At 66.7% G+C, this 57671-nt stretch carries 49 protein-coding genes (2 of these 49 cut by a window edge); 21 read left to right on the top strand and 28 right to left on the bottom strand.

Annotated features, from left to right (window positions below; all coding sequences use genetic code 11):
* A protein-coding gene (locus P73_RS10335; RefSeq protein WP_043869502.1) for an ABC transporter substrate-binding protein crosses the window boundary here: on the top strand, positions 1 to 765 show its 3' portion. 276 nt of this gene lie to the left of the window's left edge; only the last 765 of its 1041 coding nucleotides appear in the window; its start codon lies beyond the left edge, outside the window; the stop codon is at positions 763 to 765.
* Between the two features lie 130 nt (positions 766 to 895).
* Here P73_RS10335 and P73_RS10330 read toward each other — a convergent pair whose 3' ends face one another.
* Positions 896 to 1816: a LysR family transcriptional regulator gene (locus P73_RS10330; RefSeq protein WP_043869501.1), complete on the bottom strand. Its 921-nt coding sequence runs from the start codon at positions 1814 to 1816 to the stop codon at positions 896 to 898.
* Positions 1817 to 1918: 102 nt separating this feature from the next.
* Between P73_RS10330 and P73_RS10325 the strand changes: the two genes are divergently transcribed.
* Positions 1919 to 2665, top strand: a complete 747-nt coding sequence (locus P73_RS10325) for a class II aldolase/adducin family protein (protein ID WP_052453156.1) — start codon at positions 1919 to 1921, stop codon at positions 2663 to 2665.
* A 96-nt stretch (positions 2666 to 2761) separates the two neighbouring features.
* On the opposite strand, the gene P73_RS10320 is transcribed toward P73_RS10325, so the two are convergent.
* Together P73_RS10320 and P73_RS10315 are read right to left on the bottom strand one after the other, a co-directional pair.
* On the bottom strand, positions 2762 to 3829 hold the full coding sequence (locus P73_RS10320; RefSeq protein ID WP_043869500.1) for an ABC transporter substrate-binding protein: 1068 nt from the start codon (positions 3827 to 3829) through the stop codon (positions 2762 to 2764).
* Between the two features lie 92 nt (positions 3830 to 3921).
* On the bottom strand, positions 3922 to 4980 hold the full coding sequence (locus tag P73_RS10315; RefSeq protein WP_158401932.1) for an ABC transporter substrate-binding protein: 1059 nt from the start codon (positions 4978 to 4980) through the stop codon (positions 3922 to 3924).
* A 594-nt stretch (positions 4981 to 5574) separates the two neighbouring features.
* Between P73_RS10315 and P73_RS10310 the strand changes: the two genes are divergently transcribed.
* Positions 5575 to 6630: a hypothetical protein gene (locus P73_RS10310; protein ID WP_139267157.1), complete on the top strand. Its 1056-nt coding sequence runs from the start codon at positions 5575 to 5577 to the stop codon at positions 6628 to 6630.
* Positions 6631 to 6697: 67 nt separating this feature from the next.
* Positions 6698 to 7537, top strand: a complete 840-nt coding sequence (locus P73_RS10305) for an HNH endonuclease (protein ID WP_043869497.1) — start codon at positions 6698 to 6700, stop codon at positions 7535 to 7537.
* 132 nt (positions 7538 to 7669) lie between these two features.
* Here P73_RS10305 and P73_RS10300 read toward each other — a convergent pair whose 3' ends face one another.
* The 3 genes from P73_RS10300 to P73_RS10290 all read right to left on the bottom strand — a co-directional run bounded on the left by P73_RS10300 (position 7670) and on the right by P73_RS10290 (position 13589).
* A complete protein-coding gene (locus P73_RS10300; protein ID WP_043869496.1) occupies positions 7670 to 8374 on the bottom strand; it encodes a DNA helicase in 705 nt (234 codons plus the stop codon).
* 357 nt (positions 8375 to 8731) lie between these two features.
* Positions 8732 to 11827 carry an HAD-IC family P-type ATPase gene (locus P73_RS25960; RefSeq protein ID WP_158401931.1) on the bottom strand — a complete coding sequence of 1032 codons (3096 nt, stop codon included), beginning with the start codon at positions 11825 to 11827 and terminating at the stop codon, positions 8732 to 8734.
* 40 nt (positions 11828 to 11867) lie between these two features.
* On the bottom strand, positions 11868 to 13589 hold the full coding sequence (locus P73_RS10290; RefSeq protein ID WP_043869495.1) for a cation:proton antiporter: 1722 nt from the start codon (positions 13587 to 13589) through the stop codon (positions 11868 to 11870).
* A 248-nt stretch (positions 13590 to 13837) separates the two neighbouring features.
* Here P73_RS10290 and P73_RS10285 point away from each other — a divergent pair, with 248 nt between their 5' ends.
* Positions 13838 to 14704, top strand: a complete 867-nt coding sequence (locus P73_RS10285) for a universal stress protein (protein WP_043869494.1) — start codon at positions 13838 to 13840, stop codon at positions 14702 to 14704.
* 92 nt (positions 14705 to 14796) lie between these two features.
* On the opposite strand, the gene P73_RS10280 is transcribed toward P73_RS10285, so the two are convergent.
* From P73_RS10280 to P73_RS10260, 5 genes are read right to left on the bottom strand one after another with little or no spacing between them, the layout of a single operon-like run.
* Complete coding sequence (locus tag P73_RS10280; RefSeq protein ID WP_082033180.1) at positions 14797 to 15648, bottom strand: ABC transporter permease; 852 nt, start codon at positions 15646 to 15648, stop codon at positions 14797 to 14799.
* The gene (locus P73_RS10275) at positions 15560 to 16357 is read right to left on the bottom strand and encodes an ABC transporter ATP-binding protein (RefSeq protein ID WP_043869493.1); all 798 of its coding nucleotides are present in this window, start codon (positions 16355 to 16357) and stop codon (positions 15560 to 15562) included. The genes P73_RS10280 and P73_RS10275 overlap by 89 nt, the downstream gene beginning before the upstream one ends.
* Positions 16354 to 17334, bottom strand: coding sequence for an ABC transporter substrate-binding protein (locus P73_RS10270; protein WP_043869492.1), 981 nt, complete (start codon positions 17332 to 17334; stop codon positions 16354 to 16356). The genes P73_RS10275 and P73_RS10270 overlap by 4 nt, the downstream gene beginning before the upstream one ends.
* 43 nt (positions 17335 to 17377) lie before the next feature.
* Positions 17378 to 18241 (bottom strand): TauD/TfdA dioxygenase family protein, encoded by an 864-nt coding sequence (locus P73_RS10265; protein ID WP_043869491.1) that lies wholly within the window; start codon positions 18239 to 18241, stop codon positions 17378 to 17380.
* Positions 18238 to 19614, bottom strand: a complete 1377-nt coding sequence (locus P73_RS10260) for a cytosine deaminase (RefSeq protein ID WP_074743270.1) — start codon at positions 19612 to 19614, stop codon at positions 18238 to 18240. The genes P73_RS10265 and P73_RS10260 overlap by 4 nt, the downstream gene beginning before the upstream one ends.
* A 255-nt stretch (positions 19615 to 19869) precedes the next feature.
* Here P73_RS10260 and P73_RS10255 point away from each other — a divergent pair, with 255 nt between their 5' ends.
* Positions 19870 to 20844, top strand: coding sequence for an isopenicillin N synthase family dioxygenase (locus P73_RS10255; RefSeq protein WP_043869490.1), 975 nt, complete (start codon positions 19870 to 19872; stop codon positions 20842 to 20844).
* The gene (locus P73_RS10250; protein WP_052453155.1) at positions 20841 to 21638 is read left to right on the top strand and encodes an SDR family NAD(P)-dependent oxidoreductase; all 798 of its coding nucleotides are present in this window, start codon (positions 20841 to 20843) and stop codon (positions 21636 to 21638) included. Before P73_RS10255 ends, P73_RS10250 begins: the two co-directional genes overlap by 4 nt.
* 6 nt (positions 21639 to 21644) lie before the next feature.
* On the opposite strand, the gene P73_RS10245 is transcribed toward P73_RS10250, so the two are convergent.
* A complete protein-coding gene (locus P73_RS10245) occupies positions 21645 to 22547 on the bottom strand; it encodes a LysR family transcriptional regulator (protein ID WP_043869489.1) in 903 nt (300 codons plus the stop codon).
* A 109-nt stretch (positions 22548 to 22656) separates the two neighbouring features.
* Here P73_RS10245 and P73_RS25615 point away from each other — a divergent pair, with 109 nt between their 5' ends.
* The 7 genes from P73_RS25615 to P73_RS24355 all read left to right on the top strand — a co-directional run bounded on the left by P73_RS25615 (position 22657) and on the right by P73_RS24355 (position 30361).
* On the top strand, positions 22657 to 22872 hold the full coding sequence (locus P73_RS25615) for a hypothetical protein (protein WP_139267156.1): 216 nt from the start codon (positions 22657 to 22659) through the stop codon (positions 22870 to 22872).
* A 63-nt stretch (positions 22873 to 22935) separates the two neighbouring features.
* Positions 22936 to 23922, top strand: coding sequence for a LysR family transcriptional regulator (locus P73_RS10240; RefSeq protein ID WP_052453154.1), 987 nt, complete (start codon positions 22936 to 22938; stop codon positions 23920 to 23922).
* A 174-nt stretch (positions 23923 to 24096) separates the two neighbouring features.
* Entirely contained in the window at positions 24097 to 25278 is a 1182-nt protein-coding gene (locus tag P73_RS10235; protein WP_082033179.1) for an extracellular solute-binding protein, read from the top strand.
* 19 nt (positions 25279 to 25297) lie between these two features.
* On the top strand, positions 25298 to 27076 hold the full coding sequence (locus tag P73_RS10230; RefSeq protein ID WP_158401930.1) for an ABC transporter permease: 1779 nt from the start codon (positions 25298 to 25300) through the stop codon (positions 27074 to 27076).
* 23 nt (positions 27077 to 27099) lie between these two features.
* Positions 27100 to 28281: an ABC transporter ATP-binding protein gene (locus P73_RS10225; protein WP_052453153.1), complete on the top strand. Its 1182-nt coding sequence runs from the start codon at positions 27100 to 27102 to the stop codon at positions 28279 to 28281.
* Entirely contained in the window at positions 28274 to 29242 is a 969-nt protein-coding gene (locus P73_RS10220) for an alpha/beta fold hydrolase (RefSeq protein ID WP_043869486.1), read from the top strand. The genes P73_RS10225 and P73_RS10220 overlap by 8 nt, the downstream gene beginning before the upstream one ends.
* 18 nt (positions 29243 to 29260) lie before the next feature.
* Complete coding sequence (locus P73_RS24355) at positions 29261 to 30361, top strand: alpha/beta hydrolase family protein (protein ID WP_052453152.1); 1101 nt, start codon at positions 29261 to 29263, stop codon at positions 30359 to 30361.
* 256 nt (positions 30362 to 30617) lie between these two features.
* Here the strand turns inward: P73_RS24355 and P73_RS10210 are convergent, their stop codons facing one another.
* From P73_RS10210 to P73_RS10200, 3 genes are read right to left on the bottom strand one after another with little or no spacing between them, the layout of a single operon-like run.
* Positions 30618 to 31502, bottom strand: coding sequence for a VOC family protein (locus P73_RS10210; protein WP_043869485.1), 885 nt, complete (start codon positions 31500 to 31502; stop codon positions 30618 to 30620).
* Between the two features lie 13 nt (positions 31503 to 31515).
* Positions 31516 to 32391 (bottom strand): fumarylacetoacetate hydrolase family protein, encoded by an 876-nt coding sequence (locus tag P73_RS10205; protein ID WP_043869484.1) that lies wholly within the window; start codon positions 32389 to 32391, stop codon positions 31516 to 31518.
* Positions 32388 to 33293 (bottom strand): NAD(P)-dependent oxidoreductase, encoded by a 906-nt coding sequence (locus tag P73_RS10200; RefSeq protein ID WP_052453151.1) that lies wholly within the window; start codon positions 33291 to 33293, stop codon positions 32388 to 32390. The genes P73_RS10205 and P73_RS10200 overlap by 4 nt, the downstream gene beginning before the upstream one ends.
* Before the next feature lie 457 nt (positions 33294 to 33750).
* Here P73_RS10200 and P73_RS10195 point away from each other — a divergent pair, with 457 nt between their 5' ends.
* Positions 33751 to 34470, top strand: a complete 720-nt coding sequence (locus tag P73_RS10195; RefSeq protein WP_043869483.1) for a GntR family transcriptional regulator — start codon at positions 33751 to 33753, stop codon at positions 34468 to 34470.
* Between the two features lie 4 nt (positions 34471 to 34474).
* Here the strand turns inward: P73_RS10195 and P73_RS10190 are convergent, their stop codons facing one another.
* Entirely contained in the window at positions 34475 to 34870 is a 396-nt protein-coding gene (locus P73_RS10190) for a YciI family protein (protein WP_043869482.1), read from the bottom strand.
* A 584-nt stretch (positions 34871 to 35454) separates the two neighbouring features.
* Between P73_RS10190 and P73_RS10185 the strand changes: the two genes are divergently transcribed.
* Together P73_RS10185 and P73_RS10180 are read left to right on the top strand one after the other, a co-directional pair.
* A complete protein-coding gene (locus tag P73_RS10185; protein WP_043869481.1) occupies positions 35455 to 35673 on the top strand; it encodes a hypothetical protein in 219 nt (72 codons plus the stop codon).
* A gap of 116 nt (positions 35674 to 35789) precedes the next feature.
* The gene (locus P73_RS10180; RefSeq protein ID WP_074743268.1) at positions 35790 to 36263 is read left to right on the top strand and encodes a hypothetical protein; all 474 of its coding nucleotides are present in this window, start codon (positions 35790 to 35792) and stop codon (positions 36261 to 36263) included.
* Positions 36264 to 36328: 65 nt separating this feature from the next.
* Here P73_RS10180 and P73_RS10175 read toward each other — a convergent pair whose 3' ends face one another.
* Positions 36329 to 38302 (bottom strand): MDR family MFS transporter, encoded by a 1974-nt coding sequence (locus P73_RS10175; protein WP_043869479.1) that lies wholly within the window; start codon positions 38300 to 38302, stop codon positions 36329 to 36331.
* A 317-nt stretch (positions 38303 to 38619) separates the two neighbouring features.
* On the opposite strand from P73_RS10175, the gene P73_RS10170 reads away from it, so the two are divergent.
* Positions 38620 to 39642, top strand: coding sequence for a PAS domain S-box protein (locus tag P73_RS10170; protein WP_052453150.1), 1023 nt, complete (start codon positions 38620 to 38622; stop codon positions 39640 to 39642).
* Between the two features lie 446 nt (positions 39643 to 40088).
* On the opposite strand, the gene P73_RS10165 is transcribed toward P73_RS10170, so the two are convergent.
* The 7 genes from P73_RS10165 to P73_RS10135 all read right to left on the bottom strand — a co-directional run bounded on the left by P73_RS10165 (position 40089) and on the right by P73_RS10135 (position 50274).
* Positions 40089 to 41066, bottom strand: a complete 978-nt coding sequence (locus P73_RS10165) for a Bug family tripartite tricarboxylate transporter substrate binding protein (protein WP_043871571.1) — start codon at positions 41064 to 41066, stop codon at positions 40089 to 40091.
* A 199-nt stretch (positions 41067 to 41265) separates the two neighbouring features.
* Positions 41266 to 42120 carry a MaoC/PaaZ C-terminal domain-containing protein gene (locus P73_RS10160; protein ID WP_043869478.1) on the bottom strand — a complete coding sequence of 285 codons (855 nt, stop codon included), beginning with the start codon at positions 42118 to 42120 and terminating at the stop codon, positions 41266 to 41268.
* A 24-nt stretch (positions 42121 to 42144) separates the two neighbouring features.
* Positions 42145 to 44235 carry an acetate--CoA ligase family protein gene (locus P73_RS10155; protein WP_043869477.1) on the bottom strand — a complete coding sequence of 697 codons (2091 nt, stop codon included), beginning with the start codon at positions 44233 to 44235 and terminating at the stop codon, positions 42145 to 42147.
* 175 nt (positions 44236 to 44410) lie between these two features.
* Positions 44411 to 45922, bottom strand: coding sequence for a tripartite tricarboxylate transporter permease (locus tag P73_RS10150; protein WP_043869476.1), 1512 nt, complete (start codon positions 45920 to 45922; stop codon positions 44411 to 44413).
* A gap of 5 nt (positions 45923 to 45927) precedes the next feature.
* A complete protein-coding gene (locus tag P73_RS10145; protein WP_043869475.1) occupies positions 45928 to 46377 on the bottom strand; it encodes a tripartite tricarboxylate transporter TctB family protein in 450 nt (149 codons plus the stop codon).
* A gap of 534 nt (positions 46378 to 46911) precedes the next feature.
* On the bottom strand, positions 46912 to 47859 hold the full coding sequence (locus tag P73_RS10140) for a LysR substrate-binding domain-containing protein (protein WP_052453148.1): 948 nt from the start codon (positions 47857 to 47859) through the stop codon (positions 46912 to 46914).
* Between the two features lie 105 nt (positions 47860 to 47964).
* Positions 47965 to 50274: a molybdopterin-dependent oxidoreductase gene (locus P73_RS10135; RefSeq protein WP_074743266.1), complete on the bottom strand. Its 2310-nt coding sequence runs from the start codon at positions 50272 to 50274 to the stop codon at positions 47965 to 47967.
* A gap of 500 nt (positions 50275 to 50774) precedes the next feature.
* Here P73_RS10135 and ribB point away from each other — a divergent pair, with 500 nt between their 5' ends.
* The 3 genes from ribB to P73_RS10120 are packed head-to-tail and all read left to right on the top strand — an operon-like array spanning position 50775 to position 52513.
* Complete coding sequence (ribB, locus tag P73_RS10130) at positions 50775 to 51419, top strand: 3,4-dihydroxy-2-butanone-4-phosphate synthase (protein WP_052453147.1); 645 nt, start codon at positions 50775 to 50777, stop codon at positions 51417 to 51419.
* Between the two features lie 46 nt (positions 51420 to 51465).
* Complete coding sequence (locus P73_RS10125) at positions 51466 to 51954, top strand: flavin reductase family protein (protein ID WP_043869473.1); 489 nt, start codon at positions 51466 to 51468, stop codon at positions 51952 to 51954.
* A 49-nt stretch (positions 51955 to 52003) separates the two neighbouring features.
* A complete protein-coding gene (locus P73_RS10120; protein ID WP_043869472.1) occupies positions 52004 to 52513 on the top strand; it encodes an NAD(P)H-dependent oxidoreductase in 510 nt (169 codons plus the stop codon).
* Positions 52514 to 52558: 45 nt separating this feature from the next.
* On the opposite strand, the gene P73_RS10115 is transcribed toward P73_RS10120, so the two are convergent.
* The 4 genes from P73_RS10115 to P73_RS10100 all read right to left on the bottom strand — a co-directional run.
* Positions 52559 to 53767, bottom strand: coding sequence for a MalY/PatB family protein (locus P73_RS10115; protein WP_082033176.1), 1209 nt, complete (start codon positions 53765 to 53767; stop codon positions 52559 to 52561).
* Between the two features lie 43 nt (positions 53768 to 53810).
* Complete coding sequence (locus tag P73_RS10110; RefSeq protein ID WP_043869471.1) at positions 53811 to 55211, bottom strand: MmgE/PrpD family protein; 1401 nt, start codon at positions 55209 to 55211, stop codon at positions 53811 to 53813.
* Between the two features lie 303 nt (positions 55212 to 55514).
* Positions 55515 to 57374, bottom strand: a complete 1860-nt coding sequence (locus tag P73_RS10105) for an ABC transporter ATP-binding protein (RefSeq protein ID WP_043869470.1) — start codon at positions 57372 to 57374, stop codon at positions 55515 to 55517.
* Between the two features lie 58 nt (positions 57375 to 57432).
* On the bottom strand, positions 57433 to 57671 hold the 3' portion of the coding sequence (locus P73_RS10100; RefSeq protein WP_158401929.1) for an MFS transporter. Its footprint extends 1303 nt past the window's final position; 239 of the gene's 1542 nt are visible here — the last part of the coding sequence; the start codon falls outside the window, past its right edge; its stop codon occupies positions 57433 to 57435.

Genomic DNA, 57671 nt, shown 5'->3' with positions numbered 1-57671 from the left:
GGCGGCGGACCCACCGCCGATGTCCTGACTGATGTCGCGGGCAGCGTCATGATGATGGCCGACCGCGGCTTCGTGCGGGCGGTGGACTGGGAAAAGCTCGGCGTCGAGCCGGGCTCAGAGAATGCCCCGAACGAATACATGCTGCGCACCAATGCGGCCGTCTACGTCACCCTCTACAACACCAACCTCGTCGACGAGGCGGATGTGCCGAAGACCTACGACGACCTGCTCGACGAGAAATATACCGGCCAATGGGGCACATGGGCCCGGCCCAACGGGATCGTAAACCTCCTGCCCGCCTGGGGCGAGGAGCAGACACGGGAGTACGTGGAGGCGCTCGCGGAAACCCGGCCCACGCTCTACCGTAATCCGCAGGCCGCCGCCGAGGCCGTCGGCGCGGGTGAGATCGCCATGGCGCATTTCGAGCCCTATCACACCGCCCTCCCGACCATCGAGAAGGGGGCCCCGGTCGCCGTCGCCTTCCTCGAACCGGTCCCCGTCGCCTCGCTCTACGGCTACCTGCCCGAATTCGCCGAACATCCGAACGCGGGCAAGCTCTTCCTGAGCTGGCTGGCCTCCCCTGAGGGAGCCGCCTCGGTCGAACGGGCCACGGGCCGCGGCAGCCCCTTCTCGCCGGGCACGGAGATGAGCGCGACGATGGAGGGGATGGAGGTCTCCACCCTGACCGCGGAAGAGGAAAGCGGGCGGGCCGACGAGATCGGCGCCCTGGAGAACGAAATCGCGGAAATGCTGCGCGGCCATTGAGGCCGGCTGCCGCGGGCCGGCCACGCCGGCCGAAGACCCCGGACCCCGCATCCTGACGCGGGGCGGGACAAGGGGGTCCGAGGCATCGGGCCCCCGCGTTCGTTCGCCGCGAGGCCCGGTGCGCGCACCCTCAGCCCGCCGCACCGGCCATGGCGCCTGACAGGTGCTCCATCAGTTCGGACTGGAACGGCGAGAGCCGCTTGCCCCGGCGCAGCACGCGGTAAACCGGCGCGCGGAGGGTCATGCCGGGGGTCGCGACCTCGCGCAAGGCCCCGCTCGCCAGTTCGTCGCGCACCGAATTGCGGAACAGGAAGGCCGCTCCCGCCCCCGCGCGCACCGCCTGTTTCAGCGCCTCGGCATGGCCGAATTCCATCACGATCCGCCGCCTCTGCACCCCCTGCGCGGCGAGCAGCGCGTCCTCGAGCTCCCGCCGGGGCGTGCCCGCCTGCGCCCCCACGAAGGGGATCACGCCCAGCGCGTGCGGGTCCACGCTTGCCCCCGGATCCGACATCCGGTCCGAGGCGACGAGGATCAATTCCTCCTCGCGCACGAAGGCGATGTCGAGCCCCCAGCGCTCCTGCTGGGGCGGCAGGATGGTGAAGCCGAAATCGCACTCCCCGCCGTGGATCGCGTCGAGGATGGATTGCGGCATGGCCACGCGCAGCGAGGTCTCGCAGCCCGGATGCGTGTCGTGGAAGGCGGCGATCAGCCCCGGAAGCACGTAGGAGCCGAGCGTCATCGAGGCGCCGAGCCGCGCCTGCCCGACACCCTGCCGGCGCTCGGTCATCTCGCGTTCGATCTCACGGGTGCGCCCGACGATCTCCGCCGCCCAGAGATGGACGCGCCGCCCCGTCTCCGTCAGCACCACCCGCCGCCCCTGCCGCTCGGTCAGCGGCTCGCCGAATTTCGCGGCGAGGGTCTTCAGATGGCCCGAGACCACCGGCTGCGCGATGCCGAGCCGCTCCGCCGCACGCGAGACGCTCCCGAGCGCGGCCACGGTGCAGAAGACCTCGAGCTTGTGCAGGGAGATCTGGGAGAGGAGCGAACGCATGTATAGCCTCGGTGCTATAAAGGAGGGACAACTATATATTGGCGGCATGGTTGCCGTCTGGCTAGCCTTCCTTCCGAACTTCCCGGAGAAAGGACCATCACCATGCCCGAAGACAGGACCGGACCACAGGATGCACGGATCGTCGAGGCGGCGGTGAGTCAGCTCGTCATCGCCAACCGCATCCTCGCGCGCGAAGACATCATCGACGATTTCGGCCATGTCAGCCTGCGCCATCCGCTGCGGCCGGACCGCTATTTCCTGTCGCGCTCGCGCAGCCCCGAGGTGGTGACCCGCGGCGACATCATGGAATTCACCCTCGAGGGCGAGCTCATCGGCGACGACCCGCGCAGGCCCTATTCCGAACGGCATATCCATGGCGCGATCTACAAGGACCGCCCGGAGGTGAATGCCGTCACCCATCACCACGCCCGCTCGGTCATCCCCTTCACCATGCTCGACATCCCGATGCGTCCGATCTTCCATATGGCCGCGGTCATCGGCAACGGGGTGAAGATCTGGGAAAGCCAGGACGAGTTCGGCGACACCAACATGCTGGTCGACAGCATGGAGATGGGACATTCGCTCGCCCGCACGCTCGGGCAGGATCGCGCGGTGCTGATGCGCGGCCACGGGGCGGTCTGCGTCGGAGAAAGCCTGCCGGCGGTGATCATGATCTCCGCCGGCCTGCGCGACAATGCCGAACTGATGCAGCAGACGCTGGCGCTGGGGAAGGTCACCTGCCTCACCCCCGGCGAGATCGAGAAGACCTCCGCCATGCTGCTCGGAGAGATGCCGCTCGCGCGCGCATGGGACTACTGGGTCGCCCGCGCAGGCTATGCCGGCCTGTGACGGGCCACCCGCGCTGACGCAGACGACGGCGAACACGAAAGAAGCGGGCCCCGCAATCGCTGCGGGGCCCGGTCCGACAGGCGACGTCCGGGACGCCTATTTCGCCTGAAGGATGCGTCCGAGCTCGGTTTCGATATCGGCAATCTCGGCCGCCTTGGACACTTCCTCCTCGGCGCTCATCGACGCCAGTTCCTTGCCCTCGATCAGCGTCGCCGCCTGCGTCCCCTCCACGAAGGGATTGCCGCGGCCCGTCGCCTCCTCGAGCACCGCAGCGCCCTCCGGCGAGGTCAGCCAGAGCGCGAACAGCAGGCTCGCGTTTGGATTGTCGCCTTCCTTCGGAAAGAAGCCGTAGAGCGAGACGACGGCGACGGGCTCGATCAGCGAGATCCCGAGCGGCGCCCCCCGCTCGATCGTCGGCAGGACCGTGTTATGGGGCAGGAAATAGCCGAGATCGCGCTCCCCCGCGCCGATCGCGTCGGCGGCCGCCCATCCCGAGCGGTAGAGGATGGGATCGTTGGCGGCAAGCTCTCCGGCGAACGCCCTGAGCCTGTCCGCGTCCCAGATCGACAACATGCTCGACAGCCCGTTCGGCCGCGCCCAGGTGCCGGTGCGTCCCTTCCATGCCTCGTCGGTCAGATCCTCATAGCTGGTGGGCAGATCCTCCTCGCTCACCGCGTTGGTGTTGTAGATCTGCACATAGATCGCGGCATGGGTGGTCAGCATGTTGGCATTCAGGATGCGCCGGCCCTCCGCCATGTCGCCAAGGCCGTTCCAGTCGATCTCCCGCAACATGCCCTGATCGGCCAGCGCCGCCGCGGCGCCGACGGCATCCGTCAGGAAATCGGCGGTAGGGCCGCCCGCCATGCTTTCCTGCGACACCCGGCCCAGCCGCTGCGCGCCGGGCACCTCCACGAATTCCGGCTCGATCTCGGGATAGGTCTCGCGGAAGGCGGCGATCACCTGTTCCGCCTGCTCGGTGCCGATACTGTCGTACCAGACGAACGTGCCTTCCTCCTTCGCCGCCTCCGCGAGGGCGTCATAGCGGATCTCCGCCTCCTGGGCATGGGCCGCGACCGGCGCGACCGCCGGGGCGACGGCCAGAGCGGCGGCCAGGGCCGCCACGCCCCGCAAGGCGGCACGACGGTGAAACAGAAGTTGGTGCATTGTGGATCCTCCCTTGTCCGGAACCTTCCGGTCCCTTGTCTCGCTTGTCTCGGGTGCGGATGTCCCGCGACTGTCTGCCCTTCCCGGTCCTGTCACTGCGTCTCGAGGGTCCGGGCAAATTCCTGTTCCAGCGCAGTGATCTCCCCTGTCTGCGCCAGCTCGTCCTCCACGTTCCAGGCAGAGGTCTCCATCCCCTCCATGAGCTGTCCGAGCATGGTCGCCGGCTTGAACGGGCTGCCGCGGCCCGTCGCCTGTTCGAAGACGGCCGCCCCCTCCGGCGACGCCAGCCAGACGAGGAAGAGCTTTCCGGCATTCGGATGTTCGGCGAATTTCGGCACGTAGCCATAGATCGACACGATGGGGGACGGCGTCAGAAAGGCGACCTCGACCGGCGCGCCCCTCTCCACCAGCGGGCGCACGGACTGATAGGGGATGAAATGCCCCATGGCGACCTCTCCGGCGGCCACGGCCGAGGAGACGGCCTGGTGATCGCGATAGAGCCGCGGCCGGGTCGCGGCCAGTTCCGTGACGAAATCGCGGGTCTTCTCCGGCCCCCAGGCGGGCAGCAGGTTGATCAGGCCGTTGGGCCGCGCCCAGGTCGCCCAGTTGCCCGCATAGTCGTCCTTCAGAAGATCGTCGTAGCTTTGCGGCACATCCTCTTCCGGCACCAGATCCCTGTTGTAGATCGTCACATAGGGGATGGAATCGAGGCGGATCATGAAATCGTTCGGCACCTCGCCCGAGGCCGCGTCGAAGCCGAAGCCTTCCCAGCCTCCCGGCTCGACGAAGCCCTGGTCGGCCAGCGTCATGACGGCGGCGGCGGCATCGAAGGAGACATCGGCGGTCGGCCCGCCGCTCATGCTTTCCTGCGAGATGCGCGCCATCCGCTGCGACCCGCCGATGGAGACGTAATCGACCGCAATGTCGGGATATTTCTCCCGGAATGCGTCGATGACGACATCCGCCTCGGCGGGCACCGTGCTTTCATACCACACGAGCCTGCCTTCCTCGGTCGCCGCCTCGACAAGCTCTTCCGGGATCCGTACCCCGCCGCCGTCCTGCGCGCGGGCGCCGGACGTCATCGCGGCCGGCAGGGCCAGTGTCAGACACGCGGCCGCACAGACCTTCTGCACCACAAGAAACCTGGACATCATCTTCTCCTCCCTGACTGAATGCACCGGAAGACCGGGATCCTGCGCCGGGGCCGTCACCGGCAGCGACAGGCCAGCGCGCCGGGCAGACATCGCCCAAGGATGCGCGCGCGTTCCGGCCGCCGTCCCTGCGGGATCCCGCCTGCCGTCCTGTCCTGTTCTGAAACCATCGCCGTGACGTCGCCCCGGTACCGGAGCAAAGACATCTCCGGTCCGCCGGCAACCCTGGCCCTCGCAGCCTCCTCCCAGACCGCGTGCCGTCCGTTCCTCCATGCCACAGAGCCTCGAATCGACATCTGTGTATTTTTAATTATAGTACGTTAACGTATTATATTCAACGCAATATTTTCTCAATTATGCCTTAAAATAGGAATTCATCAAGGATTAAAACTACGTATACATTTCATTTTCCCCAAACGGACCAGATCCAGATCGGCGCGCGCGCCCCCTCCCGCGGCGAAGCTGCCGCGCAAGCCCGACCGAGGCTTGACCGCCCGGCGCGAACCGGGCCATTCTGTCCCCTGACGGCAACGCCGGCCTGACATTTTTCGGCGGAAAGTTCTTATGCGTTCGGATCAGGGAAATCTGCGCCCCATGCAATTGGCACTCGGATTGTTTCTGGTCACGGTCACGCTCTGGGCCGCATATTCCCTTCTCAGCGTCCTGATCCCGCTCAGACCCTTCTCCTCGCGCGGCAAGGCGGCCCGGTCCTTCGGCCTGTCCGTCCTCGCCATCCTCGCCACCGGCATCGCACTGGGCCTCGCCGTCTCCTCGCCGCAGGCCGCGGGCGGGGCCGGACCGGAGCCACGCCCCGCCCGCACCGCGGCGGCGGAGACGGCCGATGACCCTCCTCCGCCCTGCGGCGGCGGCGCGCCCGGAGATGTCGTGGCGGTCACCGGATCGCACGAGTTGCGCGCCGCGCCCGGCGCCGACGCGCCCCGGATCCGGAACGAGAAGGCGTCGCGCGCGCTCGGCACGGATCATTTTCACCGGATCGACAGCTCGACCACGGTCCGCCGCCTCTGCCGGCAGGACGAGTGGACCGAGGTGCGGATCGTCACGCCCGACTGGCTGAGCGACGTCGGCGGCTGGGTGCCGACCGCGGCGCTCCGGCAGATCGGGCGCACGGAGGATGACGACCGCCTCTATGTCGAGGAGGATTTCCACTGGGACACCGACACCGCGCCCTTCAAGCCGCAGGTCGTGACCGTGGTGAACCGGATCGCCCGCGAAAACCGGAACTGCCGCGAGATCGACACCGCCTCCGTCGCGAAATCCCCCTCGCGGAGCGGACCGGGGGATCCCGTCTTCTTCGTCACATGCGGCTCCGGTATGGAGGCGTTCAACATCTGGTTCCGTCCCTCCGATGCCGACGGCGCGGAAGGTTTCGCGGCGAAAGCCCCGCTTGCGAAAGGCGCGGCGGTCGCGGCCTGCGAGGCGGCGGCGCGGCGGGCGGCGGTCCATCCCTCCACGGTCGATTTCTCCCGCATCCTGGACCTGGCCTATATCCCGCATGCCTCCGGCCGCGCGCGCGTCGTCTCGACCTTCACGGCCAGGACGGCGCTGAACCTGGAACTCACCTACCGGATCGACTGCCTGTTCGACGGGCCGGAGCTGATCGAGACGCATATCGCGGAGAGGCTCGAGTGAGGAAAAGGCCCTGCGACGCTCATGGCCCGCGCGGTCATCCCGCCCGGCGACCGGCAAGGAAGATCCCATGAAGATCGGCCAACTCGTCCGGCGCAGCATTCCCGCCATCTTCCACTATTGCGAGACGCAGGATCCGGCGGAATTCGTCCGGCTCCAGGACCCGCAGTTCTCGAAGGAGACCTTCGACATCAACTATCCCTTCTGCCGGCGCATCGGGGCCATCGGACAGGCGGACCATGTCCGGTACTGGACGCAGGTCCATGTCGTGCACGGCGTTGCGGTCCGGGTCACGAGCCAGTGGTTCAACCCGCCGACGAGCCGCAGCCTGCCGCTCGTGCGCAGCTATCTCGACCGGCGCGGGATCACCATTGAGCTGCCGGAGGCGGCGGCCATCCCGTCCTCCCCCGGCAGCGCGGCCGACGCGCGGGGGCGCTACAGGGGCAATGCCATCAGCAACGCCCAGAACCAGTTGGTCCGCAACATCCTGAGCCGGCTCGGAGAGGAGCGCTTCGGCGCCGCGCAGTGGCAGGAGGTGCTCGAGACCTTCGGCCGGTCCTGCGCCTATTGCGGCGCCGGGGGTGAGCTGGTCATGGACCATATCGTGCCGATCAACAGGCAGGCGCTCGGCGAACACCGGCTCGGCAACCTCGCCCCGGCCTGCCGTGCCTGCAACACACGGAAATCGGAACGGGACTTCCGGGTCTTTCTGGAGAATGACCCGGAGAGGATCGCCGCCCTCGAGGCCCATATGGCGAAACACGGCTACCGCCCGATCGGCGCGACGGAGGCGTTCCGGCAGATCATCGACAGCGCCCACCGGGACGTCCGGGACCTGGCGGATCGCTATGTCGGGATCCTCAACACCTTGCTGCGCGAGGGTGCCGAGGACCGGCAGGACGACCCCTAGGATCTCGGGGGCGCCTTGCGACCCTCGCCCATCCACGCACCGAACGGGCCGGTTTCGGATCCGCGAGGAAGAGGCGCCTTTCCGTCACGGGTTTTGTCCGCAGCGCGGGCCCGGTCGCATTGGCAGACAGGATCATATCAGGTTCTGAAGGCGAATTTCGCCCGCATTCAAAAAGCAGGCTTTCGAGAAGATGCCTGAAGGGATCGGGTTAGGAAGGCGAAGGTCCGCGAAACCCGGAACGGATGCACGTTCTGGCTCATAAGAGCGGTCGATTTGCGAGATGAACCCCAGGACGATGCCGGAATCGCGTGTGAAAGCCTGCAAGGCGCTCATCTGTTCCGACAGCGGTGGCTTCTTTCTCTGCTGATCGAGAATTTGCAGATAGTCTATGACCGCCACCGTCCCCTGCGGCGACCCCGACAGATACCGGACGATGAAATCGGCACTGATTTCGTCTGAGGTGACGATTTCAGGTATGGCTCCGGGCACATGGTCCGCCAGCGCTCTGACACGCTCCATCGCCTCCGCTTCGGTGTATTCCAGCGTAAAGAAGACGCTTCGACGCCCTGCGCGGGCAGCGTCAATCAGCAGCTGCAATCCAAGCCGGGTTTTACCATGCCCAGGACGTGCTCCGATGAGGAGCATGTCGCCGTCTGCAAGCTGCGGAAGGAGTGCGCCCTTGGCACCTGCCTCGAAGCGGGAAGCGAGCAAGCTCCATGCAGCGAAGCCTTCTTCGGCAGCGACACGATCCTGTGCCTGATGCAGTGGCATCTTCCCTTCTCGCGCCAACAGCTTGGCGCGGCGTTTCAACTGATAGATCGGTGCGGACAGGCGCATCACGGAACCTCCATCCAGAGCCCAAGAACGCAACCCCTCCTTATGCGACGCTCGAACAGATGATTCGATGATCTCGGTCACCCCGTATGTACGATACTTCCCAACCGGAGGGAGGAGGCGCGGGCCAAGCCTTTCAGGAAGCTAACCCAGAGCGGGAAGCCACGCAAGCCGGGTGGCGATAAGGGCTCGACGCGGCGCTCTGCGTAAAGCAGGTGTGTCCGAGGCGTCTGCCCTCGCGTGGCGGACAAACCGGACGACGGCGCAACCTGCAACACGACAGGACAAATGCCCCTGACACGCGACAGAGGACGCCTCCAACGGCGACAGGACGGACGTGCCCCGCCCCCGCCCGCTCCGCTATCCCGCCGGCGTCGCGCTCGCCCACCGGAAGGCCAGACGCATCTGCTTCTCCGCCTCGATCAGCGCGAAGAAGACCGCGCCGACCGCCACGATGATCAGCCCGTCGAAGAGCGGCACGGCCTGCGTGCCGAACACCGCCTGGAGCGGCGGCAGGTAGGTGATCGCGAATTGCGCGGCGGTGACGGCGATGACGCAGGCCCAGACGATCCGCGTGCCCTTCGCCGCCGCCCATGTCAGCGATGCGCCATGGATGTTGCGGATGAAGAAGAGGTGGAAGATCTCGAGCACCACCAGCGTGTTCATCGCGATGCTCTGGGCCAGCGCGGCGGGATAGTCCCGGTCGATGGCGTAGAAATACATCCCGAACACCGCCAGCAGGAACAGCGACGAGACCAGCACGATGTGCCAGACCAGCCCCCCGGTCAGGAGCGGTTCGCTGCGCGGGCGCGGCGGGCGCGCCATGGTCCCCGGCTCGGACGGCTCGAAGGCGAGCGCCAGCCCCAGCGTCACGGCGGTGATCAGGTTGACCCAGAGGATCTGCACCGCCGTGATCGGCAGCGCCATGCCGGCGAACAGCGCCACGATGATCGTCAGCGCCTCGCCCGCATTGGTCGGCAGGGTCCAGCTTATGACCTTCTTGATGTTGTCGTAGACGGTGCGCCCCTCGCGCACCGCCGCCACGATGGAGGCGAAATTGTCGTCGGCGAGGACGAGCTCGGCCGCCTCCTTGGCCGCCGAACTGCCCTTCAGCCCCATGGCGATCCCGGCATCGGCCCGCTTGAGCGCCGGCGCGTCGTTCACCCCGTCCCCGGTCATCGCCACGGTCAGCCCCCGCGCCTGCAACGCCGCGACGAGGCGCAGCTTGTGCGCGGGCGAGGTGCGCGCGAAGATATCCGTCTCCACCACCAGATCCGCGAGGGCGGCATCGTCCATCGCCTCGAGATCCGCGCCGGTGAGGACGCGGTCGTGGTTCTGCAAGCCGATCATCGCCGCGATGGCCCGCGCGGTGGCGGCATGGTCTCCGGTGATCATCTTCACCCGAATTCCCGCCGCGTGGCATTCCGCCACCGCCGCCACCGCCTCGGGACGCGGCGGGTCGATCAGCCCGACGAGCCCGATCAGGGTGAGCTGTCCTTCCAGGTCCGCGCCGTCCAGCCCGGCCTGCCCCCGCGGCACCGCGCGCGTGGCGACCGCGATCACCCGCTGCCCCTCGCCTGCCAGGTCCTCCACGAGGCGCAGCTTGTGCGCGGGCGAGGTGCGCGCGAAGATATCCGTCTCCACCACCAGATCCGCGAGGGCGGCATCGTCCATCGCCTCGAGATCCGCGCCGGTGAGGACGCGGTCGTGGTTCTGCAAGCCGATCATCGCCGCGATGGCCCGCGCGGTGGCGGCATGGTCTCCGGTGATCATCTTCACCCGAATTCCCGCCGCGTGGCATTCCGCCACCGCCGCCACCGCCTCGGGACGCGGCGGGTCGATCAGCCCGACGAGCCCGATCAGGGTGAGCTGTCCTTCCAGGTCCGCGCCGTCCAGCCCGGCCTGCCCCCGCGGCACCGCGCGCGTGGCGACCGCGATCACCCGCTGCCCCTCGCCTGCCAGGTCCTCCACCTTGTCCTGCCAATGCGCCGGGTCGAGCGGTTCCGTCCCGCCCTCCGCGGATCTCTGGCCGGCGCAGAGCGCCAGCACCGCCTCGGGAGCGCCCTTGACGTCGATGCGGGCGTTCCCCTCCCCGTCGCGATGAAGCGTCGCCATGTAGCGATGCGCGGCATCGAAGGGGATCGCATCGACGCGGGTCCAGTCGCGGAAGGGTGCGGCGCCGTCGCCGGTCAGCTTGCCCGCCAGCGCCATCAGCGCGCCCTCCATCGGGTCACCCTCGACCACCCAGCCGTCCGCCGCGCCGTGCAGCGCCGCATCGTTGCACAGCGCGGCCACGCGGGCGAAGTCCGCCAGCACGGCGTGGTCCTGCGGCGCCACCTCGTCCTCGCGCCAGCGCACCGCGCCCTCGGGGGCATAGCCGTCGCCGGCGACGGAATAGACATGCCCGTCCGACACGAGCGTCGCCGCCATCATCTCGTTGCGGGTCAGCGTGCCGGTCTTGTCCGAGCAGATCACCGAGACCGACCCCAGCGTCTCGATCGCCGGCAGGCGGCGCACGATCGCGTTGCGCCGCGCCATGGCCTGCACCCCCACCGCAAGGGTGATGGTCAGCACGGCCGGCAGCCCTTCGGGGATCGCGGCGACCGAAAGCCCGACCACCGCCATGAAGAAATCGGCAAAGGCCACATGGTCGACGAAATAGCCATAGGCCAGCAGGGAGGCCGCGACGATCAGGATGAAGACGGTCAGCCAGCGGGCGAAACGGTCCATCTGGGCGACGAGCGGCGTCGTGAGCGTCTCCACGCGCGAAAGCATCCCGCTGATATGGCCGATCTCCGTCGCCGCGCCCGTGGCAACGACCACGCCGCGCCCCGCGCCCGCCGCGATCAGCGTGCCCGAAAACAGCATCGAGCCCCGCTCCCCGAGCACCGCATCCCCGCTCACCGGCGCGATGGTCTTGTCCACCGGCACGGATTCTCCCGTCAGGATCGCCTCCTCCGCCTTCAGGCCCCGCGCCTCGATCAGCCGCAGGTCCGCGGGCACCCGGTCGCCGGCCTCCACCAGCACGACGTCGCCCGGCACGAGATCGGCGGCATCGACGCTGATCCGCGCGCCGTCGCGCAGCACGGCGGACCGCGGCGCGAGCATGCCCCGGATCGCCTCCATCGCCTGTTCGGCGCGGCCTTCCTGGACATAGCCGATCACCGCGTTGACCAGCACCACAGCCAGGATCACGCCCGTGTCCACCCAGTGCTGCAAGGCCGCCGTGACCGCGGCGGAGCCGATCAGCACATAGATCAGCACGTTGTGGAAATGCGACAGGAACCGCAGGAGCGGGCTGCGCGCCGGTGGTTCCGGCAGGCGGTTCGGCCCGTGTTCGGCAAGGCGGCGGGCGGCTTCCTCCGCGCCCAGGCCGGTCTCCCGCGTCGCGAGGCGGTCGAGCACATCCTGGGCCGAGGCCGCGTGAAAGGCGTGGGGATCCGGGGTGTCGTTCATGCCAATCATCCATTTCCTTCGGGGCATCCTGTCTTGCGGATCAGGACACCTGTTTCTCTTCGGTGTCGATCTGCGGAATGTCCGTTCGCTCTTCCTCGGGGGCGCCGCAGAGCAGGTCGACGGCCCGGTCGGCGGCATCCTGGAAGGGTTCGAGCACCATGTCCGCGCCCGAGGCGAACAGGCCTTCCGTCTCCTTCGGGTGATGCGAGGTGACGACGATGCGGCCGCCGAAACCGGCCGCGCGGCTCAGCTGGATCAGCGTCGCGCGCGTGTCCTCGTGGGTCAGCCCAGTGGGATGGGCCGGAACGGTCGAGACGATCCACTCCGCGCGCGGCAGCGGCAAGTCGGAGACGAATTGCGGATCGGTCGCGTCGCCGAATTCCGCCTCGAGGCCGAGCCCGCGCCAGCGCCGCACCGCCAGCGGGTTGAAATCGACGCCCAGCGCCCGGATGCCCCGCTTGCGCAGGCGCATGCCGATCGCCGTGCCGAACCGTCCGAGCCCGAAGAGGACGATCCTGTAGCCCTCGTCATGATGTGCCCCCGCCTCGGAGGGCTCGCGCGGCGTGCCCCTGCGCTCGAAAATGCCGAGGGCGGGTCCGAGACGGGCGAAGATCTGGTGCGAATAGGTGATCATGTAGGTGGAGGCCGCGATGGTGACGAGCCCCACCATGGTGACGAGCCCGAGCGCATCCTCCTGCACATGACCGAGCGAGACGCCCATCGCGACGAAGATCAGGGAGAATTCGCTGATCTGTGCCACGGTCAGGCCGGCGAGGAAGCCGGTGCGCTTGCGATAGCCCATCGCCCCCATGATCGCGAGGACGATCAGCGGGTTGCCGATCAGCACGAAGAGCGAGAAGACGATGGCACCGCCGACATGCGCACCCAGCAGAGACAGGTCGAGCGCGGAGCCGAGCGAGATGAAGAAGAAGAGCAGCAGGAAATCGCGCAGCGGGGCGAGGCGTGCCGCGATGGTCTCCCGATAGGGGGTGGAGGCGAGCGCGACCCCCGCCAGCAACCCGCCGACCTCCTTGCCCAGCCCGACGATGTCCCCGATCGCCGCGAACATCGCCGCCATGGCGATGGCGAAGATCACCAGCAGTTCAGGCGCCCGCGCCAGCCGTTCCGTCAGCGGATCGGCCACGTAGCGCACGAACAGGATGACGAGCGCCACCATCGCGGCGCCGGACGCGAGCACCAGCGGCACGGAGCCGCTGCCCTGCGCGGTCCCGGCCGCGCCGATCCCGATGGCGGAGAGCACGATCATCGCGAGCACCACCACGAGGTCCTGCACGATGAGGAACCCGAGGGCGATCTGCCCGTGCAGGCTGTCGATCTCGCGCTTGTCCGACAGCAGCTTGACGATGATGATGGTCGAGGAGAACGTCAGCGCCACCGCGACATAGAGGCTCGTGACATGGCCGAGCCCGAGCGCGAGACCGATCAGGTAGCCGAAGACCGAGGTGAAGGCGACCTGCCCGAGCCCGGTCATGAGCGCGACGCCCCCGAGCGAGCGGATGAGCTTCACGTCGAGCTTGATGCCGACCAGAAAGAGCAGGACGGCGATGCCGAGCTCGGACAGCAGGCTGATCTGTTCGTCCGAATGCACCACGTCGAGGACGGAGGGGCCGGCGATCAGCCCGACGGCGATGAAGCTCACGATCAGCGGCTGCCGCAGGATGATGCCGAGGAAGCCGATCACCGCCGCCATGACCAGAAGGGCCGAGATTTCCGCAAAGGGCGACTGCGCGATCAGTTCCATGAAGGGGTCTTCTCTTCCGTTCCTTGTCTTCCGGTCCCCGGCGTCGGACGGGCCGTCTGTTCCGTTCTTTCTTCCCGCGCGATCCCGCCGGACGCCGCGACGGTTCCCCGCCGCCTGACCAGGCTTTTCAGAAGCGTCTCCCCTGTCATAGGATAACATATATCAAGTTTGATGATTCAGACAGGTTTTTGGGCATGTTCCACCTTCCCTGGCCTGCGGATCGGGCAGGATGCAGGGAGGCTGATGCCATGAAGAAAATCCTGGTGGCCACGGATTTCTCCGAACGTTCCGACCGGGCGCTGCGGCGCGCGGTGCTGCTGGCGCGCAGAGTCGGCGCCGAGCTCGGTCTTGTGCATGTCGTCGACGACGACCAGCCCCCCTATATCGTCGGCACCGAGCGGAAGGACGCCGAAAAGCTGCTGGCGCAGATGGCCGCCACCCTTCGGGAGGTCGACGGCGTCGAATGCCGCACACAGGTGGTCCTCGCCTCGCCCTTCATCGGGATCGCCAGCGCGGTGGACAGCCTCGCGCCCGACCTTCTCGTCATCGGGCCGCACCGCCGGCAGGTGCTGAAGGACGTGTTCATCGGCACCACGGCCGAGCGGACCATCCGCTCGGTAAGCTGTCCCGTCCTGATGGTGAACGCGCCGCCGGCCGGGCCCTACCGGCATGTGCTGCTGACGACGGACCTGTCGGAAGGCTCGTGCAACGCCCTGCGCCGCCTGCCCGCGCTGGGCGGCGGAGCCCTGTCGCGGCATTCGCTGCTCTACGTCTTCGACACCGCCGGACTGAACCTGACCTTCAGCCACTCCCTCCCGACGGATGCGCAGGACCGCTACCGTCTCGAGGCGGAGCGCGACGCCTCCCGCGAGCTCGCGCAGTTCGCCGCCACCGCCGGGCTCGGCGACCTCCGGCACCTGGCCCGGCGCAAGTCGACGGCGGTCCCCCACGAGATTCTCAAGGCGGCGGAGGCGGAACATGCCGATCTCGTCGTGATCTCGACCCATGGCCGGAGCGGCCTTGCCAAGATGCTCCTCGGCAGCGTCACCGAACAGGTCCTGCGCGACGCACCGGTGGACGTGCTCGCCCTTCCGCCCCTGCCGGAGACGGTCTGACGCAAGGCGGGATGACCCCGACCCGGCGCATTCGTCCGCCCCGCAGGATCGTGTCGCGCAGATCGCTGGCCTTTCTGTCGGCCGCGGCCCCGTCAATTCTGCATTCGGATACTCCAGGGAAAGAAGACGCGTTCACAGATGGCGATGATCTGGAACAGGACCATCGCGAGGACTGACAGCACGACGATGGCACCGAAGCCCATGGGCGTATTGAAGAAGGCGAGCGAGGAGGTCATCAGGAAACCGAGACCCCGGTCCGCGGCGACGAATTCGCCGACGACGGCACCGATCACCGACAAGGTGATCGCCATCTTCAGCCCCGCGAAGATGAAGGGGACTGCATAGGGCAAGCGGATACGCAGCAGTTCCTTCATCGGACCGGCCCGGAGCGAGCGCCCCAGTTCCAAAAGCTCCTTCGGCACCGCCGACAGCCCTGTCGCCGTGGAGACGACCAGCGGGAAGAAGGCGACCAGCATCGCCACGATGATCTTCGGCGCCGCATTGGTTCCCAGCATGACCACGAGGATCGGTGCCAGAGCCACCTTCGGAACCGACTGCGACAGGATGATCAGCGGATAGATCGCCACACGGCCGAAATTCGACATTGTGATCCATGCGGCAAGCGGAAAGGACACCGCGATTGCCAGAAAGAATCCTCCCATCACCGTCACGAAGGTCGCCCAGGTATGGCTTGCCACGGCGCTCGGCGCTCCCCAGAGCGCGACCGCGATCTTCGTCGGCGGCGGCAGCATGTAGATCGGCACAGAGAGCAGCCGGACCATGGCCTCCCACAGCACGAACAGGACCGTCAGGACAACGAGCGGCAGAAGCGTCTCGCGCCACGCCTTCCAGTGTCTACGCAGTCGCTTCACGAGCGGGGATGCGGGTGTCGCGCTTGCCGTAGATGTGCTGACGAATTCTTTGGACCGCGTGATGGTATTCATTGGTAGTCTCCATGTCCTGTGTGCGCGGGCGCGCCAGTCCGATGCGGACATCGTCGACTATGCGGCCCGGCCGCGCGCTCATCACGATGACACGGTCGGACAGGAACACTGCCTCGTTGATCGAATGGGTGACGAAAATGATGGTCTTCGGCTTCTGCCGCCAAAGCTCCAGAAGATGTCCGCCCATCTCCTCGCGGGTAAGCGCATCGAGTGCGGCGAACGGCTCGTCCATCAACATCACCGCCGGATCGCGGATCAGGCCCCGGCAGATCGCGACGCGTTGCTGCATACCGCCCGATAACTCGTCGGGATGGCGGCCTTCGAAATCCTGCAAGCCGACGAGCGCCAAAAGCTCGCGGGCACGATCGGCACTATCGGGCGCGATCTCGCCCAGCATCCGCAGCGGGAACAGGACGTTTTCCAGCACCGTCGCCCAGGGCAGAAGCGTGGGCGCCTGGAACACGAAGCCGACGTCCGGCGTCGGTGCGCTGACCTGCGTCTCCCCCAGCATCACCCGCCCCGCACTGGGCCGGATCAGTCCACTGACCAATCGCAGCAATGTGGACTTGCCACAGCCCGAGGGCCCGACGAGAGAGACGAACTCGCCGGCCTCTACCGTCAGATCGACGTCGGAGAGGGCGGTGACGCGCTCCTCGTCCTCGCCGAAGGTCTGGACAATCCCGCCGAGTCGGACGTCGCCCGCGTTCATTCCGGCACCATACTGTCATCGTAGAATTTTTCGACGTCGACCTCGGTGTCCAGCCCCTGCGAGTTCGCGACGATGTCGAAGGTCTGCTGAAGCATGTTTCTGTCGATATGACTTACACCGATGTCCTCGCTCAGGTCGTTGAAGACGAAGTCGAGATAGGCGAGATGGTTCTTGAGCACGCGCTCGTAACCGAGTTCGGGATACTGGGCCGATATGATCCTCGCCGTCTCCTCGGGGTTGTCGCGCGACCATTCGAGCGATCGGCGCATCGCCCGCAGATAACGCTCCAGAAGATCCGGGGTCTGCTCGATCACATCGGTACGGGTGAACTGGCACTCGCCGTAGATGCGCAATCCGTTCTCGGCCATGGTCATGCCCTGGAGCTCCTCCCCCTGGGCCTGAGCCTCCTCGTTGCGCAGGTCTATGACAGTGGCGAATCCGGTCATCGCGTCGATCTGGCCGGCCAGTAGAGTCGGCAGCAGCGCGCTCGCCTCCATGTTGACGAAGCGCACGCTGTCGGGATCAAGCCCCACGGCCTCGGCCATCACCGGAAAGTAGACCTGCATGGAATTGCCGGCGGTCAGCCCGAAGGTCTTCCCTTCGAGATCTCCGAGCGAGGTGATGCCGGAGCTTTTCAGCACCCAGATGCCCTGTGGCGACGAGGTGTATTCCGACGCGATACATTTCAGCGGCAGGCCCTCGCGCTCGATCGCGACCATGACGGTGCCGCTGTCGGCCGTGCCGACGGTGGCGGTTCCCGTCACCACTTTCTTGATGGTATCGCCGGAACCGAATCCGCGCTGGATCGTCAGGTCGATCCCCTCATCGTCGAAAAAGCCCTTTTCCTTTCCCGCCACCATGTAGGCGTTTTCACCCTGGATCAGCCAGTTCGCCTGAAAGGTCATCTCGTCCTGCGCCAGAACCGGCGAGGCCAGTGTTCCCGCAACCAGCGAGAGCAATATGAATTTCATCTTCATTGCCTTATCCCCTGTCGGGCTTTCGTTACGCCACCACCACAGTTCACGCTGGGACGTCGCCCTGCACCATCATGCGGTGAATGTGCCGCTTGTATTTCGTGTCGTCGAAGAGGGTGCCGGTGTGCAGCGTCCGGCGATTGTCCCACATCACGACATCGCCCTCGGTCCATTTGTGAACGAGCACGAAGTCCTCGCCCGTGGCGTAGTCGACAAGCTCGTCGACGATCCGCTTGCCCTCGGGATTGGAGACCCCCTCCAGCCCGTAGACGGTGCCCGTGCCGATGAAGAGACTCTTGCGGCCGGTGGCGGGATGTGTCCTCACCAGCGGATGCGTGACATCGGGCGTCTTCGCCTTCTGCTCTTCCGTCAGCGGGGCGCGGTCGGCACGGGTTGCCATCCACTTCTGATAGGAATGCTGGATCTTCTTCCCGTCCAGCTCGGCCTTGCGGGCCTCTGGCAGCGCGTCCCAGGCCGCACTCATGTCGGCGAACAGCGTGTCGCCCCCTTCCGGCGGGCACATGATGCCATAGAGCATCGTCGCCATCACCGGCCGCTCCTTGTAGCTGAGATCGGTATGCCAGCCTATTCCCTCATTATGGGCGCCCAAGGGCTTTCCGTTCTCCTCGAGGTTCGAGAGCACGTAGATTTCGGGATAGTCCGGCAGCGTATACTGCAACAGCGTATGGGTCTCGAGCGGACCAAAGCGCCGTCCGAAGGCACGGAGTTCCTCCGGTGTCAGCTTCTGGCCGGGCAACACGACCACGCCGTGAATGTCGAAAGCCTCCTTCAGCTTCGCGAAAACCGCGTCGTCCAGATCGGCCAGGTCGACGCCGCGGATCTCGACGCCGAGCTTTTTGGAAAGGGGCCGCATCTCGAGCGGCCGGTGCGGGGCGGTATTGAGTGTCATTCTACTGTCTCCGTCCTGATCGTTTGAATGGGAGCATGATCTCGCGGCGGGTCGAGTTCCGAATACTCGGGCAGCCGGGGGCGTACCCGCAGGCCGCCGCGCACGAGGATGCGATCGCCTTGCGGCCGCGACAGCAACTCGTTCAGATTGCGTGCGTTGAAGAGGTTGAAATCCGCCCGGCCGCCGACGCGCAGCGTCCCCTGGTCGGGAAGCCGCATGATCCCGGCAGGCACCGAGGTTACGAGCGCCGGCGCATCGCCGACCGGATTGTCGAGTTGCAGGATACGGACCGCCTGGCGGAACGTATCGAAGAGGTCGTGATCGCCATAGGCATAGAAGGCATCGCGGCAGTTGTCGCCCGCCACGGCGACGGATACGCCGGCCGCCGAAAGCTCGGCCACGGGCGGCACACCGCGCCAGCGCGGGCTGCGGCCCGGAGTGCGGTCCTGAAGGTACATGTTCACGACCGGCAGCGTGATGACCGATATTTCTGCCTCTGCAACCCGTGCGATCGTCCGCGCCGCCGCCTCCTCGGGCTGGACGGCCAGGCTACAGCAATGGCCGCAGGTCACGCGACCTTCGTAGCCGTGGCGGATGGTCGCCTCGGCCACCGCGGCAAGGGCGCGGGCGTTGGGATCTCCCGACTCGTCGACATGCAGGTCGAGGTCCAGGTCATGCGCCTCCGCCAATCCGAAGAGCTGATCGAGCAGCCTTTCGAACCCCTCGAACGGCATGCCATGGAGCCCATGTGTGGACCGCGTGACCGCGCCCAGAACCCCGCCTGCGTCAGCGGCGATTTGCGCCAGCCGCGCTCCGAACGGCGTCCCGTAGACATCGAGGGGAACGAAGGCAACCGCCTGCAGGTCGATCCGGCCACGCCATTCGTCGCGCAGGCGGCGGAAGACCCGCCAGCTGATCTCGGCCTGCGGCTCGGGCGAGTCCAGATGGGTCCGCGTGGCGGTCACGCCATGTGCATAGGCCGCGCGAAGGCCGAAACTCATCCGCCGATAGAGGTCCTCGTAGGACCAATACGCCTCACGGTCCGCGGTCGTCGCGTCGCGTGCGCCAGCGAACGTGCCGTCCGCCCCGATGAGGCGAGGAAACGCCTGGCATTTGTCGAGATGGACATGGGCGTCCACGAGGCCGGGCCAGATATGCCGGCCGGCGAGATCATGGATCGGCAGTGTCGGATCGACGGCGTCGCCGGAGGGCAGGATTGCCTCTATCCGCCCGCCCCGGACGATCACATCACAGCGGACCGCGTCATCGGCTTCCACCGGCATGTCGCCGCTGTCGAGAAACGCCCGGTGAATCTGTGCGTCCCGCAGACAGAAGCTGTTCTCAGCGATGTCGATGTCATCGAAAGGTGTCATCCGATCGTCATTCTCCCGTTGTCCTGCCGTCAAGAACACGCCGGGAAACGTGGATCGAAAAGAACTTAATTGAGAGCAGCCTGCGCGAAAAACGGCATCGGTCCGGCAACCGATGCCACAGACTCCGCCGAAGACATGGTCTTACGGCCGACGATACCTTTTTCAGAGCACCGCGCGCTGAAATCTCTTCTGTTCGTGCACAGTCGCTCGTGCCTCAATTCCGCTCACACATTCATCGTTGAAAGGACTTCGCCCATGACCCACATCGAGATCGAGGTCGTCGACATCGGCCCATTCCACACCGACGATGCGGACGCGCGTCTTGCCACGGCCCGCGCCTTTGGTCGATCGATGGAGCGCACGGGCTTTGCCGTCATCACCGGACATCGGGTGCCAGAGACCCTGGCCGAAGACCTGCACGCAAGCCTGCGCACATTCTTCGCGCTTCCGTTCGACCAGAAATCGGCTCTGATGCCGCCGGAGAAGGTCAAGGGACGCGGCTATCTTCCGATGGGCATCGAGAGCGTGGCGAAGACGCTGGATGGCGAGACCCCGCCTGACCTGTGCGAAGCCCTGGTGTTCTCCGCCCCCCACCGCGAATTGCGCGGCGAGCACAGTCGCAACGATTGGCCGGGCGCGCCCACCGAATTGACGCCGTTGATCCGTCAGTGGACACAGGAGATGGAACGGCTGACGCGCGTCCTGGCGCGGATCTCGTCTCTGGCGCTGGACCTGCCCGAGGACTATCTCGATGCCGCCTATGCCGATCCGTCGCTGACGCTCCGTTTCGTCAACTACCCCGATCAGCCCGATCCTCCCGCGCCCGGCCAGTTGCGCTATGGGGCGCACCACGATTACGGGGGGCTGACCGTTCTGCGACAGGACACGGCACCTGGCGGGCTGGAAATTCGCGACACCGACGGCATCTGGCGGGAAGCGCGCACGATACCCGGTTCTTTTGTGATCAACGTGGGCGATCTGATGTCCCGCTGGACGAACGGGCGATGGCGCTCGACGTTGCACCGCGTGACCAATCCCGACCGTGTGGTCACCGGCTCCACCCAGCGGCTGTCGCTTGTGGCCTTCACCAACCCTCACGAAACCTGGGAGATCGCTCCGCTGCCAAGCTGCGTGTCCGACGAGCGACCTGCGGCGCATCCGCCGGTACGCGCCGGCGATTTCATCCGCGAGAAGATCCGCACTTCAATGGACCTGACGGTGACACGATGACTGCGGCCCTCCCGCAACGTTACGCCGGACGCACCGCCATCCTGACCGGCGCGACCGGTCGCCTGGGCGCCGGCATCGCCAGCCGCCTCGCGGCGGAAGGCGCGCGTCTGTGCCTCGTTGATCGCGAGCGGCCATCCGTCGACGATCTGGCGGCGTCTCTTGCGGCGGATTTCCCCGGCGCCCGACCCGCCGTCTTCGTCGGAGATCTGGCCGACCCCGGCGCCGCGGACAAGGTTGTCCACGAGATCTTCGGGACGGTCGGAACGGTAGAACTTCTGGTGAATGCGGCCGGCGGCTACCTGACAGGCGGTTTCCTGTCGACCGGCGCGCATTTGCCCGAGGCTATCGGTATCAACCTGATGACAGCAGCCAACATGATCCGCGGCGTCGCCCGGCATTGGGTAGCACACGGCGCGCAGGGGACGGTGGTGAACCTGACCTCCGCCGCCAGCCTCCATCCGGCTCCCGCGACGGCCGGCTATGTCGCGTCCAAGGCCGGTCTGAACGCCCTGACCTCGACCCTGGCGATGGAGCTGGGACAGCATGGCATCCGGGTCAACGCAATCGCGCCCGGCATGATCCTCGGCGAGGTCTTCACCGCGGCCGGCACCTCCGATCCGGAAATCCTGCGGGTGCTGGACGGCACGCCACTTGGCCGCACCGGCCGGCCCGAGGACGTGGCCGCGGCCGTCGCCTTTCTGGGATCGGACGACGCCGCCTGGATCACCGGGGCGATCCTGCCGGTGACGGGCGGCGCGCATTCCGGCCGCCCACATTTCCCTGTCGCAGACTGAGGCCAGTCAGCCAAGACCCGATCGGGCGGCAAAGCTCCGCTCGATGAAATGCGCGAGCATGCTGGCGGCCGGCTCCAGCGGCCCCCGCGAGCGATGCACCAGGGAAATGGTCTGCTGCCCCTTGGCGGCGCTGAACGGCACGAAAGCGAGACTCCCCTCACGCAGTTCGAGATCGACATCGGCACGGTTGAGGACGGCGAGGTTCGGTGACAGGCGCGCCAGCCGTTTCATCAGCTCCAACGAGTCGGTCTCGATGATCGGCTCAAACTCGATGTCCGGCGGCACCAGCAACTCGACCGTCGCCCGCAGCGAGAGCCCGATCTCGGCAGCCACGATCGGATATCCGATGCAGTCCGCGAGGCGGATCTCGCGTTTCGTTGCCAGCGGATGATCGGGCGACATGGCGGCGCCGAGTTGCTGATGGATGTCCAGGACGCGCGTCAGCCGGGACGACGCCGGCAGATTGTAGCCCAGCCCCAGATCCGCCTCGCCGGCGGCAACCGCGTGGACGATCCGGTCGCCGGTCAGGATGCGCACACGGACCTTGATCCTGGAGTGCTCGCTGCGAAATTCCGCCAGGGCCTCGGCCAGAAGGTTCGGCGCCAAGCCGGCCATCGTGACGACAGTGACATCGCCACGCATCAGGCCCTTCAGTCCGTTGATCCGGGCGATTGTATGTTCATGCTCGCGCAGCGTGGTGCGAACGTGCTGGATCAGGATCTCACCCGCAGCCGTCAGCCGCAGACCGCGCGGCAGCCGCTCAAAAATCGGTGTGCCGAGATCCTCCTCCAGTTCGATGATGCGCCGGTTCACCGCCGAGGAGGCGACATTCAGCCGGACCGCCGCTTTCCGGATCGAGCCGGCGCGGGTCACCTCGTCGAGGTATTTCAGGAGCCGATTGTGGATCAAACTCAGATCTCCAAGCCTGCAAGTCCGCCGGACCGAGATGGCCGATGCCCTTGCCGAACCTCTGCCGGGACCGCTCGCGACGGACGGCCTCTCGTCCGGGAGACAGTCCGTGGCAGGCACCACCACGATAGCGCATCTTGACTTTCAGGTTATCACCGTTTCACCCGCGCCAGCAAGTTTCCTGAACGGTGAGGCGCGTCGCCGATGGTCCCGGCAAACTTCCCCGACGGCATCGCCGGACGAGGCGATCTCTCCGGCAGACCAGAAATCCAACGTCGCTCTGGAACCGCCAGCTTGCGATTTCGACGCCAACGCGGGAAACTGAAGATCCTTAAGCGGCCGGAGCCTGACACAGGTCCGTGGCCCTCCGAATGCCGGGAACGCCATCATGATCAACCCGAACAACTTCGATCTGAACCTGCTCCGGGTCTTCGATGCCCTCATCCGGGAAAGAAGCGTCTCCGCCGCGGCCGACCGGCTCTGTCTGTCGCAACCCGCAGTCAGCAATGCTTTGAACCGGCTGCGCAACCTTCTGGACGATCCGCTTTTCGTGCGCACCCGACAGGGCATGGAACCCACCCCCTTCGCTCTCCGAATGAAGGAACCGGTGCAGGACGGCCTTCTGCGGATCAGGGCGGGGATCTCGCAGATCCTTACCTTCGACCCACAGCAGTCGGACCGGACCTTCAAGCTCATCATGAATGATGTCGGGTCCGCCAGTTTCCTGCCCGGCATCATGGCGCAACTGATGGTCGACGCCCCGAATATCGACATCGAAGTCTGCGAGATCGGCCATTCCGGCTATGAGGATCTGCTCGACAGCGGTTCCGCCGACCTTGCGGTCGGGCGGGTCGTGTTGTCGGATACATTCCGGTCGCAGTTCCTGGTACGCACGCAATATGTTGCGATCCTCCGCCAAGGGCATCCCGCCCTTGGCGAGGAGAACGGCGAGTCGGTCCTGACGCGCGAGGCTTACGCCACGGCGCAGCATGTCATCGTCACACCTGCCGGAGCGCCCAGCAATCCGGTGGAACGGACGCTGGCGAGTCTCAACCTGGACCGTCGCATCGCGTTGCGCCTTCCCCATGCGACGTCCCTGGTGAACATCCTGCCGGCGACGAACCTGATCTCGACCCTGCCGGAACGATGCCGCGATTTCCTGACCGCCGAACGGGGCCTCGTCGCCGTCCGACTCCCGATACCGATCGAACCAAACGTGATCCAGCAGTGGTGGCACAGGCGGCACGACTACGATGTGGGACATCAATGGTTCCGCCGCTATGTCGCCGACACGATCTCGAACAGCACATTCACGGAAATCGGTTTGGCGCCAAAAATTATTGATCCCGTGAATACGACAAATTCCGCATCGTAATTTGCCACGGGCCGAAATGCGGGATTAGCTGAAATCGGTCGCGCGATTGGCCTGACCGGAGCCACCACGCTCCGATGGGCCCCCTTGGGAGGGGGAAAGCACGCGACGCGGTCCTTCAGAACAACCGGACCACACGAAGGGGACCGGATCGGTTCCTGACAGGGAGGAAAAGATATGTTTACACGCATGGGCGCGATTCCGCGCGTTTCCAGTCGTCTGGCGCTCGTCGTGGCCGCCGCGGCAGGATCCTTGCTCACGGGCGCCACCGAGGCATCGGCGCAGGCAGCCGAGCAGAACCCGCACATCGAAGAACTTATCGAGCAGGCCAGGCAGGAGGGCAGCCTCTACCTGAACTGGAGCGACTACGGCGACATCATCGGCGACTGGGTCGACGGCTATCTGGAGACCTACGGCCTGAAAGGTGAGATCGAGGTCGTCCACACGCCCAACCCGAACGGCACGGCGGCCTTCCTGCAACTCGAGGAGGAGTTCTCCGCCGGGCGCCCGGCCCATACCGATATCATGGAGGGGGCCGAACTGCGCACTGCTCTCGGCATTTCCGGCTTCCGACGGTCCGGCGGTTTCCTCGCCGACATCGACTATGCCAGCCTCCCGAATGTCGCACCAGCCATGGTCAAGGGCGACGGCAAGACGGTCGTCTATGCGCATATCATGCCCGGCATCAGCTACAATACGAACACGGTGGCGCCCGAGGATCTGCCGAAAAACATCGAAGACTATACCGACCCGACCTTCCTTAACGAGTACAACGTCGCCTCGACCGGCCAGGCCTCGGGTTTCGATTTTCTCTTCACCGAGCAGACATGGGGGTTCGAGCGGGCCTGCGAGTTCACGACCCGCTTGGGCGCCGGCATAGCCGGACTGATCGAACCGCATGAGGCGACGCGCATCGCCTCCGGCGAATTCGACATGCTGATCTTCGACCAGGGCCTGCGCCCGCTTCAACTGGCCGCGTCCGGAGCGCCGGTCGCAATCACCTATCCCGAAGGTTATACCTTTCGCCGTGCCCAGCATTTCTCGATTCCCGAGAATGCCGAACACAAGGCGGCAGCGCAGCTTTTCATCAATTACATGCTCAGCCCCGAGGCGCAGCAGATCCTCTACGACAAGTATAGGATCGACAGCCACGACCGTGACGGATCGCTGAGCGCGGGCACCCTCGCCCAAGTGAGCGAACAGACAGGCACGCCCACCGACATCGACATCGCCTTCATCGAACAATCCTACATGGACGAGATCCGCCCGGCGATCCCCCTGATGCGCGGGATGTTGACCGGCGAATACGGCCCCGACGACTGCGCAGGACTGGCCGAACAGGTCAAGGACGGGAACTGAGACGATGCCGGCGACATCCATGAACAAAGGCCCGCAGCCGGTCGACGACGGACCTGTGCCCCCCGCGGACGGCTCCGGCCATGGGCGCGTCGACGGCACGGACTGGCTCGCGGCGGCCCTCGCCGCGATCCCCTCGCTGGCCGTCGTGGGGTTGCTGCTGGCAACCATCTGGCTTAGTTTCGGCGAATTTCCCACTGACGGCGCCGGGACCGTGCTGACGCTTGACCACTGGCGCGCCCTTTTCGCCAGCCCCGAGGTCGCCACGATGGCCAGGAACACGCTGTCCTTCTCGCTCCAGTCGCTGGCCTGGGCGCTGATCCTGGGCGTGACGCTGGCCTGGATCGTGCAGCGCACCGATGTCGGCGGGCGCAGGCTGACCTATGCGCTGGTCACCGTCGGCGTCCTGCTGCCCGGCTTCTTCACCGCGATGGCCTACATGTATCTGCTGCATCCCCGGATCGGCACCATCAACACCCTGCTGGCCGCGCTGACCGGCAGCCGCGATACGGTCATCAACGTGGTCAGCATCCCCGGCATGGCCGCGATCCAGGGCCTGTCGATGAGCCCGATCGTCTTCGTGCTCATGGCGGGCAGCATCGCCAACATGGACGGGGCGCTGGAATCCGCCGCACGGGTCCACGGCGCCTCGGCCTGGCGGGCGGTCCGGCTGATCACCCTGCCGATGATGAAGGCGGCGCTGGCGGGGGCGGCCTTCTACGTCGCCGCGATCTCGGTCGCCACGCTCGACGTGCCGCTGATCATCGGCCTTCAGGACAAGATCCTGGTCTTCTCCACCTATCTCTATGTCCAGACCCAGTCGCTGGAAGGCACCGAGCAATACAGCATCGCCGCTGCCTTCGCCACGCTGCTGATCGCCGGCGCCCTGGTCCTCAGCTGGGCCTATGCCCGCATCATCGCCCAGGCCCGCAGGTACGAGGTGATCTCGGGCAAGGCCCAGCCGCCCCGGCAGATCGCCCTCGGCCGGATGCGCCCGCTGGCCCGCCTGTTCGTCGCCGCCTACCTGGTCGCCGTGGTGATCCTGCCGATCGTCGTGCTGATCTGGGTGTCGCTGCTGCCCTACCTTCAGCCGGTCTCGCAATTCGCGCTCGACAACGCGGGCCTCGGCAACTACCGCGCCCTGCCCTGGGATCTGATCGCGCGCGGGATCCGCAACACCGGCCTACTGGTGCTGACGGCGCCGGCGGCGGCGGTGCTCTTCAGCCTGGTCTTCACCTGGCTGGTGCTGCGCTCGAAACTGCGCTGGCGGGCGGCGTTCGACTACATCGCCTTCCTGCCCCACGCGGTGCCCACGGTCATCTTCGCCTTCGTCACCCTGCTGGTGGTGGTGCGCTACCGTCCGCTGGGCCTCGACCTCTACGGCTCGGTCGCGGTCCTGTTCATCCTCTACGTCATCGTGATGCTCAGCTTCGGCACCCGGATCACCAACGCCGCATGGGTGCAGGTCAACCGCGAACTCGAGGAGGCCGCCTATGTCTCGGGCGCGACGGTGCGCGGCATGACGCTGCGGGTGCTGCTGCCGATCATGGCGCCCTCGCTGCTGATGGCCTGGCTCTGGCTGGTCATGTTCGTCTTCCGCGAACTGACGGTGGCGACGCTGCTGCTCAGCCGGACCAACATCACCCTGCCCGTGGTGATCTGGACCAACTGGGCCACCGGGCAACAGACCATGGCCGCCGCCATCACCGTGGTGATGATAGCCGTGATGACACCGCTGGTCGCGATCTACCTGCTGCGCTTCGGCAACATGATCCAGGCCGAGAAACCCCTGACCCACTGAGCCCGAAGCCGCGAGACACACGCATGACATCCGACGCCGTCCTTCTGGTCGAAGACCTCGAAAAACACCACGTCGATGCCTCCGGGCACCGCAACACCGCCGTCGATGGCCTGTCCTTCGAGATGCGGCAGGGCGATTTCTACACCCTGCTCGGCCCCTCGGGCTGCGGCAAATCCACGACCCTGCGCGCCATCGCCGGGCTCGAACCGATCGACACCGGCCGGATCACCCTGCACGGCCAGGTACTCAACGACACCGCCCAGGGCATCGCCGTTCCCCCCAACCGCCGCCAGCTCGGCATGGTCTTCCAGAGCTACGCCATCTGGCCCCACATGACCGTGACCCAGAACGTCGCCTTCCCGCTGCGGATGCAGCGCCCGAAACTGTCGTCCCGCGACATCGCCGCCCGCGTGCACGAGGCGCTCGCGGCCGTCCAGCTCGACAGCTTCAGCAACCGGATGGCCACCGCGCTGTCCGGCGGACAGCAGCAGCGGCTGGCGCTCGCGCGCGCCCTCGTGGCCCGGCCGCGCCTTCTGCTGCTCGACGAGCCGCTCTCGAACCTCGACGCGCGGCTGCGCTCCTCGATGCTGGCCGAGCTGACCCGGTTGCAACGCGACTTCGGCACCACCGCGCTCTACGTGACCCACGACCAGACCGAGGCCCTGAGCATGTCGAGCCGCCTCGCCGTCATGAACCAGGGCCGCATCGTGCAGGAGGGCAGCCCCGCCGACATCTACTATCGCCCCGCCGACGAATTCGTCGCCCGCTTCGTGGGCGAGATGAACATGCTCGGCGCCACCGCCGACACGCCCCTGACCCCCGGCACGACCGGAACCGTCCGCCTTTCCGACGGCACCGCCCTGCCCGTCCACGCCGCCATCAGCGTCGCCAAGGGGCAGACGGTCTCGCTCGGGGCGCGCTACGAAAGCGTGACGATCCTGCCCGCGGGCACTCCCGGTCCGGCCGATGCGGCCATCCTTCCCGCGGTGCTTACCGGCCAGGTCTTCCTGGGCGAGATCCGGCGCTGGTCGGCCCGCCTGCCCGACGGGACCGAACTGGTCGCCACCTCGATCGGACGGCAGGCGGACGGCCTGTCGCCGGGCAGCGCCGTGTCGCTGGCCATCGCCCGGCAGGATCTGCTGGTCTTTCCCACCCCCGCGGCCACCCCGCCCGCGCAACCCGCTTCCGGAGATGCAGATGGATGACAGACTCGCGCTCGTTCAGGGCGACCCCGACCCGGCGATCGGCGACATCGGCGGCTACGTCTCGAAGGTGAAGACCATCGACGGCCTGCGCACCCGCTATTTCGACGAGGGCCGGGGCACGCCCTTCTTCCTGTGCCACGGCGGCGGCTGGCGCGGCAACCACACCGCCAACACCTTCGTGTCGCTCTTCCCGCACCTCGCACCGCACTACCGCGTCATCGCCGCCGACAAGATCGGCAGCGGGCTGACCGACAACCCGCCCGCGCCCGAGCACTACACCGTGGAAGCGCAGGTCGCGCACATGACGGCCTTCATCCGCTCCTTCGGCCACGACCGCATCGTCCTGCTGGGACAGTCGCGCGGCGCCTATCTCGCCGCCCGGATCGCCGTCGAGAACCCGGACATGATCCGCGCACTGATCCTCGTCAACACCGCCACGCTCGGCCCCGAGGTCGGCGATCTCTACGCCCGGCGCCGCGATCTCTTCAAGGGGCGCGGCCTGATCGACAGCGGCCGCGCCATCGGCCCCGACCGCGCCGCCTTCGCCGAAGACGTCCGCTGGGACTACGAACGCCTCTCCTACGACGGCAGCTACATCACCGACGAATTCATCGCCGCCGGCGTGGCGATGGAATACACCCAGAAATCGGCCGATGGCGTCGAGATGTGCTACCGCCAGGGCGGGCAGGACCATTTCTTCCGCTCGCTGGCCCGCCAGAAACCCGACACGCTCGAAAAGCTGCGCCAGGGCGCGGTGCAGGCCCCGACGCTGATCTACTGGGGCCGCGACGACCCCTCGGCGGTGCTCGAGATCGGGCACCAGCTCTACACCCTGATCGAGCAGAACAACCCCCGGACGCGGATGCTCATCACCAACCGCGCCGGCCACTTCCACTACGACGAACACCCCGCGGAATTCGCCCATTACACCCGCGCCTTCCTCGACCACGAACTTTCCTGAAACTGAGAGAGCCGAACCATGCCGACAACCGATGCCGCCCGCTTCCACACCGTCCTGCCCGTCGCCTTCCAGACCATGCGCCTCGTCTCCGAGGGGCTGGACGTGTTCGAGGCCTTCCGCGTGCTCGACCGGATCACCGACGCCGGCGACTGGCACGACCGGATGGCGGCGGCGGGCGACGACTGGGCGCAGCGCGGCGCGGACGCCGAGACGCACGGCCACACCCTCTCGGCCGAACGCGCCTTCCGGCAATCCGCCGGCTTCTATCTCGGCGCAGCACTCTGGAACGTGCCCGACCCGGCACTGACCACGCCCACCTACATGAAATGCGTCGCCGCCTTCCGCCGGGCCGCCGCGCTGACCACGCACCCGGCGATGACCCCCGTCACCATCCCGTTCGAGGGCGTCGATCTGCCCGGCTACCTCTACCGGCCCGAGGGCCTCTCCGACGGCGAAAAGGTGCCGGCCGTCATCGTCATCGGCGGCACCGACGCCACCAAGGAAGAGGCCGACGGCCTCGGCGCGCGCGAACTGGCCCTGCGCGGCGTCGCGGTGCTCACCTTCGACGGCCCCGGCCAGGGCGAGCCCCTGCGCCTGCACAACCTGGTCTCGCGGCCCGATTACGAGACCGTGCTCAGCCGCGCCATCGACGTGCTCGAGACGGTCGATTTCGTGGACACCGGCCGCATCGGCCTGCTCGGCGCCAGCCTCGGCACCTATTACGCGACGCGCGGCGCCACCGACCCGCGGGTCAAGGCGCTGGTCTGCCACGGCTCGATCTTCGACATGGTCAGCGAAAGCACGCGGATGCAGACCCGGCCCGACCACGCGAATTTCCGGCTGATCACCGGCAAGACCTCGGCCGAGGACATCCGCGCCTATTTCGCGGCCTACAACCTGGCCGAGATCGCCCCGACGGTGAACTGCCCGGTGCTGGTCGTGCACAGCGGCCAGGACAACATCGTGGCCGCCGACTCCGGCCACCGCCTGCGCGACGCCTTCGGCGACAACGCCGAACTGGTCTTCCTGGAAGACGGCCTGCACTGCTGCATCGAATACTACGCCCGCTTGCAGCCGCGCATGTATGACTGGCTCATCGACCGCCTGAAGGCGGCCTAGCCTCGCCTGAAACCCTGCCGCCAGCGGCGGTCGGCAAGACGTGCCTGCCTGTGAGAGTTGCGGCGAGGCCTTTTCCTGTCTCGCGACGTGGCCGCGCCGGCGTTCGGGAGACAGGATGCACTCATTCTCGTCACGGGTTTCGGCGCGCCGGTGCCAAGGCGCTGGCGCAGGCCGTCGCCATCTCGCCATCGCAGCCGCTCCGGGCAAGCGGGCAGAAGACGCCCATCATGGCAGGCTCCTGCCGCGCCTTATCCGTTCAATCAAGAAAACCCTCGGGCGGCGGCGTGCCCCACATGTTTGCGGCCAGCGCGATATCCTCCCAGACCTTCCCCTTCTGCGGAAACTCCTGGTGCACGCGACGCGGCTCGTAGACCTCGAGATCTTCGTTCACGCGGTCGAGTTCACAAAACAATTCGATGATCTGGTCGTCTGCGTTCCTGTGATAGGTTGAAAGGTTATGCCCGATCCCGTGACGCACCGGACCCCAGACCAGTGGAATCCGGTCCTGCGCAAGCAGGTCGCAGGCGTCGCGGATATGGGTCCAGTCGCGCAGTTCGAAGGCGATGTGGTGCATCTTGTTGCGCTCGCCTTGCACCAGGTTGATCGTGTGGTGATCCGGCCCGCAGCGCAGGAAGGCAAAGAAATCGCCCATCCAGTCGCTGACCTTGAAGCCCAGCACGTCGCAGTAGAACTTCACCGTTTTCTGCACATCGGTGGAGTTGAACGCGACATGGCCCAGCTTATTGGGCGAAATGCCCGCGCGCTGGAAGCCGACCCCGGCGCCTTCGGCTTCGACGAAGGCTTCGACGCGGGTTCCAGTGTCGTCGGCGAAGAGCAACGCGTCGGAAATGTTCGGCTGCGCATCACGGCGCCGCGACGTTTCGAGGCCATGCGCCCTGATCTGGCGGTCGTAGTCGCCCAGATCGGTGCCTGGCGGCAATTGGAACCCCAGCGCATCGCATCTGGCTGCGCTCCCCTTCCTCAGGACCACCGTGTGATGGTCGCCGCTGGTCGACAGATAGGCCGCGTCTGCGTCCCGGTCGACGAGGGTCAGGCCCATAACTCTGGTATAGTGGTCGATCTGACCTTCGAGATCCGGGGTCTCGAATGACGCATAGACGATGCGGTTCACCTTGATCATGTTCGCTCCTCTCCTAGACGAATGTGTTCTCGAGCGTTCCAAGCCCTTCGACCGTGACCGCCACGCGATCTCCGGACCTGAGGAACTCCTGCGGATCTCGGCCGAAGCCGACGCCGGCCGGCGTGCCGGTGGCGATGATGTCACCCGGCTCCAGCGTCATGATTCCACCGAGATGCCGCAGGATCGCGTCGATGCCGAAGATGAGTTTCGACGTGTTGGACTGCTGCTTGATGGCGCCGTTCACCGTCAGGCTGATGTCGAGCGCATCAGGGTTCGGAACCTGCCGGGCGGGGGTGATCCACGGCCCGGTCGGCTGGAACTTGTCCCAAGCCTTCTGCATGACCCAGTCGATCCCCACCCAAGGGCGGTTCACGATCCAATCGCGCGCCGAGACGTCGTTGACGACCGTGTAGCCGGCCACGGCGTCCCTCGGCTCGCCCCTGTCGCCGGGACCGAACCGGCGGCCCATGACGATGCCCAGCTCGGCCTCCCAATCGTTCATCCTGGCACCCGCGGGCAGCGGGATATCCTCGCCATGGGCCGCAAGGCAGGTCTGCGGGCGCAGAAAGGAATATGGAAACTCCGGCGGTTGCGTGACCTTCATCTCCTCGAGATGGTCATGGTAGTTCACGCCGATGCAGATGAGCTTGCGCGGAGTGGACAGCGGCGGCAGGAACGTCACGCGCTCGGAGTCGATCGGAGTCTGCCCCGCGGAATCGGCACGGTCGATCCGCCGCTCCATATTCTCCCAATCGAAAAACACCTCTTCCAGCGTGTCGACATGGACATCGTGCAGCACGTCGTTCAGCTTGTAGATCCTGTCGTCGATCAGGATCAGGGGCGCCGGCGCGCCATCGACGATTCCTGCGCCGAGCTTGTAGTCAGTCATTTGTCGGTGTCTCCATTCTTGTTCGGGGTCGGCAAACCCGCGGCTTCGGCAAAGACCGCGTAAACCGCCGACACGTCCTTGCCGCCGTAGCCCTCGGCGATTGCTTTTTCGTAGAAGGGCCGCGTGCTGGACAGGACAGGCATCTGCATGTTCAGATCGCCGCCGCGCTTCTCGATCAGCAGGATGTCCTTGAGCAGGATGTCGGTCGACGCCAGCACCTTCTCCCAGTCGCCGTGTGCCATACGCCCCGCGCGCGCACTGAACTGGACCGAGCCCCCCGCCCCGTCGCGGAGCGCGGCGATCAGCCGGTCCGGATCGAGGCCCAGCTTCGTTCCGAAGGCGAGGGTTTCGGCGGTCGAGGCGATATTGGCGGCGACCAGCATGTTCGCGCAAAGCTTCGTGTTGAGTGCCGCGCCGAATACGCCCATGAAACAGGGCCTGTCGGTCAGTATCTCAATGACGGGCCGGGCCTGTTCATAGGCCGCTTCGTCGCCGCTCAGCAGATAGACGGCCGTGCGCGCGGTCACCATCGGAGGCAGACCGCTGATCGCGCTGTCGAGCATCATGCCGCCCTTGGCCTGAAGCCGCAGAAGCTGTTCGCGTTTCACCTCGGTAGAGAGCGTGGACAACTCAACCACAATCTTGCCGGTGCAGTCTCCGCTCGCCACCCCATTTTCGCCGCCGATTACATCGCGCAGCGCGTCATCGCCGGAGATGCAGCAGAGGATGACATCCGCACCCTCCGCCACCTCGCGCGACGAACCGACGCGCCTTCCGCCGATCTCTTCGAAATCGGTCGACGCGCTGCGCCGGTAGCCCAGCACTTCGTGCCCGGCGTCGATCAGGACCTTGGCAATCGGCAAGCCGATATTTCCAAGGCCAATGAGTCCGATGGACGTCATGAGTTCGTCTCCTCCCGCCGTAACGACCCATCCTTCGCAAGGTCGTCGCCCTTGTCTCCCGCTTCAGCCTTCGGAAAGGCTGTCCGATGGCTATAATTTCCAAAAAATTATCCTAATTCCAAATTTCAGGATTATTGTGAAGGCGTCAAGCAGGTTCGTGAAAGAAGTTCGGCGACGGCGGACCAGTCGGATCGGTGGACCGGTCGCCGATCAGGAGAAATCAACATGACACCCATCGCAAACGTCCCCCTTGCCGGAAGCCTGCGGCGCGTTCCCGGACGGCACCCGCGGAACACTATGTATTGTTCGCGCCATCTGGGATATTAACAGCAGGGCCTCGGGCCTGGCGCACCTCTTCCTGGGAGCGAGCCGGCGCAGGTCCTGCACGACTTCTCTCGATCCGACAGCCGAGGACCTTCGGTCGGCGACTTACAAGCGACAACTTCAGACAGCCACAATGAAACAAGTAGATTTCGCCAACGATCCGCTCCAGCAACCGGCCAAGACAGTTACGGAATCGGTCTATCGCAAGCTGCGTTCCGACATCATCTGGGGAAGGCTTCCCCCCGGCGCACCGCTCAAGTCGGACGAACTGCGCAAGCGCTATGGCGCGGGCATCAGCCCCCTGCGCGAGGCCCTGTCCCGACTGACGAGCGAGAAACTGGCGATCTCGTCCGGCCAGCGGGGATTCCGCGTCGCCGGTATCGGGGCCGAGAATATCGTGGACGTGATGGAAACCCGCATCATCATCGAGAGCGCGGCGCTGCGCCGGTCCATCGAAATCGGCGATGTCAATTGGGAGATGCGCGTCGTTGCCACCCACCACGCACTGTCACGGTTCTCGTTCCCGACCAGCCACGGCGAGGAAGCCGGGGCATGGACCGCACAGCACAAGGCCTTTCACATGGCCCTTCTGTCGGCCTGCCAGTCCGAATGGCAGATATATCTCGCCGATCTCCTCTTCGACCAGGCCGAGCGGTTCCGCATCCTTCGAGCGATCAAGACGATCGCCACCGAGTCCGACCGCGATCCCCTGCTCGAACACCAGCGCATCCTCGAAGCCGTGCTTGACCGCGATGCCGATGCCTCCGTCGCAGCGCTGAGCGACCATTACCGCGCGACCAAGTGCATGGCGCTCGAGGTGATAAGGGCGCAGAAGGACGGCGCAGACGGCTGACCACCTATTCCAGCACCGATCCCCGGTCGGACAGGTCGATGTTCAGAGAGATGCGCCCCTCGTTGACCACCCATCGCTGCACCCGCGGCTCGCGCAGACCGGCGATCACGAAGGGATCACGCTGTGCGATCTCCTCGGCCTCTTCGAACGAAGAGGCGCGCACGACGGTGATCCCCTCCCCGGTCATCTTGCCGTCCCGATCATAAAGCGGTCCCGAGAGGAACAGGACGCCCGCTTTCTCGAGCCCGATCATGAAGCGCAGGTGATCCGCCAGATGCGGGCCCAGGTCCGAGGGATCCGCCAGCATCCGGTTCTCGATCATGTAGTATTCCTTGGCCATCATGCGGCCCAGGAGCTCAGCGATCACAGCCTTGTCGTTGCTCGTCTTGTCGTTGCTCATGGTCATACTCCCTTGCGAACCGAATTGCTGGCGAAGCCGGGGGCGCACCCGGTCCAGGCGGACCGGGCGATATTATTCCGCCTCGCCGAAGCATCCGGCCTCTCGACCTGCCGAAACTTCGCGAGGGGATCGACCCGCTCCTGTCGCCTGCCAACCATCGCCGTCCCTCCTCACCGCCAGAACATCCGCAGAACTCCGGGCACGGTTCCCAGCCCGCGGCGGCGGATGGGAGGGCGAGACGTCTTCTCTCCTTCGGCCCGCCCGTGATCGTGCATGCTCCGGCGCCATTCCGGGCGTCCGGCAACGCGAAACCGGCGACCCGTAGACGGCAAATCTGCTTCGTCCGTACACAGGGCTCAGGATTTCGTCAACGGAATGAACCCGCGCGCAGAACGCTCACACGACACCACATGGCACAAAGGCCTCTCCTCGCCGACGGAGCGTGGCGCTTTCGCGCCCCGTTCCCGCCGCCCATCCCGCCCCCGCGCGAAAAGGTGCCGCCGGAGGGACCGGGGATCGCAGTCGCCTCGCCGGCCCGTTAAAAGGCGCGGGACCGAATTCGCTTCAGGAGGACAGACCGACGCATGGCACGCGAGAGACGCAAATCGACCCCCCGCTTCCTGTTGCGCTACTTCGCGGTGATCGGCCTCGTGCTGGGCCTTGCGGGACTGGTCGTGCCCTTCGCGGCAACCGGCCTCACCGCCGGGGACAAGCAGACCCTGATGTCGCTCGGCGGCGCGCTCACGGGGGGCGGGCTCGTGCTGCTGATCGCGAGCGTCCTCGTGCCGGGACGCCGGCCCTGATCCCCCGCGGACGGAATGCCGGACGGTGGCGCGGGGCTGCGCGTGACCCGGATCGAGCGTCGCCTGCGGTCGGGGCCCCCGCCGGACTACGCCACCCGCCCCGCCGTGCTGCGCGCGTGACGCTGGACCGAGCCCAGGCTGTGCAGGGCTGGCGCTGTGCGTCCTCCGAGCCGGTCACGCTCGACGTCCTTCACGGCGGCGAGGGTGACAGGCCCGTCTTCTACCGCTGCCGGCTGGCGGAGGGGAACGCGATCCCCGGTCTCGAGGCCGAGACGGCGGGCGCGGACCTTTCGCAGACCTCCGGCGGTGCCGGGGGCTGGAGGCTGGCCTTCGGCGACCGCGCGGAGTTCGTGGCGGATCTCCGGCTGCGCGACCTCGTGGTCATGGTCGATGCCGGCCGGCATCCGGTGGACCTGCGCGGCACGCTCGATCACCCGGCGACCCTGTCGGGGCGCACGCATCCGACCGGCACGGCGGTCCGGGCAACACGGGACAGAGGGCTGGTCGTTCCGTCCCCTCGATCCGGCGAGGTTCAGCGCCCGGCCGCCGGACTGACCGGGACTCCGGCCGGAACAGATGAGGTGATGTAAAAGATCAATATCGCATCCCAACGCACTGTTAAAAAATAAATTTCAAGAATACCTCCAGATCCGCCCTATTCCCGCTGCGTCGGCTCGGGCATCTCTGCGACGAGCTGGCGCGCGAAATCTGTCAGCATCCTGCGCACCTCGTCATGGTCTTCCGGCGCCCAGCGCGCGATGAGGTCGGAGAGGCGCGCGCGATAGGCGGCGACCGTGGTCGCGAAGACCTCCCGGCCCTTCGCGGTACGCGTGAATGTGCCGTCGGGGGCGCGCTCGATCAGCCCGCGCTCGATGAGGCGTTGCGCAGCCTCGGCCCGCGTTTCCTGTCCCCTGCCGATGGCCGGCGCCGCTCCCTCCGCCGCCTCCGCCCGCGCCACATGGAGAAGCACCCAGGCTTCCTCCGGCGACAGGTCCAGATCGAGCCTCCGGATGATCCGGCGCATCGCCTCCCGCCGGTTGGCCCCGGAGACGGCATTGGCGATGATATATTCGAGCTCCGCGAGCGAACTGGCCTGCCGCGGCATCGCGAAACTGTCGGCCATGTCCACCGCGCCCGGCTGGTCCGCGATTGTTTCGCGCAGCGGGACCTCCCGCAGCAGCAGGGCGAGGATGAAGCCGGCCGCCGCCACGCAGGCCGCCACGAGGAACACCGGACGAAGCGCCCCGGCATAGGCCGTGCGGTAGATGGCGCGGGTCGCCTCGGGCAGGGTCAGGATCTGGGCGGGATCGGAGGCGATCTCGGACCCCGCGGGAAGGTTCGGGATCAGCCCGCTCGCCAGCCCCGCCGAAAAGAGCGCCCCCGCGCCGGCAACGCCGAGCGCCGCACCGATCGACCGGAAGAGCGTGACGCCGGATGTCGCCACGCCGAGGTGGCGATAGTCGACCGCGTTCTGAACGGCCAGCACCATGACCTGCATCACCAGCCCGATCCCGAGCCCCACGATCAGCATGTCGAGAATGGCGACCCAGACCGGGCTGTCGACGCCGAGCCGGGACATCAGCAGGAAGCCCGCCGCGATCAGCGCCGTTCCGACGATGGGAAAGACGCGATAGCGCCCGTGCCGGCTGATCAGCCGGCCGCTGCCGACCGACGTCACCAGCATCCCGCCCATCAGCGGCGTCAGCGCGAGGCCCGCGTTCGCCGGGCTGGCCCCCTGCACGACCTGAAGATAGACCGGCATGAAGGTGACCGCCGCGAACATCGCCACACCGACGATGAAGCAGACCGCCGAGGCGATGCAGAACGTGCGCCCGGCGAAGAGCTCCGGCGGCAGGATCGGCTCCTCGGCGCGCCGTTCGACCGCCATCAGCGCGACCAGCGACACGGCCGCCACGGCCGCCAGGGCAAGCACCGGAAGGGAGGTCCAGGGGACGGTATGCCCGCCGATGCTCGTCGCCAGGACGAGCCCCGTCAGGCTGATCGCGAGGAGCACGGAGCCGAGGTAGTCGACCTTCGGGCGATCCTGGCGCGGCCGCGGGGCAAAGGCAAAGGCGATCACCGCGAGTGCGGCGACACCGATCGGCAGGTTGACGTAGAAGATCCAGCGCCAGCTCGTGTGTTCGACGATATAACCGCCGAGGAGTGGCCCCACCACCGTCGAGACCCCGAAGACGGCGCCGAAATAGCCCTGGTATCGGCCGCGTTCGCGCGGGCTGACGACATCGCCGACCGCCGCCATGGAACTGACCATCAGCCCGCCGCCGCCGAGACCCTGAAGCGCGCGGAACAGGATGAGCTGGGACGTGGACTGCGCCAGCCCGCAAAGTGCCGATCCCACGAGGAAGAGGATGATCGCGGTCTGGAGCACGACCTTGCGCCCGATCAGGTCACCGAGCTTGCCGTAGATCGGCGTCACCACGGTCATGGCGAGGATGTAGGCGGTCACGATCCAGGCGAGATAGTCGAGCCCGCCCAGCTCCCCGACGATGGTCGGAAGCGCCGCGGAGACGATCGTCTGCGACAGGGAAGAAAGGAGCATGACCAGCATGAGCGCCCCGATCACGAGGCGCAGATCCTGGCGGGGCATCTCGGCTGTGGTCTCCGTCATGTCATCTCCCGAAAAAATTCACACCGATATGGCCCGGCGGATACTCCAGATAGCGCATCGAACGGAAACGGCACGGAGTCCGACGCGCGTCCCCGATGCCCGGACCGGCCGGACCGGGCCGGCACGCCGCCGGCCTTCCGCACCCGTCGGGAGCCCTTTTCCCGTCGCCCTCTCCGTTTTTTCCGCGCGCGCGGAAGAGATAAAGAGGGACATCGTCCTTCCCTCCGCCCGTCACTTCGACATTGATCGGGACGCCCCTTTGCACAAAGGTCCCTAACGCCGTAAAACATTCCGGTCCCACGGGAAAGGCCTCACATATGGATTCGCAGGAAAGCCTCCAGCAGCATCTCGCCGCGATCGTCGAGGGATCGGAGGACGCGATCATCACCAAGAACCTCGACAGCGTCATCCTGAGCTGGAATCGCGGGGCCGAACGCCTTTTCGGCTATTCCGCCCAGGAGGCGATAGGCCAGCCGATCACGCTCATCTTTCCGGAAGACCGGAAGGACGAGGAGCTCGATTTCATCACCCGCCTGCGCCGCGGCGAACGCATCGCGCATTTCGAGACGGTGCGCCGGCGGAAGAACGGGAGCCTGGTGCCGATCTCGCTCACGGTCTCGCCGGTGCGCAATGCCGAGGGCCGCGTCGTCGGCGCCTCGAAGATCGCCCGCGACATCACCCTCCAGCACCGGGTGGCCGAACAGCAGCAGCTTCTCCTGTCGGAAATGCGCCACCGGGTCGGCAACTCCTTCGCCGTCGCCGGAGGGCTGCTCGCCCTCGCCGCGCGGCAGACCGACAACGTCGCCGATCTCGTCACCACGATGCGCCGCCGTTTGCACGCCCTCGCCTCGGTTCATTCCATGGCGCTCGTCGATCCCTCCGGAGACGCGCCCGAGAGATGTTCTCTCGTCGATCTCGTCGGATCTGTCCTCGATCCGTTCGCCGGCGAAAGGCCGCTGCGGGTGGATCTTCCCGACCTGCCCGTCTGCTCCGCCGCCATCACCCCGCTCGCGCTCGTCTTCTTCGAACTCGCGACCAACGCGGTCAAATACGGCGGCCTCTCGGAGACGGGAACGGGCGTCGCCATCCGCGGCGAGTGCCGGGACGGCCGCCTGTTCCTGCGCTGGGAAGAGACCCGCGCGGACGCGCCCGCCCCCGCGCCCGCCCGGCCGGATCGCGGCGGCGGCTTCGGAACCCGGATGTGCGAGAGCACCGTCTCCACCTCGCTCGGCGGCAGCTTCTCGCGCAGCTTCACCCCGGAGGGCATGGTCGCGGAGCTCGACCTGGATCTCACCGCCGTGACCGGCGAGAAGGCGGACGCCCCCTCCCGCGATACATGAGGGCCGCGGGAGATCAGGCAGTGGAACGGACGTGACAGGAAAGGCGGGCTGCGTTCCGGTCACCACCGAAGGCTCCGGGGCAACCTCCGCCGCCGTTGAGCGCAGGGCGCAGTCCATCCGGTGTCCGCCGGCCGCTCCCTCCGGACGGCCCCATGGAACCCGATCCCCCGGCGTCCTGGCGCCGCGAAAGGTGACGGGACCGGTTTCGGACAGGCCAAAGCGGCGGCCGACCCGGAGCGGTGTCACGGCTCTCCCGCCCGCGACCGACCGCTGAGGCCCCCCCCCGGCAAGCGCAGGCACAGCCACCGCCCCCACCCGGCAAAGGGCGGGAGGCCGCGTCGCATGGGAAGAGACGTCCGAACATTTCGGGCGCGGCACGGCCCGCGTGCAGAGGGCCGCAGCCAAGCCGCCCGCCTTTCCCGACGGGCGGAGCCGCCTCGTGCGGCTTATTCCAGGGTCAGACCGGTTTTTTCCACGAAAGCGTTCATCATCGCGAGATCGTTGGCGACGAATTCCGCGAATTCATCGGCGTTCATCGGGACGAGTTCCGCGCCGTTGGTGCCAACCCATTCCTTGAAACCCTCGTCGTTCTGGGCTTCGAGCATGGCATCGGAAAGCGCCTTGATCACCTTGTCGGGCGTGTCGGCCGGAGCGAACATCCCGTACCAGATGTAATAGCTGTAATCGGGTACGCCGAATTCCGCGAAAGTCGGAATGTCCGGGAGCGACGGGTCGCGTTCCTCGCTGGTGATGGCCAGCATGCGCATCGCGCCCGCCTCCACATGCGGCGTGACGGAGGTGACGGTGCTGAACTGCCCGTCCACCCGGCCCTCGATCGTGTCGGGGAAGCCTGCCGAGCTCCCCTGATAAGGCACCATCTCCACCTCCAGGCCCCGTTCGACCATGAACATCTCGGGGCCGATATGCGTGGTGGTCCCGAGCCCCGCCGTCCCGAAACTCAGCTCTCCCGGATTCTCCTCGGCATGGGAGACGATGTCTTCCATGCTCTCGTAGGGCGTGTTGCTCCCGGTGACCAGAACGATCGGCGAACGCATGAGCAGGCCGACCGGGATCAGGTCCTCGCCCATGGAATAGCCGACGCTCGGCCTCAGCGCCTGCTGGATATTGATCGTGCCGGCGCTGACCAGAAGCGTCTGCCCGTCGGCGGGCTGGTCCATCACATACTGGATGCCGATCAGGCCACCGCCGCCGACGCGGTTTTCGACCACGACCGGCTGGCCCAGCGTTTCGGACATCAGATCCGCATATTGCCGCGCGGACAGATCGGTCGACGCACCGGCCGCCGAATTGACGATGATGCGAACGGGCCCGTTCGGAAACGCATCCTGGGCCGACGCACCGCTTCCGGCCGCGGCAAACAGCGCCGCGGACAGCACAAGGCCGTTCTGGATCAATTTTCTCATCGTGACTTCCTCCTCTTCAGATCTGGGCAGGCCGGTTGCGGGATCCCCGTTTTTCCGCTCCGGCGCATCATCGCTCATGCGCAATTTCTCATGCGCAACCCCTCATGCGCAATGCGCATGCCAGATCTGCGCAACGCGCATGGAATGCGGTGAGGCGGCGCCTCCCGTGCCGGATCGGACCGCGCGGGCCGACGCAGGTTCAGGCGATCTCGAGCCGGCCGTTGTCGATCACGACCACATCGTCGCGTGCCGGCACCGTCGTCTGAAAGGCAAGACCGTCGGGCCCGGTCCAGACCTTGATGCGCAGCACGTCCTCCGGGTAGACCGGACTGGTGAAGCGCCCGCCGATCAGCCTGAGCCGTGTCGGATCGTTTCCGCAAAGCCCCTTCAGGATCGCAAAGCCCGAGGCGGCATAGGTCGACAGCCCGTGCAGGATCGGCTTGGGGAAACCGTGGGCCTTCGCGACCTCGGGATCGGCATGAAGCGGATTGTAGTCGCCGCTGAGCCGGTAGATCAGGTGTTGCTGCGGGATCACCCGGACGTCGAAGGCGTGATCCGGCGCGCCGTCGGGGATCTCCTGCACCGGGAACCGCGATGCGCTTTCCCCGCCGGCCCCGCCATCGCCGCGATACATGTTGGTCCACCATGTCTCGTAGACCAGTTCATCGCTGCCGGTCTCGTACACCTTGCGGTGGACCGTCACGATCACCGCCTTGCCCGGCCCCTTGTCCAGGATCTCCGCGATCTCGGACCTGCCGTAGAACTCGCCTTCGACCGGGATCGGCCTGTGCAGCCGGATCGTCGTTCCGGCATGTACGCTCTTGCCGCCGAAACCGACCTCCGCCTGTCGGATCCAGGCATAGGGCGTCGCGAGACAGGTCGCCATGGTGGGCAGGGCGACCAGATCCTTTTCGTAGACATATTTCAGCTCCTCCGGGGCGAACGGGTTCTGCCCGACACCCGCCCCGAGCGCGTAGAGCATCGTGTCGCGTTTCGTGAGCGTCGTGTGGGTGTCCGGGATCCGGTATGCCTTCAGCTTCTCGATGTCTATCACGTCAACACCTCCTGACGATGGGCCTCAGCCACGGGACCGGACAAGGGCATCGACCGCCACCAGCCCCTGTCCCTCGGGCAGGACGAAAACCGGGTTGATCTCCAGTTCCTCGGTCTCCTCCGAGGCCACGAAGCGCTCGCCCAGCTTCACCGCCGCCTCGACGAGCGCGCCGATGTCGCGCTTCGGCGCCCCCCGGAAACCGTTCAGCACCGTCCAGAGCTTGAGCTTTTGCAGCGCGCCGACGATCTCCTCCGGCGTCGCGGGCAGCGACAGGAAGGTCACGTCGCGGAACAGTTCCACCGCGATGCCGCCGAAGCCGATGGAGAGGACCGGGCCGAACTCCTCGTTCCGCAGGCAGGACAGGACGACCTCGGTGCCGTCGCCGCCGACCATCTCCTGCACGAGAATGCCCGCCTCCGGCTTGCCGAGCCGGGCGCGGAAGTCCCCGGCCAGCGTCGCGACCTCCTCGGGCGCACGCACGTTGATCTTCACGACCCCCATCTCGGTCTTGTGCTCGGCGTCCGAGGGCAGAACCTTGACCGCGACAGGGAAGCTCATGCCGCCAAGGGCCTGCGCCACGTCGTCCGCCGGGGACAGGATCGCCCATTTCGCGGGCGCGATGCCGCAGCCGTCCAGCAGGTCCATGATCGAGCGCCAGTCGTCGCGGATCGGCGTAGGCGCAAGACCCTCGCCGACCTTCCGGGCCGGGCGCGCATCCCATTCCCGCTTGCGATAAAGCCAGGCCAGCAGCTTCATCGTCTCGGAGGTGTCCGAGGAAATCAGGATGCCGGCCTCCCGGTAGCGCGCGTTCATCTCGTGCGAGACCGTCTCGTTGACGAGGCTCACGATGGCCGGAACCCCGGCGGCGCGGGCGGCCGAGGCGAAGGCGTCTTCCTTTTCCTCCACATCCCTCGTGCCGCTGCTGGCGAACTGGACGACCAGCGCTTCGGTATGCGGATCCGAACTGACCGCCGCGAGCGTGTCCTCGAGCAGCGTCGCCACCGTGCGCACCTGCCCGGTCAGGTCCACCGGATTGTGCTTGTGCCCGTAATCGGGAAGGATCCTGTCCAGCACATCGACTGTCTCCTGCGAGAACACACTGAGCGGAACGTCGAACTCGTCGCTGTGGTCGGCGAGCATCGAGGCCGCGCCGCCCGAGGTGCTCATGATCGAGACGCCGCCCTGTGGACTGCCGGAATTGCGCGGCGCGGGCAGGAAGGCGAAGACCTCCAGCGCGCGGACCATCTCGGCGATATTGTCGACCAGCAACACCCCGGCCTGATCCAGCACGCCCGCATAAACCACATGCGCGGTGGCGATCTTGCCGGTATGGGAGGCGGTGGCCTGCCGCCCGATCTCGGACTTGCCGGTCTTCAGCGCGACGATCTGGATGCCGCGCTCGCGCGCCCGCTGGGCGATGCCGACGATCCGCGAAGCGTCGTTCAGCCCTTCGAGATAGAGGCCGACGACGCGGACATCGTCCTGTTCGATCACATAGGCGAGACAGTCCAGCAGATCCGTGCTGGTCTCGTTGCCGACGCTGACCACATAGGAACAGCCGATGAGGTTGCGCTGGAGCGTGTTGCCGATGGCACCGCCGAGCGCGCCGCTCTGGCTGATGACGGCGATCGGCGCGTGCGAGATCCTGTCGAGTGCGAAGGGCGCCGAACCGAAGGTCAGCATGGCCTTTTCCGCGACCGACCACAGGCCCTGGCAATTGGTGCCCAGCACCCGGACATTGTGTTCCCGTGCGGCCTCCGCGACCTGCCGCGCCAGTTCCTTGCCACTCTCTGTCTCCTCGAAGCCGGAGCTGAAGACGATGGCCGAGGGCACGCCATTGCGGCCGCAATCCGCGATGATCTCCGGCACCGTCTCCGCCGGGGTGATGATCAGCGCGACATCGGGCGTCTCGGGCAGCGCATCGAGCGTCGCATAGGCCTTCAGCCCCTCGATCTCGTCGGCGGACCGGCTGACCGGATAGATGCGGCCCTCGTACCCGTGCTTCTGCATCACCAGCAGCAGCCGGTTGCGCGCGGTGCCCCGCTTGGCGGAGGCTCCGATGATCGCCACGCTTTTCGGATGGAAAAGCCGGTCGAAGTCGGACTGTTCAGGCACAGGTCATTCCTTTCTCGTTCGTCTCGTTCGGTCGCGCGGCTGCGCCGGCGGAGGACAGTCGCCGCCGCGGCCCGTCAGGGGGGTGCGACGGTACCGGACATGGACCTCTTCGCGCCGGAACCCCCTGACACGTCCCGCAAAACCTGTGCCAGCCGCCCGCCGGCCGGAGCTCGGATCACGTCAGTTCCGCGAGCGCGCGTCTCCGTCTGGCGTTCCGATAGGTCAGGACCGCGGTCACCAGCAGGATGGCGAGGGTGATCAGCAGAAAGCCGAGCGAGATCGGCCGTTCCACGAACACCGACAGATCCCCCCGCGACAGGATCAGCGACCTGCGGAAGTGGTCCTCGAGCAGGGGGCCCAATATGAAACCGAGGATCAGGGGCGCGGACGAGAAATGCAGCAGCCGCAGCACGTAGCCGAGGATGCCGAAGCCCAGGACCGTGAAGACCTCGAAGATGCTGTAATGGACGGAATAGGCCCCCATGCAGATGAACATGATGATGGCGGGATAGAGGATGTGGTAGGGAATGCTCAGCACGCGCACCCAGATCCCGATCAGCGGAATGTTGAGGATCAGCAGCAAGACGTTCCCGATCCAGAAACTCATGACGAGTCCCCAGAACATGCCGGGATGGGTCGACATCATGGCAGGTCCGGGCTGGATGCCGTTGATCATCAGCACCCCGAGGATCAGCGCCATCGTCGCCGAGCCGGGAATCCCCAGCGTCAGCGTGGGAATGAAGGCGGATTGCTCGGCCGCGTTGTTCGTCGTCTCCGGGCCGACCAGCCCTTCGATCGCGCCGTTGCCGAAGCGTTCCGGCTCCGCGGCGACCTTCTTTTCCACCGCATAGGACATGAAGCTGGCCACCGTCGGGCCGGCACCGGGAAGAACCCCCAGCAGGGCGCCGATGCCGGAGCCGCGCACCATGGGCATCCACGACCGGCGAACGTCCTCACGGGTGGGGATCATGGAGCGCAGGGTCACCTTGAGCTTCGCGTCGCGGGACTTCGTCCCGATGCTGCTCAGCAGTTCCGACACGCCGAACAACCCCATCGCAAGCGCGACCATGCTCAGCCCCTCGAGCAGTTCCACGGAGCCGAACGTGTACCGCTGCGCGCCGGAATAGAGATCCATGCCCACGAGCCCGAGCAGGATGCCCAGCATGACGGTGGCGATCCCCTTGACCGGGGCGCCCTGCCCGATGGTCGACGCGGAGACGAGGCCGAGCACCATGAGCCCGAAATATTCCGGCGATCCGAACTGGAGCGCGAGCCTCGCGATGACGGAGGAAAAGGCGACCATCACCAGGATGCTGACGCATCCGCCGAAGAAGGAGGCGATCGTCGACATGAAGAGCGCGACGCCCGCCCGTCCCTGCTTGGCCATCGGATGCCCGTCGAGGCAGGCCACCGCGTTGGAGGCCGTGCCCGGAAGGTTGAGCAGGATCGAGGCCGTGCTGCCGCCATAGGCGGAGCCGTAGTAGATGCCGGCCATCATGATGATGGCGGTGGTCGAATCCAGATAGAATGTCAGCGGCAGAAGCAGCGACAACGCCGTCAGCGGACCGATGCCCGGAATGATGCCGATGAACGTGCCCAGCAGCACGCCGCCGAAACAGTAGAGCAGGTTGATCGGCTCGAGCGCGGTGCTGAGGCCAAGGCCGAGGTTTTGCAGAAGTTCGGGCATGACGTTCACCAGGGCAGGGAAAGGATCGGAACGGAAAGGCTGAAGCCGAACTTGAAGATCACGGTGGCGATCAGCGCAAGGGCGGCGGCATTGAGCGCCGTGGTCAGCGGCCGGGATCTGCTGTCGGCAAGTGCCGAGACCACGGTCAGGAGCACCACGGCGGGCACGATCCCCATGGTCTCGATCGTGAGGCAGAACAGGACGATCGCCGCGGAGACGGCGAGGATCGGACGCAGTTGGACCCTGACGCGGGCGCCGCTCCGCGAGAGCGCCGGCACCAGGATGGCGATCCCCAGCAGGGCAAGGAGAATGCCGGTGATGGCGGGAAACATCCCCGGTCCGATCCGCCTCAGATCGCCGATTTTCATGCCGCTGAAGGCCATATATGCGGCAATCAGCCCGACGACGAGGATCAGGGCCCCGCCGGCGATGTCGCGATAGTCTCGGTTATGCATGGGTCACGCCTCCAATCCCGGATCGGGCACCGGGGGTCGCCTCCGGGCGGGATCGCACGGCCTTCGCGGCCGCAAATACATGACAGTTTTCGCAGGTCGGATGGTCCGGCATCGGTGCTTCTCTCGACGGTTTCATGTCCATACCTGCGCAAGGGCGGCAGGTCACCGAACCGATACGCAATCGCGCTGCCAATCGGCGGCCTCTGCCTGTTCCGCGCCCATGTTTTTCCGCAGGGCTCGGCGAAGGCCCAGGCGGCGGCGGGACGCCTCGCCCCCGAAGCGCCGCAATCGCGGGACGTGGTCGGGACCGCCGGTCCGGCGGATCGCACCGGGGACAAGGGGCGCATGGCCTTCCCGCGCCCCCCGTCAGGGCGTCTTCCGCCCTCCACCTCCTCATGTGCCGCCGCTGTCCGCTGTCGGAACTCCGCGTCTGTGCGACACCCGGCCCGTTCCGAGGACGCCGGGCCCGGTCACGGGAGCGCATCCCGCGCGCCCCTGACCTTCGCATGGGTCGCCGCCGGCAGGGGGCCCGCCTCAGCTCCTGCGCGCCCGTGCCGGGTCCGGCGCGTCGCCCGCCCCCATCGGCAGCCGCACGGCGGTGCGGAAATACTCGTCGACATGTTTGCGAAACCGCGCGCCGACCAGCGAGGTCCGGTTGGGCTGGGCCAGCAGCCCGATCTCGCGCATCAGCGTCGGATGGAACGGCCGCGCCACCAGCCGGTCGCTGTCGCGCAGGTAAGGCGAGAAGGGCGAGATGATCGACACCCCCACCCCGGCGGCGACGAAATTGCAGACCGCCTCGTGGGTGGCCGCCTCGACCACCAGCCTGCGCGGCACTCTGAGGCGGTCGAAGATCCGGTCGATCTGGAACCGTGTCGTGGACGAGCGCGGAAAGCTGATGAAGGGAACATCGGCGAGGTCCGCGGGCTCGACCACGCGCTTGCCGGCCAGCGGGTGATCCGGCGGCATCACGCAGACCGCGGGCTCCGCCGACAACAGCTCCACATCGAGATCGCCGGTAAAGGCGGGCAAGGAGACGATCCCGAATTCGATCTTGCCGGAATGCACCCGGTCGACGATCCGGTCGTGCTCCTCGACCTCGAGAGTGACCGTGACGCCCGGATGATCCCCCAGGAACCGCGAGAGGATCTGTGGCAGCAGCCCGTTGCCATAGATGCTGATCGCGCCGATCCGCAGCTCGCCGATTTCCAGATCGCGGATCGCGAAGACGCGGCGGTTCAGCTCCTCGAGGCCGGAGAAAAGCGAACCCACCTCATCGCGCAGCCGCCTGGCCTCGGGAGTGGGGATGGTGCCGTGCCGGGTCCGCCGGAAAAGCGTGTAGCCCAGGCTCTCCTGCATGTCGGCCATCAGGCGGCTGACGGCGGGCTGCGAGATCTGAAGGAATTCCGCCGCCCTCGTCATGCTGCCAAGACGCATGACCGCCCGGAACGCCTCGACCTGGCGCATCGTGAGTTGCCGCATGCTCCTGACCTTCCTCCCCCGGTCACCCCGCCGCCCGTCCGCATCCCGCGGCGGACATTCTCCCGGTTTCCCGCGAGGATGCCCTGTCGCGTCGCGACTTGCCAGTCATTCCTGTCCCATGTCGCCGGGGGTGACGATCCGGGGCGGCCTGTGGCTGCGCACCGGACGCAGGGGCTGGTCCAGGCGCGCGACCTCGACGAGGCAACTCTGCGCGGCACAGCCCTGGCCCAGTTCGGAACTGCCGATATCGCGGGTCAGGACATTGGGATTGCTGCCCCGGTCCTCGCGCCCGTCGGGATCATAGGCGGAGCCCGTGGCCAGCATCACCACGTCGTCATGCAGCGCCGGATCGACCTGCGCCCAGGCATGGCAGGCCCCCCGGTCGTTGAAGATCCGCAGGATATCGCCCTCGACGATGCCCCTGTCGCGCGCCGCCCTCTCCGAGATCCGTATTGGCTCCAGCCCGTCGCGCTTGCCCTCGGCGACATAGCCGCTGCCCTCCATCTGCCCGTGCAGCTTGCGCGCGGGCTGCGGCGTCAGCAGGTGCAGCGGATAGCGCTGCGCCAGCGGCGCACCCAGCCATTCCTCGGGATCGAGCCAGGCAGGGTGGCCGGGCTGCCGGCCCTCGGTTTCGGAAATGAGGTCCTTCTGGAATAGCTCGATCCGCCCGGAGGGGGTGTTCAGCCGGTGCGCCTCGGGATCGGCCCGGTAGTCGGAGAACATCACGTAGGTTTCGGGCGGGGCCGGGATCTCGGCATAACCCCGCTCCCAGAAGCGTTCGAAATCGGGCAGGGTCACACCGCGTTCGGCCATCTCCTGCACCGCGCGCCCGTAGGCGTGGCGGATCCAGCCCATTTCGTCGCGCCCGCCGGTAAACCTCGCGCGGTCGCCCAGCCGTTCCGCCAGGTCGGCGAAGATGTCGAAATCGTTGCGCGCCTCGCCCTGCGGCTCGACCAGCTTCTCCATCGCCAGCAGATAGGGCTCGCGCGAGGACCCGCCGATGTCGTTGCGTTCGAGCGTGGTGGTGGCGGGCAGCACGATATCGGCATGGCGCGCGGTCGCGGTCCAGTGGCATTCGTGCACGATCACCGTCTCGGGACGGCGGAACGCGGCGCGCAGGCGGTTGAGATCCTGGTGATGGTGGAAGGGGTTGCCGCCCGCCCAGTAGATCAGCCGGATGTCGGGATAGGTATGGGTCCGGCCCATGAAACGATAGCTGCCGCCGGGGTCGAGCAGCATGTCGGCCACCCGCGCCACCGGGATCACCGACCGCGCCGGGTTCGCGCCGATGGGCAGCCCGTGCAGCGGTGTGCCGTAGCGCGGATTGCCCTGCGCGTTGCTCGATCCGTAGCCGAAGCCGAAGCCGCCACCCGGCAGCCCGATCTGACCCAGCACCGCCGCCAGCGCCGCAAGCGCCCAGAACGGCTGTTCGCCGTGGCGCGCACGCTGCAACGCCCAGTTGGCCGACAGCATCACCCGCCTGCCCGGCAGCGACAGGGCGAGCGCCCGGATGGTCCCGGCCGGAATGCCGCAGATCGGCGCCGCCCAGTCCGCGGTCTTCTCGGTGCCGTCGCTCTCCCCGGCCAGATAGGCGGCGAAGGGCGCGAACCCCTCGGTATAGCGGTCGAGGAAGGCCCGGTCGTGCCGGCCGGCGCGGATCACCTCCCGCGTCAGGGCGAGGATCAGCGCGGTGTCGGTATTGGGACGGATCGGCAGCCACTCGGCCTCCACCCCGTCGAGATCGGCTTTCGAAGGCGAGATATTGACCAGCCTCAGGCCGGAAAGCTGCGACAGGAATCGTCCGTGCACATGGGCCGAGGCACCACCCGACTGCACCGCCCAGGTCCGGGCCGGCAGCCCCCCGAAGGCGAGGAAGATGTCGCAGTGCTCGCCGATGCTCTCCGCCGAGGTCAGATGCGATCCGATGGCTGCCGTCGTCCCCAGGACGCGGGGAATGAAGGCCTGCGCCGCGCCGTAGCTGTAGTTCATCACCTGATCGGTGGACCCGCCGAAGGCATAGAGAAAACGCCGGATCAGCGAGCGCGCATGGTGAATGCGCCCGGCGGAGGACCAGCCATAGGACCCGCCGAAGATCGCCGCATCGCCATGGTCGCGCCGGACCCGCGCCAGCTCCCCCGCCGTGCGGTCGAGCGCCTCGTCCCAGCCGACCCGGACGAAATGATCCTCGCCGCGCCCGGCGCCGCCGTCGCCCTCGAGCCATCCGGCGCGAAACAGCGGGGCGGACACGCGCAGGGGCGAGGTCAGCATCTCCGGCCAGACCCGGATCAGGTCGGAGGGGTCGGGATCGTGTTCGAACGGTTCGATGCGGCGCAGCTCGCCGTCCACCACCTCCGCGCGGAAGGTCCCCCAATGGGAGACGGAAAGCCGCAGCCGGGACATGTCTTTTCTGCTCATATCAACTTCCCCTCGCCGCCGGAACCGGTGGCTCGTCTCTGTCCGGCGGGGATGGCGCCGCGCACCTCCCGACGGAGCGGTGTGCCAGCAATCGGGCGGTCATGGGGCCGCTTCATCCGAAATGGAGCGAGATGAGCGGAGAGTCCCGCCAGGGTCCGCCAGCAGCCGAGAAACTCACTATTCATAACATAACATTATCCATATATCTCCGCGGCGACGCGGATCGTCCGTCCCTGCCCCCTCTGACAAGACCACAATCCGCCGCCCCGACCAAGGCGGCAAACGCCTGCATCGTGAAAAGCTCCTTTGTCACATTATGTGTTGTTTGGAGGACGCGAGTGCACTTTAAGGACCGGCAACGACAGCAACCCGACACCTTAACCCACCACCTTGAGGCGTCGCCGACCGGCGCCCCGAAACGCCCGCCGGACAGGAAACGCCGGGCGATCCTCCGGATCTGCGAACCGGTGCAAACGACACGCAGCACAAGAGAAGCCCAGATGAACAAAGAGATATCCGAAGCGATCAGCGATCTGCGGAACGGCAGGCTCGTTGTCGTGGTCGATGACGAAGACCGGGAAAACGAGGGCGACCTCATCTGTGCGGCGGCGCTCTGTACGCCGGAGCAAATGGCCTTTATCGTGCGTCACACCTGCGGTATCGTCTGCACGCCGCTCAGCGCCGGGATCGCCGCGCGCCTCGGGCTTGCGCCGATGGTCGCGGAGAACGACTCCGCCCATGGCACCGCTTTCACGGTTTCGGTCGATCTGCGGGCGGGCCACAGCACCGGAATTTCCGCCGCCGATCGCGCCAATACCGTGCGTGCCCTGGCCGATCCCGGCAGCGAGCCGCAGCATTTCGCGAGGCCGGGCCACGTTTTCCCGCTGCTCGCCCGGCCGAACGGGGTGCTCGAGCGGCCGGGACATACCGAAGCGGCCGTGGACCTTTGCCGCCTTGCCGGCCTGCCGCCCGTCGGCGTAATCTGCGAACTTGTGAACGATGACGGTACGGTCAAGAAGGGGCAACAGATCGACGATTTCGCGCGACAGCACGGGCTGCGGAAGATCTCGGTGCAGCAACTCGTCGACTTTCGCCGGGCGGGTCTGGACAGCGCCGCGACCTCGCCGCAGAAGATCGCGTCCTGAGCGGCGCCCCACGCCCCGGCAGCGACACAGGAAAGGGAAATACTCCATGACACCAGGCGACATCGACCCGCGTCGTTTCAGAGATCTGCTGGGGCACTACGCCTCCGGCCTGACGGTGATCGCCGGGATCGCCGGGAAAACGCCGGTCGGCTTTACCTGCCAGTCCTTCTACAGCGTCTCGCTGGACCCGCCGCTGGTCTCGTTCTGCGTCAACAACGGCTCGAAAAGCTGGCCGCAGCTCCGGCCCGCCGGCACGTTCTCGATCAACCTGCTCGCGGCGGATCAGGCGGAAATCTCGAACGGCTTCGCGAAATCCTCCGGAGACCGCTGGAGCGGCATCGGCCGGTCGCCCTCGCCGCGCGGCAATCCGCTGATCCACGGCGCGCTGGCCTGGTTCGACTGCACGCTCTTCGCGGAACACGCCGCGGGCGACCACAGTATCGTGATCGGGCAGGTGCAGGCCATGTCGGAGACGAACGAGGTCGATCCCCTGCTCTTCTACAAGGGAAAATACAGGGTGCTGGAAGCGCTCTGACCCGCGCCGCCGGCTTCCCGTCACTCGCAAAACAGGGACATATCTCGCCATGAAAATCAGCGTCGTCGTCGGAAATCCTCAGGCCGGATCGCGCACCGGCCGGATCGCACAGCGTCTCGCGGAGGGGCTCGCGCCCGGCGCCGAGATCGAGGTCATCGAGCTCTCGCAGCATCTCGACGGGCTGTTTTCCTGGAAATCCGAGGCGCTGGACGCGCTCACCGCCGGGGTCGCGGGCGCCGATCTGGCGATCTTCGCCTCCCCGACCTACAAGGCCTATTTCACCGGGCTGCTCAAGGCTTTCCTCGACCGCTACCAGATGGACGGGCTGTCGGGCGTCACCGCCCTGGCGGTCATGACCGGCGGGGACCGGGCGCATTCGCTGGCCCCGAGCCTGACGCTGGTGCCGCTGCTGATCGAGCTGGGCGCGATGGTGCCGCTGCGCGGGCAGTTCTTCGTGGTCGGCAAGGAGACCGATGTGGACAGCCTCGTCGACGACCGGCTGCCGGCGCTGCGCGATCAGTTCGCCAAGCTCGGACAGGTCTGCGGCGGCATCGGCTGAGCCCGACGGACGCGCGGACCGGGCCGCAACGGCCCGGCGCGAGGCTCAACGCGCGTTGCTGCGCAGCGCCGCGACCATGCGGTCGACGATCTCGTCGAGGATCGGGAGCGAGGTGGCGAAGTTGCAGCGCACCCGGCTTTCCGCGCCCGGCAGGAAATCCTCGCCCCGGCTGAAACCGACGCCCGCGCGGTCGAGGAAGAAATCGCCCGCAGACCCCTGAATTCCCAGGTCGCTGCAATCCATCCACAGCAGATAGGTCGCCTCGGGCGGGTGGAAGCGGAGGCCCGGCAGTTCGCTCGCAAGACGGCCGCACAGGTGGTCCCGCGCGGTCCGCAGATGCGCCAGCACCGCGTCGAGCCAGGGCTGCCCCTGCGTCCAGGCCGCGACCGTGGCGTCGATGCCGAGGCTGTTGACCGACCCGGTCAGCCGCAGCGGAATGCGCGCCTGATAGGCCGCTTTCAGTTCGGGCGTGCCGAAATACATCACCGCACAGCGCAGGCCGGGAATGTTGAAGCTCTTGGTCGCGGAATTCAGCAGCACGCAGCGCGCCGCCGCCGCGGGCGAGAGCGCCGGAAAGGGAATATGCGGGCGGTCGCCGTAAATCAGTTCCGCATGGATCTCGTCGGAGATCACCAGCAGATCGTGCTTTTCGGCAAAGGCCAGCACCGCCTCGAGCTCGTCCCGGCTGAAGACCCGCCCCGTGGGATTCTGCGGATTGCAGAGCACGAAGATCCGGGTGTTGGCGTCGATCTGTGTTTCCAGCCGGTCGAGATCGAAGACATAGGTCCCGTCGCGCTCGTCCATGTGCAGCGGGATCAGCCTGCGCCCGGTGGTCTGCAAGGTCTCGCGAAAGGGCGGATAGTTCGGCACCTGGAGGATCACGCCGTCGCCCGGCCCGGACCAGGTGAGGATCGCGGCATAGGTGGCCTGCACGAGATCGGAGACCGGCAACACCAGATCGGCGGAAGCCTTCCAGCCGAAGGCCTCCTCCATGCGCGCGGCGAAGGCGCCGGCGAGCATCCGGTCGGCCTTGGCGCCGTCGCGCATCTGATAGCCGTAATCCTCCCGCTCGACGCTTTGAAGGATCGCGGCCTGAACCGGCGGGGCCACCCTGAAATCCATATCCGCGATGAAGGAGGGGATGACATCGGGCGGAAACTGGTTCCACTTCGTGTTCCGCCGCTGCCTCAGCTCCTCGGGGCTCAGCAGGAACGCCGCCATGTCCGGCGCCTCGTTTCCGGTATTCACTGTCATGTCCTGTCCTTTCTCGTCGTGCTGCGGCACCGCGGGCCACCGCTCATGTCGTGGTGAGCGGCTCGATCAGCCCGGCGGCATCCTCGAGGGTTTCGAGCCCGTCGAGCCGCGCGATGAAGCTGTCGATGCTGGCGGCATCGAGAACCGGCTCGACGCAATCGGCGAATTTCCGGTCCAGTTCCTCGGGGCTGAGCGGGTTCTGGGTGGTGCCCTTCGGCCAGTAGATGCGGCTCGTCAGGGTCTCGCCATCGCGCAGATGCACGGCGACTTCGGCGAATTCCCTGTAGCCCGGCCCGCGCTCCCGCAGCTCCTCATGGATGTAGACGTTGATGCGCGGAATGAAGGCCACGACCTTCGGTTCGAGGATCATGTCCGGCGTATAGTCGGTGGGGATCGGGCGCCGCCCTTCGAGCAGCGTGCGCGACAGGCAGTATTCGATGCTGAACTTGCCCTCGGTCGGCGTCTTCGGCCGGCTGTAGCTCACGGCGTCGGGCACCCAGAAGGACACGCCGCAATCGACGCTCTCGACCTCCTCGGCGGAGATGGCTTTCCGCGACAGGATGTCCAGCACCGCGTCGATCGGGCGATGGATACAGAAGCAGCAGGGATAGATGCGCGACTTGATGCCCGGCTCGACGAGCGACCAGGGATTGCCCATGACGATCCCGGTCACGCTCGTATCGCCCGAAAAGGTCTTGAAAAAGCCCGAGGGTGCCTCGAGCGGCCGGGGGTTCGCGGTGACCTCCTGGCGGGCGAGCAGCACCGAAACGAGCCCGGCACGCGCCGCAAAGCCGGAATGGACGGGCTTGATCTCGGTCCCGAACTGGCTGCGCAACCCCGAGGCCTGGGTGGTGGCGATGGACAGGGCGCGCAGGGTCGTCCCGGTGTCGAGCTTCAGCGCGCGCGCGACACCGGCGGCGGCGCCGAGCACGCCGCAGGTAAAGGTCGGGTGCCAGCCCTGCTCATAATGCGACACGGTCATCGCCTTGCCGATCTTGATCGCGGTTTCCAATGCGGCGACGAAGCCCACCAGCAGGTCGGCGCCCGAGACGGGCTCCATCTGCGCGGCGGCAAAGAGCGCGGGCAGCGTCGGGCTGGCGACAAAGCCCATGTTCTCGTCCGAGCTGTTGTCGAAATCGAGCACCTGGCCGATGGCGCCGTTGATCATCGCGGCCTCCTGCGGGCCGGTGCGCTCGGGACGGCCGATCAGGACGCAGCGCGTGTCGCCGGTCAGCTCCTTCGCGACGGTCACCAGCTTGTCGATATCGCCGTCGCTGCCGCCCGCGACGCAGCCGCCGAGCCAGTCCTTCAGCATGCGCTTGGCGGGGATCAGCGCCGCCTCGGGAATATCCTCGAGCATGAGTTCGGCGACAAAGCGCGCGACGCTCTGCGAGACGCCCTCGGGTTCGGTGACAGCATCCATTTTCGGTTCGGTGAGAGCCATGATCGGAGTCCTCTGTTATGGTCGCGGAATGCAAACCCGGTCGCTGCGCAACCGGCGTCCGGACGCGGCATGCCACCGCGCCTTCAGGCCATTTCTCTGAATGATTACAGGCACAGGCTGGCATCGCCCCCCTGCCCTGTCAATAGGCGCAAAGCCTTGCGATAACGCGGTTTTCTGAAAGCATCTTTTCAGAAATGGCGCTGTTGGACCAAGCCTGCACACGCCCGGAAACGCAACGCGCCGCCCCGGAGGTCCGGGACGGCGGCGGGTCGTGCGATATGGGCCGGGGCGCCGGGCGGGCGCTCAGGAAAGCTGCACGAAATGCCCCTCCGAAACCTTCCGGTATGCCCGCTCCGGCGGCTCGTAGCCGACCGGGCGGATCGGGCTCATGATCTCGTCGGGGAGCACTTCGCGCTTCATGCCGCGCCGGGCCGGATCGGGCACCGGCACGGCCGACATCAGCTTGATCGTATAGGGGTGCTGCGGGTTCTCGAACACCGCCGCGCGCGGGCCGATCTCGACGATCTCGCCCAGATACATCACCGCGACCCGGTGGCTGACCCGTTCGACCACCGCCATGTCGTGACTGATGAACAGGAAGGCGATGCCCATGCTGTCCTGCAGGTCGAGCAGCAGGTTGCAGACCTGCGCCTTGACCGACACGTCGAGCGCGGAGACCGCCTCGTCCGCGACGATGACCTTCGGATCGAGCATCAGCGCGCGGGCGATCACGATGCGCTGGCGCTGCCCGCCGGAGAACTCGTGCGGATAGCGGTGCAGGATGTCGCCCGACAGCCCGACCCGGTCGAGCAGGCCCGCCGCCTTCTCGCGCGCCTCGGCTGCCGGGCCGAGCTTCTGGATCAGGTAGGGCTCGGTCACCGCGGCACCGACGGTCATGCGCGGATCGAGGCTGGCGAAGGGGTCCTGGAACACCATCTGGATCGACCGCCGCATCCGCCGCAGATCGAGATGGTTCAGTTTCATCACCTCGTAGCCGTCGAGATGGATCTCGCCGCTCTGCGGCGTCACCAGCCGCATGACCGAACGCCCGATGGTCGACTTGCCGCAGCCGGATTCGCCGACAAGCGACAGGGTCTCGCCCTGGAAGAGGTCGAAGGAGACGTTCTCGACCGCATGCACCGCACCGCGCCTGCGCCCCAGGAGCCCGCCGGTGATGTCGAAGCGCATCGTCAGGTCGCGCACCGCCAGCACCGGCGTCCGGGACTTGTCGACCGTGTCCCGGATCTCGGCGGCGGGCTGGGCCTTGCCGGTCTCCACGTCGACGACGGGGAATTTCACCGGCAGCGCCCTGTTCGCCATCGACCCCAGCGGCGGCACCGCGGAGATCAGCGCCCGCGTATAGGGATGCTCGCCGCGCCGGAAGAGGTCGGCGGTCCTGCCGCTCTCCACCATCTCGCCGCGATACATCACCAGGCAGCGGTCGGAGACCTCGGCCACCACCCCCATGTCATGCGTGATGAACAGGACCGACATCCCCTCCTCCTCCTGCAAAATCTTGATCAGGTTGAGGATCTGGCCCTGGATCGTCACGTCGAGCGCGGTGGTCGGCTCGTCCGCGATGAGCAGCCTGGGTTTGGTGGCCAGCGCCATGGCGATCATCACCCGCTGGCGCATGCCCCCGGAAAACTGGTGCGGGAATTCGTCATAGCGCGATACGGCGTTGGGGATCCGGACCTTCTCGAGGATGCGGATCGCCTCCCGCCTTGCCTCCCGCCCCGAGATGTCGCGATGGATGGTGAGCGCCTCGCTGATCTGCCTGCCGATCGAGGTGATCGGGTTGAGCGAGGTCATCGGCTCCTGAAAGATCATCGAGACCTCGTTGCCGCGGACGCCCTGCATCTGCCGTTCCGTCAGCGTCAGCAGGTCGCGGCCGGCGAGCAGGACCTCGCCCTCGATGCGGCTCAACGCGGGGTCGAGAAGACGCATCACCGACAGCGAGGTGACGCTCTTGCCCGAGCCGCTTTCCCCGACGATGGCGAGGGTCTCCCCCGGCATGACGTCGAAGGAGACGTCACGCACGATCTTCTTCCACTGGCCGCCCACGCGGAACGAGGTCGTCAGATTGCGGACAGACAGGTGCGGCGGTGCGGATCCGGTCCGGTTGTCGAGGTCGGGCACGATATCTCCAATTCGCGTGTTCATTGTTCGATCACCTTCGTGTGGTTGCGCGAGCTGCGGGCCATCCGGGATCGCGGCGCCATCAGAACCGCCGCATCGGATGTCGCCACGCGACGACCGCCCCGAAAAAGGAGATCATGGCCAGCATGCCGATCGCCAGTTGAAAGGACTTAAGGAGTGCCGCATCCGCCGGCCCGGCGGCGAAGCTGCCGTCCAGGCGGGCTTCGAACAGCGCCATCGCCCCCGGATCGAGCGATTTCATCGCGACGAACAGGATCATGAGCGCCAGCGCCACGCCCAGCGCCGAGCCCAGCGAGCGCG

Source organism: Celeribacter indicus (assembly GCF_000819565.1).
Classification (GTDB): domain Bacteria; phylum Pseudomonadota; class Alphaproteobacteria; order Rhodobacterales; family Rhodobacteraceae; genus Celeribacter; species Celeribacter indicus.
This window is presented reverse-complemented; position numbering and strand designations above follow the sequence as displayed.

Bases quoted from the DNA above. Each gene is read 5' to 3' on its own strand.
- P73_RS10330 (WP_043869501.1), bottom strand. From the start codon at position 1,816: ATGCGTTCGCTCCTCTCCCAGATCTCCCTGCACAAGCTCGAGGTCTTC.
- P73_RS10325 (WP_052453156.1), top strand. From the start codon at position 1,919: ATGCCCGAAGACAGGACCGGACCACAGGATGCACGGATCGTCGAGGCG.
- P73_RS10320 (WP_043869500.1), bottom strand. From the start codon at position 3,829: ATGCACCAACTTCTGTTTCACCGTCGTGCCGCCTTGCGGGGCGTGGCG.
- P73_RS10315 (WP_158401932.1), bottom strand. From the start codon at position 4,980: ATGTCCAGGTTTCTTGTGGTGCAGAAGGTCTGTGCGGCCGCGTGTCTG.
- P73_RS10310 (WP_139267157.1), top strand. From the start codon at position 5,575: ATGCAATTGGCACTCGGATTGTTTCTGGTCACGGTCACGCTCTGGGCC.
- P73_RS10305 (WP_043869497.1), top strand. From the start codon at position 6,698: ATGAAGATCGGCCAACTCGTCCGGCGCAGCATTCCCGCCATCTTCCAC.
- P73_RS10300 (WP_043869496.1), bottom strand. From the start codon at position 8,374: ATGCGCCTGTCCGCACCGATCTATCAGTTGAAACGCCGCGCCAAGCTG.
- P73_RS25960 (WP_158401931.1), bottom strand. From the start codon at position 11,827: ATGAACGACACCCCGGATCCCCACGCCTTTCACGCGGCCTCGGCCCAG.
- P73_RS10290 (WP_043869495.1), bottom strand. From the start codon at position 13,589: ATGGAACTGATCGCGCAGTCGCCCTTTGCGGAAATCTCGGCCCTTCTG.
- P73_RS10285 (WP_043869494.1), top strand. From the start codon at position 13,838: ATGAAGAAAATCCTGGTGGCCACGGATTTCTCCGAACGTTCCGACCGG.
- P73_RS10280 (WP_082033180.1), bottom strand. From the start codon at position 15,648: ATGAATACCATCACGCGGTCCAAAGAATTCGTCAGCACATCTACGGCA.
- P73_RS10275 (WP_043869493.1), bottom strand. From the start codon at position 16,357: ATGAACGCGGGCGACGTCCGACTCGGCGGGATTGTCCAGACCTTCGGC.
- P73_RS10270 (WP_043869492.1), bottom strand. From the start codon at position 17,334: ATGAAGATGAAATTCATATTGCTCTCGCTGGTTGCGGGAACACTGGCC.
- P73_RS10265 (WP_043869491.1), bottom strand. From the start codon at position 18,241: ATGACACTCAATACCGCCCCGCACCGGCCGCTCGAGATGCGGCCCCTT.
- P73_RS10260 (WP_074743270.1), bottom strand. From the start codon at position 19,614: ATGACACCTTTCGATGACATCGACATCGCTGAGAACAGCTTCTGTCTG.
- P73_RS10255 (WP_043869490.1), top strand. From the start codon at position 19,870: ATGACCCACATCGAGATCGAGGTCGTCGACATCGGCCCATTCCACACC.
- P73_RS10250 (WP_052453155.1), top strand. From the start codon at position 20,841: ATGACTGCGGCCCTCCCGCAACGTTACGCCGGACGCACCGCCATCCTG.
- P73_RS10240 (WP_052453154.1), top strand. From the start codon at position 22,936: ATGATCAACCCGAACAACTTCGATCTGAACCTGCTCCGGGTCTTCGAT.
- P73_RS10235 (WP_082033179.1), top strand. From the start codon at position 24,097: ATGTTTACACGCATGGGCGCGATTCCGCGCGTTTCCAGTCGTCTGGCG.
- P73_RS10230 (WP_158401930.1), top strand. From the start codon at position 25,298: ATGAACAAAGGCCCGCAGCCGGTCGACGACGGACCTGTGCCCCCCGCG.
- P73_RS10225 (WP_052453153.1), top strand. From the start codon at position 27,100: ATGACATCCGACGCCGTCCTTCTGGTCGAAGACCTCGAAAAACACCAC.
- P73_RS10220 (WP_043869486.1), top strand. From the start codon at position 28,274: ATGGATGACAGACTCGCGCTCGTTCAGGGCGACCCCGACCCGGCGATC.
- P73_RS24355 (WP_052453152.1), top strand. From the start codon at position 29,261: ATGCCGACAACCGATGCCGCCCGCTTCCACACCGTCCTGCCCGTCGCC.
- P73_RS10210 (WP_043869485.1), bottom strand. From the start codon at position 31,502: ATGATCAAGGTGAACCGCATCGTCTATGCGTCATTCGAGACCCCGGAT.
- P73_RS10205 (WP_043869484.1), bottom strand. From the start codon at position 32,391: ATGACTGACTACAAGCTCGGCGCAGGAATCGTCGATGGCGCGCCGGCG.
- P73_RS10200 (WP_052453151.1), bottom strand. From the start codon at position 33,293: ATGACGTCCATCGGACTCATTGGCCTTGGAAATATCGGCTTGCCGATT.
- P73_RS10195 (WP_043869483.1), top strand. From the start codon at position 33,751: ATGAAACAAGTAGATTTCGCCAACGATCCGCTCCAGCAACCGGCCAAG.
- P73_RS10190 (WP_043869482.1), bottom strand. From the start codon at position 34,870: ATGAGCAACGACAAGACGAGCAACGACAAGGCTGTGATCGCTGAGCTC.
- P73_RS10185 (WP_043869481.1), top strand. From the start codon at position 35,455: ATGGCACGCGAGAGACGCAAATCGACCCCCCGCTTCCTGTTGCGCTAC.
- P73_RS10175 (WP_043869479.1), bottom strand. From the start codon at position 38,302: ATGACGGAGACCACAGCCGAGATGCCCCGCCAGGATCTGCGCCTCGTG.
- P73_RS10170 (WP_052453150.1), top strand. From the start codon at position 38,620: ATGGATTCGCAGGAAAGCCTCCAGCAGCATCTCGCCGCGATCGTCGAG.
- P73_RS10165 (WP_043871571.1), bottom strand. From the start codon at position 41,066: ATGAGAAAATTGATCCAGAACGGCCTTGTGCTGTCCGCGGCGCTGTTT.
- P73_RS10150 (WP_043869476.1), bottom strand. From the start codon at position 45,922: ATGCCCGAACTTCTGCAAAACCTCGGCCTTGGCCTCAGCACCGCGCTC.
- P73_RS10145 (WP_043869475.1), bottom strand. From the start codon at position 46,377: ATGCATAACCGAGACTATCGCGACATCGCCGGCGGGGCCCTGATCCTC.
- P73_RS10140 (WP_052453148.1), bottom strand. From the start codon at position 47,859: ATGCGGCAACTCACGATGCGCCAGGTCGAGGCGTTCCGGGCGGTCATG.
- P73_RS10135 (WP_074743266.1), bottom strand. From the start codon at position 50,274: ATGAGCAGAAAAGACATGTCCCGGCTGCGGCTTTCCGTCTCCCATTGG.
- ribB (WP_052453147.1), top strand. From the start codon at position 50,775: ATGAACAAAGAGATATCCGAAGCGATCAGCGATCTGCGGAACGGCAGG.
- P73_RS10125 (WP_043869473.1), top strand. From the start codon at position 51,466: ATGACACCAGGCGACATCGACCCGCGTCGTTTCAGAGATCTGCTGGGG.
- P73_RS10120 (WP_043869472.1), top strand. From the start codon at position 52,004: ATGAAAATCAGCGTCGTCGTCGGAAATCCTCAGGCCGGATCGCGCACC.
- P73_RS10115 (WP_082033176.1), bottom strand. From the start codon at position 53,767: ATGACAGTGAATACCGGAAACGAGGCGCCGGACATGGCGGCGTTCCTG.
- P73_RS10110 (WP_043869471.1), bottom strand. From the start codon at position 55,211: ATGGCTCTCACCGAACCGAAAATGGATGCTGTCACCGAACCCGAGGGC.
- P73_RS10105 (WP_043869470.1), bottom strand. From the start codon at position 57,374: ATGAACACGCGAATTGGAGATATCGTGCCCGACCTCGACAACCGGACC.